Source organism: Maricaulis sp. ABE4_448 (assembly GCF_056160825.1).
Window position 1 is genome coordinate 1 of record NZ_JBSWXX010000006.1, and the last position, 52,728, is coordinate 52,728.

At 65.5% G+C, this 52,728-nt stretch carries 58 protein-coding genes; 27 read left to right on the top strand and 31 right to left on the bottom strand.

Features of this window, described 5'->3' with window-relative positions; all coding sequences use genetic code 11:
• Positions 1-430 precede the first annotated feature (430 nt).
• Positions 431-1,012 (bottom strand): LOG family protein, encoded by a 582-nt coding sequence (locus ACXAJV_RS14945; protein WP_475086216.1) that lies wholly within the window; start codon positions 1,010-1,012, stop codon positions 431-433.
• Positions 1,013-1,081: 69 nt separating this feature from the next.
• Between ACXAJV_RS14945 and ACXAJV_RS14950 the strand changes: the two genes are divergently transcribed.
• Entirely contained in the window at positions 1,082-2,203 is a 1,122-nt protein-coding gene (locus tag ACXAJV_RS14950; protein ID WP_475086217.1) for a PDZ domain-containing protein, read from the top strand.
• Here ACXAJV_RS14950 and ACXAJV_RS14955 read toward each other — a convergent pair.
• The 6 genes from ACXAJV_RS14955 to ACXAJV_RS14980 form a co-directional block, all read right to left on the bottom strand.
• Entirely contained in the window at positions 2,185-3,285 is a 1,101-nt protein-coding gene (locus ACXAJV_RS14955) for a threonine aldolase family protein (protein ID WP_475086218.1), read from the bottom strand. The two genes, ACXAJV_RS14950 and ACXAJV_RS14955, sit on opposite strands and share 19 nt — an antisense overlap.
• A complete protein-coding gene (locus tag ACXAJV_RS14960) occupies positions 3,282-3,632 on the bottom strand; it encodes an ArsC/Spx/MgsR family protein (protein WP_475086219.1) in 351 nt (116 codons plus the stop codon). Before ACXAJV_RS14960 ends, ACXAJV_RS14955 begins: the two co-directional genes overlap by 4 nt.
• A gap of 120 nt (positions 3,633-3,752) precedes the next feature.
• A complete protein-coding gene (ispG, locus tag ACXAJV_RS14965; RefSeq protein WP_475086220.1) occupies positions 3,753-4,898 on the bottom strand; it encodes a flavodoxin-dependent (E)-4-hydroxy-3-methylbut-2-enyl-diphosphate synthase in 1,146 nt (381 codons plus the stop codon).
• 85 nt (positions 4,899-4,983) lie between these two features.
• Positions 4,984-5,844, bottom strand: a complete 861-nt coding sequence (locus ACXAJV_RS14970; RefSeq protein WP_475086221.1) for a RodZ domain-containing protein — start codon at positions 5,842-5,844, stop codon at positions 4,984-4,986.
• Between the two features lie 78 nt (positions 5,845-5,922).
• The gene (gene ptsP, locus ACXAJV_RS14975) at positions 5,923-8,214 is read right to left on the bottom strand and encodes a phosphoenolpyruvate--protein phosphotransferase (protein WP_475086222.1); all 2,292 of its coding nucleotides are present in this window, start codon (positions 8,212-8,214) and stop codon (positions 5,923-5,925) included.
• A gap of 4 nt (positions 8,215-8,218) precedes the next feature.
• Positions 8,219-9,436: an aspartate kinase gene (locus ACXAJV_RS14980; protein ID WP_475086223.1), complete on the bottom strand. Its 1,218-nt coding sequence runs from the start codon at positions 9,434-9,436 to the stop codon at positions 8,219-8,221.
• A gap of 222 nt (positions 9,437-9,658) precedes the next feature.
• Between ACXAJV_RS14980 and ubiG the strand changes: the two genes are divergently transcribed.
• The gene (gene ubiG / locus ACXAJV_RS14985) at positions 9,659-10,426 is read left to right on the top strand and encodes a bifunctional 2-polyprenyl-6-hydroxyphenol methylase/3-demethylubiquinol 3-O-methyltransferase UbiG (RefSeq protein ID WP_475086224.1); all 768 of its coding nucleotides are present in this window, start codon (positions 9,659-9,661) and stop codon (positions 10,424-10,426) included.
• 47 nt (positions 10,427-10,473) lie between these two features.
• Here ubiG and ACXAJV_RS14990 read toward each other — a convergent pair whose 3' ends face one another.
• On the bottom strand, positions 10,474-10,872 hold the full coding sequence (locus ACXAJV_RS14990) for a winged helix-turn-helix transcriptional regulator (protein ID WP_475086225.1): 399 nt from the start codon (positions 10,870-10,872) through the stop codon (positions 10,474-10,476).
• A 71-nt stretch (positions 10,873-10,943) separates the two neighbouring features.
• Between ACXAJV_RS14990 and ACXAJV_RS14995 the strand changes: the two genes are divergently transcribed.
• Together ACXAJV_RS14995 and ACXAJV_RS15000 are read left to right on the top strand one after the other, a co-directional pair.
• Complete coding sequence (locus ACXAJV_RS14995) at positions 10,944-11,270, top strand: nuclear transport factor 2 family protein (protein ID WP_475086226.1); 327 nt, start codon at positions 10,944-10,946, stop codon at positions 11,268-11,270.
• Positions 11,270-12,058, top strand: a complete 789-nt coding sequence (locus ACXAJV_RS15000; protein WP_475086227.1) for an SDR family oxidoreductase — start codon at positions 11,270-11,272, stop codon at positions 12,056-12,058. The genes ACXAJV_RS14995 and ACXAJV_RS15000 overlap by 1 nt, the downstream gene beginning before the upstream one ends.
• An 81-nt stretch (positions 12,059-12,139) precedes the next feature.
• Here ACXAJV_RS15000 and ACXAJV_RS15005 read toward each other — a convergent pair whose 3' ends face one another.
• From ACXAJV_RS15005 to ACXAJV_RS15015, 3 genes are all read right to left on the bottom strand, one after another.
• A complete protein-coding gene (locus ACXAJV_RS15005) occupies positions 12,140-12,664 on the bottom strand; it encodes a hypothetical protein (RefSeq protein ID WP_475086228.1) in 525 nt (174 codons plus the stop codon).
• 143 nt (positions 12,665-12,807) lie between these two features.
• The gene (locus ACXAJV_RS15010; protein ID WP_475086229.1) at positions 12,808-13,404 is read right to left on the bottom strand and encodes a hypothetical protein; all 597 of its coding nucleotides are present in this window, start codon (positions 13,402-13,404) and stop codon (positions 12,808-12,810) included.
• Between the two features lie 86 nt (positions 13,405-13,490).
• A complete protein-coding gene (locus tag ACXAJV_RS15015) occupies positions 13,491-14,762 on the bottom strand; it encodes a S8 family serine peptidase (RefSeq protein ID WP_475086230.1) in 1,272 nt (423 codons plus the stop codon).
• Positions 14,763-14,849: 87 nt separating this feature from the next.
• Here ACXAJV_RS15015 and ACXAJV_RS15020 point away from each other — a divergent pair, with 87 nt between their 5' ends.
• On the top strand, positions 14,850-15,362 hold the full coding sequence (locus tag ACXAJV_RS15020) for a sigma-70 family RNA polymerase sigma factor (protein WP_475086231.1): 513 nt from the start codon (positions 14,850-14,852) through the stop codon (positions 15,360-15,362).
• Positions 15,359-16,087, top strand: a complete 729-nt coding sequence (locus ACXAJV_RS15025) for an anti-sigma factor family protein (RefSeq protein ID WP_475086232.1) — start codon at positions 15,359-15,361, stop codon at positions 16,085-16,087. The genes ACXAJV_RS15020 and ACXAJV_RS15025 overlap by 4 nt, the downstream gene beginning before the upstream one ends.
• Positions 16,088-16,093: 6 nt before the next feature.
• Here the strand turns inward: ACXAJV_RS15025 and ACXAJV_RS15030 are convergent, their stop codons facing one another.
• The 4 genes from ACXAJV_RS15030 to ACXAJV_RS15045 all read right to left on the bottom strand — a co-directional run bounded on the left by ACXAJV_RS15030 (position 16,094) and on the right by ACXAJV_RS15045 (position 18,424).
• Positions 16,094-16,519, bottom strand: a complete 426-nt coding sequence (locus tag ACXAJV_RS15030; RefSeq protein WP_475086233.1) for a DUF1178 family protein — start codon at positions 16,517-16,519, stop codon at positions 16,094-16,096.
• The gene (locus tag ACXAJV_RS15035; RefSeq protein WP_475086234.1) at positions 16,516-17,358 is read right to left on the bottom strand and encodes a carbon-nitrogen hydrolase family protein; all 843 of its coding nucleotides are present in this window, start codon (positions 17,356-17,358) and stop codon (positions 16,516-16,518) included. Before ACXAJV_RS15035 ends, ACXAJV_RS15030 begins: the two co-directional genes overlap by 4 nt.
• On the bottom strand, positions 17,358-17,615 hold the full coding sequence (grxC, locus tag ACXAJV_RS15040) for a glutaredoxin 3 (protein WP_475086235.1): 258 nt from the start codon (positions 17,613-17,615) through the stop codon (positions 17,358-17,360). The genes ACXAJV_RS15035 and grxC overlap by 1 nt, the downstream gene beginning before the upstream one ends.
• A gap of 62 nt (positions 17,616-17,677) precedes the next feature.
• Positions 17,678-18,424 carry a double zinc ribbon domain-containing protein gene (locus ACXAJV_RS15045; protein ID WP_475086236.1) on the bottom strand — a complete coding sequence of 249 codons (747 nt, stop codon included), beginning with the start codon at positions 18,422-18,424 and terminating at the stop codon, positions 17,678-17,680.
• A 48-nt stretch (positions 18,425-18,472) separates the two neighbouring features.
• Between ACXAJV_RS15045 and ACXAJV_RS15050 the strand changes: the two genes are divergently transcribed.
• The gene (locus ACXAJV_RS15050; RefSeq protein WP_475086237.1) at positions 18,473-19,390 is read left to right on the top strand and encodes a methyltransferase domain-containing protein; all 918 of its coding nucleotides are present in this window, start codon (positions 18,473-18,475) and stop codon (positions 19,388-19,390) included.
• Here the strand turns inward: ACXAJV_RS15050 and ACXAJV_RS15055 are convergent.
• The 3 genes from ACXAJV_RS15055 to ACXAJV_RS15065 are packed head-to-tail and all read right to left on the bottom strand — an operon-like array spanning position 19,387 to position 20,872.
• Complete coding sequence (locus ACXAJV_RS15055; protein WP_475086272.1) at positions 19,387-19,629, bottom strand: Flp family type IVb pilin; 243 nt, start codon at positions 19,627-19,629, stop codon at positions 19,387-19,389. The two genes, ACXAJV_RS15050 and ACXAJV_RS15055, sit on opposite strands and share 4 nt — an antisense overlap.
• The gene (gene mutT, locus ACXAJV_RS15060) at positions 19,545-19,961 is read right to left on the bottom strand and encodes an 8-oxo-dGTP diphosphatase MutT (RefSeq protein WP_475086238.1); all 417 of its coding nucleotides are present in this window, start codon (positions 19,959-19,961) and stop codon (positions 19,545-19,547) included. The genes ACXAJV_RS15055 and mutT overlap by 85 nt, the downstream gene beginning before the upstream one ends.
• A gap of 50 nt (positions 19,962-20,011) precedes the next feature.
• Complete coding sequence (locus ACXAJV_RS15065) at positions 20,012-20,872, bottom strand: peptidylprolyl isomerase (RefSeq protein ID WP_475086239.1); 861 nt, start codon at positions 20,870-20,872, stop codon at positions 20,012-20,014.
• Positions 20,873-21,151: 279 nt separating this feature from the next.
• Between ACXAJV_RS15065 and secA the strand changes: the two genes are divergently transcribed.
• The gene (gene secA / locus ACXAJV_RS15070; RefSeq protein ID WP_475086240.1) at positions 21,152-23,893 is read left to right on the top strand and encodes a preprotein translocase subunit SecA; all 2,742 of its coding nucleotides are present in this window, start codon (positions 21,152-21,154) and stop codon (positions 23,891-23,893) included.
• 6 nt (positions 23,894-23,899) lie between these two features.
• Entirely contained in the window at positions 23,900-24,373 is a 474-nt protein-coding gene (locus ACXAJV_RS15075; RefSeq protein ID WP_475086241.1) for a GNAT family N-acetyltransferase, read from the top strand.
• A 177-nt stretch (positions 24,374-24,550) separates the two neighbouring features.
• Here ACXAJV_RS15075 and ACXAJV_RS15080 read toward each other — a convergent pair whose 3' ends face one another.
• The 4 genes from ACXAJV_RS15080 to ACXAJV_RS15095 form a co-directional block, all read right to left on the bottom strand.
• Complete coding sequence (locus tag ACXAJV_RS15080) at positions 24,551-24,766, bottom strand: helix-turn-helix transcriptional regulator (protein WP_475086242.1); 216 nt, start codon at positions 24,764-24,766, stop codon at positions 24,551-24,553.
• 3 nt (positions 24,767-24,769) lie between these two features.
• On the bottom strand, positions 24,770-25,201 hold the full coding sequence (locus tag ACXAJV_RS15085; protein WP_475086243.1) for a hypothetical protein: 432 nt from the start codon (positions 25,199-25,201) through the stop codon (positions 24,770-24,772).
• Positions 25,202-25,204: 3 nt separating this feature from the next.
• On the bottom strand, positions 25,205-25,621 hold the full coding sequence (locus tag ACXAJV_RS15090; RefSeq protein WP_475086244.1) for a hypothetical protein: 417 nt from the start codon (positions 25,619-25,621) through the stop codon (positions 25,205-25,207).
• Between the two features lie 130 nt (positions 25,622-25,751).
• The gene (locus ACXAJV_RS15095) at positions 25,752-27,338 is read right to left on the bottom strand and encodes a lysine--tRNA ligase (RefSeq protein ID WP_475086245.1); all 1,587 of its coding nucleotides are present in this window, start codon (positions 27,336-27,338) and stop codon (positions 25,752-25,754) included.
• Between the two features lie 203 nt (positions 27,339-27,541).
• Here ACXAJV_RS15095 and ACXAJV_RS15100 point away from each other — a divergent pair, with 203 nt between their 5' ends.
• A complete protein-coding gene (locus ACXAJV_RS15100) occupies positions 27,542-28,750 on the top strand; it encodes an LL-diaminopimelate aminotransferase (RefSeq protein ID WP_475086246.1) in 1,209 nt (402 codons plus the stop codon).
• Between the two features lie 16 nt (positions 28,751-28,766).
• Here ACXAJV_RS15100 and ACXAJV_RS15105 read toward each other — a convergent pair whose 3' ends face one another.
• Positions 28,767-29,339: a YkvA family protein gene (locus ACXAJV_RS15105; protein WP_475086247.1), complete on the bottom strand. Its 573-nt coding sequence runs from the start codon at positions 29,337-29,339 to the stop codon at positions 28,767-28,769.
• A gap of 202 nt (positions 29,340-29,541) precedes the next feature.
• On the opposite strand from ACXAJV_RS15105, the gene ACXAJV_RS15110 reads away from it, so the two are divergent.
• The 6 genes from ACXAJV_RS15110 to ACXAJV_RS15135 all read left to right on the top strand — a co-directional run bounded on the left by ACXAJV_RS15110 (position 29,542) and on the right by ACXAJV_RS15135 (position 34,459).
• Positions 29,542-29,760 carry a hypothetical protein gene (locus ACXAJV_RS15110; protein WP_475086248.1) on the top strand — a complete coding sequence of 73 codons (219 nt, stop codon included), beginning with the start codon at positions 29,542-29,544 and terminating at the stop codon, positions 29,758-29,760.
• Positions 29,761-29,919: 159 nt separating this feature from the next.
• Positions 29,920-30,579, top strand: a complete 660-nt coding sequence (locus ACXAJV_RS15115; RefSeq protein WP_475086249.1) for a DsbA family oxidoreductase — start codon at positions 29,920-29,922, stop codon at positions 30,577-30,579.
• A gap of 29 nt (positions 30,580-30,608) precedes the next feature.
• Positions 30,609-31,001 (top strand): MAPEG family protein, encoded by a 393-nt coding sequence (locus tag ACXAJV_RS15120; protein ID WP_475086250.1) that lies wholly within the window; start codon positions 30,609-30,611, stop codon positions 30,999-31,001.
• Between the two features lie 40 nt (positions 31,002-31,041).
• On the top strand, positions 31,042-32,403 hold the full coding sequence (locus ACXAJV_RS15125; protein WP_475086251.1) for a TldD/PmbA family protein: 1,362 nt from the start codon (positions 31,042-31,044) through the stop codon (positions 32,401-32,403).
• A gap of 37 nt (positions 32,404-32,440) precedes the next feature.
• The gene (locus ACXAJV_RS15130; protein WP_475086252.1) at positions 32,441-32,689 is read left to right on the top strand and encodes a DUF4170 domain-containing protein; all 249 of its coding nucleotides are present in this window, start codon (positions 32,441-32,443) and stop codon (positions 32,687-32,689) included.
• Between the two features lie 69 nt (positions 32,690-32,758).
• Complete coding sequence (locus ACXAJV_RS15135; RefSeq protein WP_475086253.1) at positions 32,759-34,459, top strand: ABC transporter ATP-binding protein; 1,701 nt, start codon at positions 32,759-32,761, stop codon at positions 34,457-34,459.
• A 156-nt stretch (positions 34,460-34,615) separates the two neighbouring features.
• Here the strand turns inward: ACXAJV_RS15135 and ACXAJV_RS15140 are convergent, their stop codons facing one another.
• Positions 34,616-36,217, bottom strand: a complete 1,602-nt coding sequence (locus ACXAJV_RS15140; RefSeq protein ID WP_475086254.1) for a sensor histidine kinase — start codon at positions 36,215-36,217, stop codon at positions 34,616-34,618.
• Between the two features lie 142 nt (positions 36,218-36,359).
• Positions 36,360-37,022, bottom strand: a complete 663-nt coding sequence (locus ACXAJV_RS15145; protein ID WP_475086255.1) for a protein tyrosine phosphatase family protein — start codon at positions 37,020-37,022, stop codon at positions 36,360-36,362.
• Between the two features lie 103 nt (positions 37,023-37,125).
• Here ACXAJV_RS15145 and ACXAJV_RS15150 point away from each other — a divergent pair, with 103 nt between their 5' ends.
• From ACXAJV_RS15150 to ACXAJV_RS15165, 4 genes are read left to right on the top strand one after another with little or no spacing between them, the layout of a single operon-like run.
• On the top strand, positions 37,126-37,896 hold the full coding sequence (locus tag ACXAJV_RS15150; RefSeq protein ID WP_475086273.1) for a lysophospholipid acyltransferase family protein: 771 nt from the start codon (positions 37,126-37,128) through the stop codon (positions 37,894-37,896).
• The gene (locus tag ACXAJV_RS15155; protein ID WP_475086256.1) at positions 37,893-39,179 is read left to right on the top strand and encodes a 3-deoxy-D-manno-octulosonic acid transferase; all 1,287 of its coding nucleotides are present in this window, start codon (positions 37,893-37,895) and stop codon (positions 39,177-39,179) included. The genes ACXAJV_RS15150 and ACXAJV_RS15155 overlap by 4 nt, the downstream gene beginning before the upstream one ends.
• A complete protein-coding gene (lpxK, locus tag ACXAJV_RS15160; protein ID WP_475086257.1) occupies positions 39,176-40,186 on the top strand; it encodes a tetraacyldisaccharide 4'-kinase in 1,011 nt (336 codons plus the stop codon). Before ACXAJV_RS15155 ends, lpxK begins: the two co-directional genes overlap by 4 nt.
• A gap of 9 nt (positions 40,187-40,195) precedes the next feature.
• Positions 40,196-41,116 (top strand): lysophospholipid acyltransferase family protein, encoded by a 921-nt coding sequence (locus ACXAJV_RS15165; RefSeq protein WP_475086258.1) that lies wholly within the window; start codon positions 40,196-40,198, stop codon positions 41,114-41,116.
• Positions 41,117-41,277: 161 nt separating this feature from the next.
• On the opposite strand, the gene ACXAJV_RS15170 is transcribed toward ACXAJV_RS15165, so the two are convergent.
• From ACXAJV_RS15170 to xseA, 3 genes are read right to left on the bottom strand one after another with little or no spacing between them, the layout of a single operon-like run.
• The gene (locus ACXAJV_RS15170; protein ID WP_475086259.1) at positions 41,278-42,183 is read right to left on the bottom strand and encodes a M23 family metallopeptidase; all 906 of its coding nucleotides are present in this window, start codon (positions 42,181-42,183) and stop codon (positions 41,278-41,280) included.
• Positions 42,180-42,410, bottom strand: coding sequence for a DUF2093 domain-containing protein (locus ACXAJV_RS15175; protein ID WP_475086260.1), 231 nt, complete (start codon positions 42,408-42,410; stop codon positions 42,180-42,182). The genes ACXAJV_RS15170 and ACXAJV_RS15175 overlap by 4 nt, the downstream gene beginning before the upstream one ends.
• 54 nt (positions 42,411-42,464) lie before the next feature.
• On the bottom strand, positions 42,465-43,913 hold the full coding sequence (xseA, locus tag ACXAJV_RS15180; protein WP_475086261.1) for an exodeoxyribonuclease VII large subunit: 1,449 nt from the start codon (positions 43,911-43,913) through the stop codon (positions 42,465-42,467).
• A 130-nt stretch (positions 43,914-44,043) separates the two neighbouring features.
• Between xseA and purD the strand changes: the two genes are divergently transcribed.
• From purD to ACXAJV_RS15195, 3 genes are all read left to right on the top strand, one after another.
• A complete protein-coding gene (gene purD / locus ACXAJV_RS15185; protein ID WP_475086262.1) occupies positions 44,044-45,321 on the top strand; it encodes a phosphoribosylamine--glycine ligase in 1,278 nt (425 codons plus the stop codon).
• 96 nt (positions 45,322-45,417) lie between these two features.
• Positions 45,418-46,710 carry a metal-dependent hydrolase family protein gene (locus ACXAJV_RS15190; RefSeq protein ID WP_475086263.1) on the top strand — a complete coding sequence of 431 codons (1,293 nt, stop codon included), beginning with the start codon at positions 45,418-45,420 and terminating at the stop codon, positions 46,708-46,710.
• Positions 46,707-47,771, top strand: coding sequence for a phosphotransferase (locus ACXAJV_RS15195; protein WP_475086264.1), 1,065 nt, complete (start codon positions 46,707-46,709; stop codon positions 47,769-47,771). Before ACXAJV_RS15190 ends, ACXAJV_RS15195 begins: the two co-directional genes overlap by 4 nt.
• Before the next feature lie 34 nt (positions 47,772-47,805).
• On the opposite strand, the gene ACXAJV_RS15200 is transcribed toward ACXAJV_RS15195, so the two are convergent.
• Entirely contained in the window at positions 47,806-48,231 is a 426-nt protein-coding gene (locus ACXAJV_RS15200) for a hypothetical protein (protein ID WP_475086265.1), read from the bottom strand.
• Between the two features lie 56 nt (positions 48,232-48,287).
• Between ACXAJV_RS15200 and ACXAJV_RS15205 the strand changes: the two genes are divergently transcribed.
• Together ACXAJV_RS15205 and ACXAJV_RS15210 are read left to right on the top strand one after the other, a co-directional pair.
• Positions 48,288-49,031, top strand: a complete 744-nt coding sequence (locus ACXAJV_RS15205) for a TSUP family transporter (RefSeq protein WP_475086266.1) — start codon at positions 48,288-48,290, stop codon at positions 49,029-49,031.
• On the top strand, positions 49,028-49,606 hold the full coding sequence (locus ACXAJV_RS15210; RefSeq protein ID WP_475086267.1) for a GNAT family N-acetyltransferase: 579 nt from the start codon (positions 49,028-49,030) through the stop codon (positions 49,604-49,606). Before ACXAJV_RS15205 ends, ACXAJV_RS15210 begins: the two co-directional genes overlap by 4 nt.
• A 59-nt stretch (positions 49,607-49,665) precedes the next feature.
• Here the strand turns inward: ACXAJV_RS15210 and ACXAJV_RS15215 are convergent, their stop codons facing one another.
• Positions 49,666-50,124, bottom strand: a complete 459-nt coding sequence (locus tag ACXAJV_RS15215; protein WP_475086268.1) for a hypothetical protein — start codon at positions 50,122-50,124, stop codon at positions 49,666-49,668.
• A gap of 146 nt (positions 50,125-50,270) precedes the next feature.
• Positions 50,271-50,714 (bottom strand): tRNA adenosine(34) deaminase TadA, encoded by a 444-nt coding sequence (gene tadA / locus ACXAJV_RS15220; RefSeq protein WP_475086269.1) that lies wholly within the window; start codon positions 50,712-50,714, stop codon positions 50,271-50,273.
• A gap of 65 nt (positions 50,715-50,779) precedes the next feature.
• On the opposite strand from tadA, the gene ACXAJV_RS15225 reads away from it, so the two are divergent.
• Both ACXAJV_RS15225 and rsmD read left to right on the top strand, forming a co-directional pair.
• Positions 50,780-51,778: a pseudouridine synthase gene (locus ACXAJV_RS15225; RefSeq protein ID WP_475086270.1), complete on the top strand. Its 999-nt coding sequence runs from the start codon at positions 50,780-50,782 to the stop codon at positions 51,776-51,778.
• A gap of 3 nt (positions 51,779-51,781) precedes the next feature.
• Positions 51,782-52,348 (top strand): 16S rRNA (guanine(966)-N(2))-methyltransferase RsmD, encoded by a 567-nt coding sequence (gene rsmD, locus ACXAJV_RS15230; protein ID WP_475086271.1) that lies wholly within the window; start codon positions 51,782-51,784, stop codon positions 52,346-52,348.
• Positions 52,349-52,728: the final 380 nt, after the last annotated feature.

Below are 52,728 nucleotides of genomic sequence, written 5' to 3' on the forward strand. Positions count from 1 at the left end.
CTCCGCGTGCGGGATGCCTCGGGCATCACCACCAAACCTTCAAATGCGGACACGATGTCCGCTGTGCATCCCGCACCCCTCTCATCGCTCCAGGGCGCAAGCCCGTGGAGGATTTCCCGCTGGGAGCCTTTCCTCCCCATGGAATGGGAGGTGGATCGCCGCGAGGCGGCGAGACGGAGGGGCGCCGCGTCAGCGGCGATGTGTCAGCGACAGGCTCCACCGCTTCCCGGCGCTCACGCGCCGGCCCCTTCGACCCCTCCTTCGCCAAGGCTATGGAGGGCCCACTTCCCCACACGGTGGGGAAGAAAGAGAGCGTGTTGCTTTCCCCGGACGTGTTCAGGGGTCTGGCGGCGTTTCAGGCGGAGGTTCAGCCGGGCCCCGGCATGGAGGCCGGGGGAAGTGGAGAGAAGTGGGTAATAAAGCAGTGCAGTCAGGTCTGGCCGGTCTTGAGGCGGACATCGGCAGGCGGAGCCTGATAGGTTTCGAACGCAGCCAGCAGGGTGTCGATGCGGTCGGCAATCATCAGGGAGCGGCGGTGGTTTTCTGCCAGGAAACGCTCCCCCGTCATCCGGTCGAGGAAGCTGACGAGATCGTCGTAATAGCCCGCGGCGTTGAGCAGGCCGACCGGGTGGGTGTGGTGGCCCAGCTGGGCCCAGGTCCACACCTCGAACAATTCTTCCATCGTGCCGATACCGCCCGGCAGGGCGATGAAGGCCTGGGACATCTGCACCATCTTTGCTTTGCGCGCATGCATGGACTGGACGACGTGCAGCTCGGTCAGCTCGAGATGAGCGATCTCCTTCAGGGCCAGGAATTCCGGAATGATGCCGACCACACGGCCACCGGCCTCCAGCGCGGCATCGGCCAGTTCCCCCATCAATCCAACCTGCCCACCGCCATAGACGACGTCGATGCCGCGCTCGGCCAGCGTCCGGCCAACCGCGCGTGCGGTCTCGACGAAAACCGGATCCTTGCCGGGATTGGAACCGCAATACACGCAGATCGATTTCATCGGAACTCCAATCAACTTGGCATACCGGCCAGCTTCCGTATCCTGCGAGAAACGTGACGGGGGACAAGCATGAAACGGATGATCGCTCTGATAGTCGTGCTGCTGGCCGCGGGCAAGCTTGCCGCGCCGCCGCCGGCCGCCGCCCGCATGATCGACCCGGTCGTCCTGCCCGCGCAGATGTGCCGCGGCTATTTCTTCCTGCCGGTCACGCCGGAGGTGCGTGATGACGAAACGGCGGAAGACCGGACGCTCTGGTTCCTCTACGACACGGGAGCGTCGGCCAGCTATGTCGATCCGGATAGTATAGAGCGCGTCTCCGGACAGCGGCTGGGAAGCGGCATTTGGGCGAATTTCGGACGTGTCACCACCGGTCCGCTGGCCCTGACCGGTCTGAGAGCGGGGGTCCGGGAGCTCGATCACCTCTCGGTTGCCCTGGGCCGCGAGATCGACGGCATACTTGAATATGACGCTTTCGAGGACGTGCTGCTGACGCTCGATTACGGCCTGAACGAGATGCGGGTGGAGAGCGGCGCCCTGCCCCGCCCGGACGGCGTGACCGTGTTCGATGCGGACGGTCCCGACTTCCGCCCCTGGATTCGCGTACGCTTTCCCGATCGCACGCGACGCCTGTTGATCGACAGTGGCGCTGCGCTGAGCCCGGTCGTCCTGCGCAATCTGGAGCGCTACGACACGGTCGCGCCGCCCCGCGCGACCGGCTCAGCCGTCCGCTTTGAGGAAATCGAGCGCCGCTCCTCCGCTCGGCTCGCCGGAAATGCGCGGATCGGCAGAAATGAGCTCATCCAGCCCGTGATCCAGTCTACGCCCGGAACCGAGCTTCTGGGCGGACAGGCCATGCGGCACTTTGTATGGACCTTCGACCAGCGGCATGAACGCGTGCGTATTGTGCGGCATGATCCGGAAACGCCCATCACCTTCGAGCCGCTGATCACACACGGTCTGGTCCTGGTGCCCGAGGGCGACGGCATGCGCGTGGCAACCGTGATCGCCAACTCCCCCGCCTTCGATGCCGGCATCCAGACGGGCGACTTCATCACCCATTTCAACGGCCGCACAATGCGCGACCGCGATTGTTCGCTGGAGATCACACAGCTTGAGACCCTCGATCTCAGCCTGATGCGCCACGGCGAAACGCTGGACGTCCGCCTGACGCTCTACCCGCTGGTCGACTGAGCCGTGACGACATAGGCGCCCATGGCGCGGATTGCCTCGACAATGCGCATGATATCAGCCTGGAAGGCGCGCTCGCCGACACAGATTTCCAGAGCGGGCACCGGGTCGTGCTCGAAATGCCAGAACCGGCTACCAAGCCAGACGCCCGTCGCCTCGGCCGCGGCGTCGCGAGCGGCTTCGGCCGTCGCAACGTCACAATCGAGCCGGACATGCAGCATATTCACCTGCGGCGGATCGGGCAGGGTCGACAGGCCCGGCTGATTGCCGACTCCCAGGGCGATACCGCGTGCCCGTTCCACGAAGAGCGGGATCTGCGGCAACCGCGCATCCAGTACACGCAGCGCATCGGGCACCATCGGCCAGGCCGAGACAAGACGCCCACCCATGCGCGCCAGCCACAGGCGCGCCTCGTCCACGAAGTCCGCCTCGCCGGCGAGGATGGCGCCGCCCGAAGCGCCGAGATCCTTGTAGAAAGAGGCATAGACAGAGGCGAAACCGGCGCAGATTTCAGGCAGACCGCGCCCGGGCCAGGCCGTTGGAAGGGCCCAGATCCGCGCGCCATCCATATGCAGCGCCTGGCCGGTTTCCCGCGCACGCGTCTTGATCGCCTGCAGCGTGTCCCAGTCGGGCAGCGCGCCGCCATTGTGACGCTGCGGCAGCTCGATGATGGTGCACCCGGCGTCCTCCGGCAGGTCGTCCGCGCGCAAAGGGCGGGACCACGCGCCACAGCTCACCGGCTCCAGCCCGTGTAGATGGATGTGGCCGTCTTCTTCGTGCAGGGCGAGATGCGAGGTCGGATGCAGGCCAAGACGGGCATTGCCGGCAGCCTTGCAGTGCAGGCGGGCCGCGACACCCTGGGCCATGGTGCCGGAGGGAAACCAGACCGCCGCCGGCTTGCCGAACAGGCTCGCCATGCGCGCTTCCAGACGGGCGACGCTCTCGCCTGTCAGATAGGCTTCCGCGCTCAAGCCTGCCGAGCGCATATAGGCCGCGACACGTTCGAGCCGCTCTGCCGGACTGCCATCGGTGTGATAGGGGAAGCTGAGATCAAGATCGCAGCGGGCTCTCAATGCGTCATTCATTCCGGGGCCGTCAACCCGGCCAGTGCATCGCCGCTCCAGCCCACAATGACGCTGTCGCCGGCCTCGATAACGGGCCGCTTGATGAGCGTGGGATAGGTGATGAGCAGACCGGCCGGATCGTCCTCGGCAATCAGCTTGTCTTCAGCCGACAGGTTCCGCCAGGTCGTGGAACGCGTGTTCACCAGCTTCTTGGCCCCCACAGCGTCAATCCAGGCCGGCACTTTGCGCACCCGGTCGAGCTCGTCGCGGATATCGACAAATTCGTGATCGCGGCCGACCTCTTCCAGCGCCTTCACCGCCTTGCGGCAAGTATCGCAATTCTTCAGCCCGTAGATCCTGACCAGCATGATTTCCCCCAACCGGAGAATCCGTAAATCCGGACTCTCCCCATGCGTGCATTTCACTAAACCGGCAGTGGTCCGGAAAAAAGGCCCGTGCCACAGCCGACACCCGGCCGTCCAGCCCTGTTATTCCGCAGCGGTCTCTGCCACGCTCTCGGCGCGCATCTGCGCAGCACGGGCCTCGACCATCTCGACGATGTGATCGATCATCTCCTCGTTGGAGACATTGTGGTCCGGCCGGCCAGACACATACATCTTGCCACGGCCTGCCCCGCCGCCCGTGAACCCCAGATCGGTCATCAGCGCCTCGCCGGGACCGTTGACCACGCAGCCGATGATCGACAGCGAGATCGGCTCGGAAATATGCGCCAGCCGCTGCTCGAGCGTTTCCACCGTCCGGATAACATCAAAACCCTGCCGCGCGCAGGACGGGCAGGCGATGATGTTCACGCCGCGCGTGCGCAGGCCGAGCGATTTGAGAATGTCGAACCCGACCTTCACTTCCTCTTCCGGTTCGGCCGACAGCGAGACGCGGATCGTGTCGCCGATCCCGGCCCACAGGAGCGAGCCGATGCCGATGGCCGATTTCACCGTGCCCGTGCGCAGGCCGCCGGCCTCGGTGACCCCGAGGTGCAACGGCGCATCCGTCGCTTCAGACAGCGCCTGGTAGGCCGCCACCGTAAGGAAGGCGTCCGACGCCTTCACCGAAATCTTGTAGTCGCGGAAATCGAGATCTTCGAGGATGCGGGCGTGGTCGAGCGCGCTTTCCACCATCGCCTCGGGACAGGGCTCGCCGTATTTTTCCAGCAGGTGGCGCTCCAGCGAGCCGGCATTGACGCCGATGCGGATGGCGCAGCCATGATCGCGTGCTGCCTGGACGACATCCTTCACCCGGTCCATCGAACCGATATTGCCCGGATTGATCCGCAGGCAAGCGGCCCCGGCCTCGGCGGCCTCAATGCCGCGCTTGTAGTGGAAGTGGATGTCCGCGATCAGCGGCACCGTGGCCGCCTTGGCAATCGTACGGAAGGCCGCCGTCGAATCCTCGTCCGGACACGAAACGCGCACCAGGTCGGCGCCGGCCTCTTCGCAGCGGCGGATCTGGTCGATCGTCGCGGCGGCATCCGCCGTCGGCGTATTGGTCATGGTCTGGACCGTGATCGGCGCATCGCCGCCCACTTCCAGTCCGCCCACGCGGATGGTGCGGCTCTTGCGGCGCTCGATCATGCGCCACGGTCTCACGCTGCGGGGATCCTTACCGGCTTGCGACATCCGTCACTCCCTTTGCGGCCGTCCAACGGCCGTCAGGTGCGCATATAGCGTCTATGCGGCAATGTTTCGACCGGGGTGCGACAGATTACTGCGGCTGCGCGGCGTCCTGGGGCTGCAGCTGGGCGAGAACCGGCAGGTCCTCGACCGGCGCACCGAGCTCGCCCAGCGTGCCGACAATCTCGCCCTCGTGCTCCAGCTGGATTGCCCCGGCATCGGTTGCAGAGACGGTCAGTCCCGGCTCCAGCGCCTGATAGGTCTCGCCGGCGGAGAGTTCGCGGGCGAACAGGATGCGGCCGGAGGCGTCCTGCACCTCGATCCAGGTCGGCGACAAAGCGCGCATCACCACCGTGCCGGCGGCGGTTCCGGCCTTGCCGAGCGGAAGCCCGGTCCAGATATCGTCAAGGCTGGGCGCCGTGGCCGCCACATCGAAACCGGGGCGCGCCCATTCCGGCGCCGCATCCGGCGGCGATGGCGGATTGCCCAGAATGCCGCCCGTGCCGACCTGCTGGGAATACCACCAGGCCACACCGGCCAGCGCAGCCAGGATGATCACCACCCCGAACAGGCCGCGCGGCAACTTGATCGGCTTGCGCGTCGGGGTCGCGGCGCTGGGCGCAGCCCGGCCGGTCTCGGTATCGACCTCGCGCTTGAACTGTTCGACAAGCCCGCCGGGCTCGAGCGACAGGAAGCTGGCATAGGTGCGCAGATAGCCGACGGCATAGGCCCGGGCCGGCAGGCCGCGCGGGTCCATGTTTTCAAGCGCTTCAAGATAGTCGGCACGGATCCGGGTACGTTCGGCAGCCTGTTTGAGCGACAGGTTCATCTTCGACCGCGCTTCGCGCAGCCGGTCGCCGGCCGTCAGCTGGACATACCCGATGCTGTCGTCAGCATAGACCGCATCTACCGGAACAAAGTCCGCACCCGATGCTTGACCCACAATAGCCATCTACCGCTCTCTCCCCGGAGCGATCGTCACCCAAGAACGCAATTAAGGGTAACTTTGCCCTAACCCCGCCCTATAAGATCAAATCCCTCGACCGTTTTCAACAGCCTCGCGAGGTAATCCGGCGTCTTCCCCTGCCTGGAGGAGAAGCGGACGCAGACTGTCAGCGGGGCTCTGAAGCCGGCTCGCAAGCCAGGTGCCAAGTTTTTCCACGTCGAGCCCGGAGACGAGTTTCTTGATGGGGCCGATATTCGGAGCGGCCATGGAAAGACTTCGGTAACCAAGGCCTATCAGCACTGCAGCCTCCAGCGGCTTGGAGGCAATTTCGCCGCATACGGACACCGGTGTGTCGTGCTCGGCGCAGATATCGCGTACCCGTTTGAGAAGGTCGAGGGCCGCCGGGCTGAGCACATCGTACCGATCCGAGACACGCGAATTCTGCCGGTCGGCCGCGAAGAAATACTGCATCAGGTCATTGGCACCGACAGCCACGAAATCGACCGCGTCGATCGCGTGTTCGAGCGCCCAGGCCATGCCCGGCGTCTCCAGCATGATGCCGACCTTCACGTCTGACGGCATGACATAGCCGGCCCGTTCGGCATGACGCAGCTCGCGGTCCAGCATGTCACGTGCAGCACGCACTTCCCAGGGCGCCGAAATCATCGGGAACATGACTTTCAGGGGACGCCCGGCCGCGGCCAGGATCAGGGCGCGCAGCTGGTAGCGCAGCAGGCCGGGGCGGTCGAGCCCCATGCGGATGGCCCGCCAGCCCAGCGCCGGATTGGATTCCTTGGTCGACGGCGCAAAGGGCGCGACCTTGTCGCCGCCCAGATCGAGCGTGCGGAACACAACCGGCCGTTCGCCCGCCGCGTCCAGGACTGATTTGTAGACCGCCGACTGGGCCGACAGGCGCGGCAGCGTCTCGGCCACCATGAACTGGAATTCGGTGCGGAAGAGGCCCACACCGTCGGCGCCGGTCTCGTCCAGCGCCATCAGCTCGATCAACAGACCCGCATTCATGTGCAGGCCGACCCGCACGCCGTCGGCCGACACCGCCGGCCCCCGCAGCTCGGCATAGGCCAGACGACGTTCCGACAGGGTCTGGATGCGGGCGTCATAGGTTTCGGTGACATCGGCCTGCGGCCGGATGTGCAGCACGCCGAACTCGCCGTCCAGAATGACCGGATCGCCATCCTCGGCCTGGTCGAGCGCGCCTTCCAGACGGCCCACGAGCGGGATCCCCAGCGCCTTGGCCACGATGGCCGCATGCGACTGGGCCGAGCCTTCTTCCAGCGCGATGCCCTTGAGCTTCTCGCGGTCGAATTCCAGCAATTCGGCGGGACCGATATTGCGGGCGATGATGATCGCATTGTCCGGCAGCTCGGCCGACTTGGCCCCGCCATTGAGATGGCGCAGCAGGCGGTTGGCGAGGTCTTCCAGATCGTGCAGGCGCTCGCGGAAGGTCGGATCCGCGGCCTTCATCAAACGCGCCCGGTTCTCGTTCCGCACGCGCTCGACCGCCGCCTCGGCGGTCAGGCCACGGCGCACCGCCTCGCGCAGCCGCTCCAGCCAGCCGCGGTCATGGGCGAACATGCGATAGGCCTGCAGCACGTCACGCGTCGGTCCACCGAACGGGATGCGGCCGCTATCCAGCATCTCGTCGATCTGGATCCGCAGCGAGGAAATGGCGGTATCGAGCCGTTCCTCCTCACTGCCCGGGTCGTCGGCAATCAGCCGGGCGGACTCGACATGCGGCTCGAACAGTACGGCGACGCCGCGCGCGATCCCGCCAGAGAAGGCACCGCCCTGGAAGCGTTCGGGCCGCGACTGGCGCACATCCAGCCCGGCCATTTCCTCGGAATCGACGATATCGCCCGAGGCGACGATCTCGGCCAGCACCATGGCGACGGTCTGCAGCGTCTCGATCTCGTCGGTCGCGACCTGGCGCTCCTGGGAGGTCTGGGCTGTGAGCACCCCGACCATGCGGCCGCCCCGCAGGATCGGCACGCCGACAAAAGTATCGAACGGCTCCTCACCCGTCTCCGGCTTGTAGGAAAAGGCCGGATGCGAGCGCGCATTGGACGTCGAGAGCGGCCGGGCCCGGCGTGCAACCAGGCCCACGAGGCCCTCGCCCGGCTGCAGGCGCACATGGTGCACGGCCTCGGCCTTCAGGCCGAAGGTGGCGCACAATTCCAGCGCGTTGGACTGGCGGGCCAGATAGATCGAGCAGACATCCCACCCCGCCTCTTCCGCGATCATGGCGGTGAGGTGATCCAGGCGCGCCTGGGCGTTCTCCTGCACCGCCATGAGCTCGCGCATGCGCTTGAGCAGGCGGCGCGGATCGCGCATGGGAGGGGTCTTGAGATCGTCCATGCGGCTATACCCGCTCCAGTCCGTAGGCCGTGTGCAACGCCCGCACGGCGCGCTCGACGGCGTCATTGTCGATAAGGGCGGAAATCTTGATTTCCGAGGTCGCCAGCACCCTGACACTGATCCCCTGCTCGCCCAGCACTGCAAACAGGGAGCGCGCGATATCGGCCCGCTGGCGCAGCCCCGCGCCCACAATAGAGACTTTTGCCAGTCCCGTCTCCGACGAGATATCGGCGCCCGGCAGCCCAGCCTCCAGCACGGCCTGGGCGCGGGCCAGGTCGCGGTGGGCGACGGAGAACTCGATATTCACACGGCCCGGCGTGCGGGTGTGCGCCTGCACGATCATGTCGACCCCGATCTCCGCGTCCGCGAGGATGGCAAATGTGCGTGCGGCGAGCTCCGAGCGGTTGGATGCCCCCAAAAGGGCAATCCGCGCCTGGTCCCGCGCATAGGCAACGCCGGACACGATGCGGCGTTCCGCGATGTCCTGTGTCTCGACCACATCCGTGCCGCGGCTTTCGCCGGCTTCGAGGAAGGAGGACAGGACCCGCATCGGCACGCCGCGCGATTTCGCGAACTCGACCGAGCGTGTCTGCAGCACCTTGGCGCCCTGGGCGGCCAGTTCCAGCATCTCGTCATGACTGATCGCGTCCAGACGCCGGGCCGCCGGTTCGATGCGCGGATCGGTCGTGTAGACGCCATCGACATCGGTGTAGATATCGCATCGCGCGCCCAGCGCCGCCGCCAGTGCGGCCGCGGACAGATCGGTACCGCCGCGCCCCAGCGTGCGGATCTCGCCTTCGGAAGTGATGCCCTGGAAACCCGCGAGCACGGGAATGACCCCGGCCTGCATCGCCGCCTCCAGCACGGAGACATCCATGCCGGCAATCCGCGACGCGCCGGGCGGACCATCCGTCACCACCGGCAATTGCCAGCCCTGGAAGGACCGCGCCTCGAACCCCGCCTCGCGCAGGGCCAGCGCCATCAGTGCAGAGGATACCTGTTCGCCGGCCGCCAGGGCGACATCGGCCTCGGCATCGCCGAGCCCCGCGCCGAACGCACCCGCCAGGCCAAGGATGCGGTCGGTCTCGCCGGCCATGGCCGATACGACAACCGCCAGGCTTTGACCACGGCGGACGGCGTCGGCAACCAGGCCCGCGGAATGGCGAATACGCTCGACCGATCCGACCGACGTGCCGCCGAATTTTGCCACGACGCGTGTCATTCGCCCGTTTCCTCGAACCCGTCCCTCAACCTGTCCCTCGCGCTTTTTATTGCCGGCGGGTGCGCCCATAACGTCGCACCGGGCTCGATTAGCGGCATCGGCAAGGCCATATTAAGACCGGCGCCCATGTCGTCGCGCTCGCGGGTTAGGTAAGCGCAGACGGCCGGGCACGCAACGCTCGAACGCAATCGCAGACAGGTTCGCCTGCAAGGAGAAACACGGATGGCAACGGCGACAGCGCCCGACACCCTCACCCGCCCCTCGATCGACCCCGAGGAAGTCGAGAAGTTCTCGCGCATGGCGGCGGACTGGTGGGATCCGGATTCCAAGTTCAAGCCTCTGCACAAGTTCAACCCCGTACGCCTGGGCTTTATCCGCGACACGATCTGCGAGCATTTCGGCCTGTCCGGCGCGACGCCCTTTGAAGGCCTGCGTGTTCTCGACATCGGCTGTGGCGGCGGGCTGGTCTGCGAACCCATGGCCCGGCTGGGCGCACAGGTGACCGGCGTCGATGCCGCCGAAGCGAATGTGAAAACGGCCTCGGTTCATGCCGAGGAACAGGGTCTGGACATCGACTACCGGCACGGCGTCGCCGAACAATTGCTGGAGGCCGGCGAACCGCCCTTCGATGTCGTGCTGAATCTGGAAGTGATGGAGCATGTCGCCGATCCGCACGCCTTCCTGGTCGACTGCACAAAGCTCGTGAAACCGGGCGGGTTGATGATCTGCGCGACGATCAACCGCACGCCCAAGGCCTTCGCCCTCGCGATCGTCGGGGCGGAATGGATCATGGGCTGGCTGCCGCGCGGCACGCACCGCTTCGCCAAACTGGTCAAACCGGCCGAGATCCGCGCTGCGCTCCGCGAAGGCGGCATGGCAATGAGCGAACCGGTCGGCGTGCTTTACAATCCGCTCAACGACCAGTTTTCACTCGGTGAGGATACGGCTGTGAACTACATGGCAATCGCCCGGAAAATCCCGGCCCCCTGACCTCGCGGGCGCGATATCCAGAACCAGATTGCGCCCGGACACCGCACTCAGCCGGTTTGCGAGGGCGTGTCCGGTTGCAGCGCCTCGCGCTGGTCGGCCCATTTCAGAAGCGCATCCAGCGCCGGGCAAAGCGCCTGCCCCCACTCGGTGAGGCGATACTCGACCCGGGGCGGAACCACGGGATAGACCGTCCGGAAAACCACGCCATCGCTTTCCAGCTGGCGCAGCTGCTGGGTGAGCATTTTTTGCGAGATGGCCGGTATCGCGCGCTCCAGTTCGGAGAAGCGCATCACCTTGCCGCCGAAGAGGTGGAAGAGGATGACCAGCTTCCATCGCCCCTCGACGATCCGCAGCGTGTTGACCACGCCTTCGGCGGCCGTCTCCGCCGTGAAAGCCTCTAACTTACTTTTTGGTGCGTACCAGACTTTATCGTGCGTACTTGTCATTTTTCCAGTGTCGCTCCACTTGCCTTCCAGATCAATCCGGAGGCGCGGCCTCCGCCAACCAGGAGATGGCCATGACGCAGACACTTCCCTCTTCCATCGCCGCATATTCTGATGCCGCAAATCGCCGCGACTTCGATCGCGCTGCCGCACAGTTTTCCGCGGATGCCCACGTCCGGGACGAGAGCCGGGACCATATCGGCAGGGCCGCGATCGAAACCTGGCTGAAGCAGACGGTCGACGCATACGACTTCCACGCAGAACCCGGCCCGGCAGAACACGGGGACAGCGCCGTTTTCGTACCGGCCACGGTCTCCGGCAACTTCCCGGGCAGCCCCATCGTATTGACCTACCGCTTTGGCATGGACGCCGACCGGATCGCCTCGCTGGAGATTGCCTGATGACGGCCTCCACAACGACCGAATTCGCCGGCAAGCGGGTCCTGGTAACCGGCGGCACGAAGGGAACGGGCGCGGCCACTGTGGACCTGTTCCGCAGCCGCGGCGCCCGCGTTGCCACAGCCGCCCGCTCGACACCGCCCGGCGGTGTGAATGCCGACCTGTTCCTGCAGGCTGACCTGACGCGTCCGGAGAGTGTCGCCACCCTGGCCGATGCGGTCACCGGCGCCTTTGGCGGTATCGACATACTCGTCCACTGCTTGGGCGGATCGACAGCGCCGGCCGGCGGTTTTGCAGCCCTTTCGGACGATATCTGGCACGACGCGCTGCAGCTCAACCTGCTCAGCGCCGTCCGACTGGACCGGGCCTTCCTGCCCGCCATGCTCGCCCGCCAGGAGGGCGCGATCATCCACGTCACCTCGATCCAGCGGCGCCTGCCCCTTCACGACTCCACCACGGCCTACGCGGCCGCAAAGGCGGCGCTGAGCACCTATTCCAAGTCGCTGTCGAAGGAGGTCGGTCCGGCGGGTGTGCGGGTGAATGCCGTAGCACCGGGATGGATCTATACCGAAGCCGCCGAAGCCCTGGTGAAACGGATCGCCGGGAATGCGGGAACCGACGAGGCCGCTGCAAGGCAGAGCATTCTGGACGCGCTCGGCGGCATTCCGATCGGCCGGCCGGCCCGGCCGGAAGAGGTCGCCGAAACGATCGCCTTCCTCGCCTCCGACCGCGCCAAAGCCATCCATGGTACCGAAGTGACAATCGATGGCGGCACAGTCCCGACGGTCTGACCGCGCGTCCGGGCTGCGCACAGGTAAACGGAAAGGCGGCGCCGCGAGGGCGGGCCGCCGCCTTTCCTGCTGGCACGAGGATCAGCGGTGCCGGCCCTCATAGTGCCAGCCCCCCGACCCGTCGCGGCAGCTCTCAAAGCCGAAGCTCTGGTAATTGCCGTGACTGTCGTAGATCTCCGCTTCACCCGAGGCGCATTCGCGGCCGTGCGAGTGATAGCGCCGGCCCGGCTTGATCACGCCGCGGCGGCCGCTGTCCGGATTGTGCCAGTAGGTCGGACGGCCATGATCGAACGCATCATATTGGGCATAGGCAAACTGGCCGCGGTCGCATTCGGTCCAGGTCGAACCACCGATATTGGCGCCCAGCAGCTCGCTGCCGCCGAGGCTGAGGCCCAGCCCCAGCCCGCCGGACGAACGCGTCCGGCACGCATCGCGATAATAGCGGAAATCATGCCGGTCATAGCCGCGCTCGTAGTAGGAGTTGTGATATTCGAACCGGGCCGAGGAATGATGTCCCTGGGCCTGGGCGGTTCCGGCCGCCGTGCCAGCCGCAGCAAGAGCCGCAACAGCGCCGAGCGCCGGTATGATGGTTTTAACACAGGTCATGTCGTCCTCCTTGTTGATCCCTCACAGTCTGACAACGCGCCAGCGGCCGGTTTTCTTCCATGGCGTTCGAAAAAGTTCACGGCGGCCGCCGGCGGGGCCGGCACAGTCCGAGAACTGCGCCAGCCCCCATGGAGAGACAGGTATCAGTGCGTGTCCGGCCCCTCGACGCGGGCCTCTGCCCGACCATCGACCCGCGTGCGGGTACGGGCATTTCCATCACCGTCGGCGCGGACCGAATTACGGGCGCTGGCATTGGCTTCGGCCTCGACAGAAGGCGAGGCATTGCGTGCCCGTTCAACCTCGGCACGGGCCCGGTTGGTCTGCCGCTGCGCTTCGCGGCGGACCGGACGCGTGTCCGGGGCCGTAATCCCGGCAGACCCGTGCACAGAGCCGCGGGTCGCGGTCTGGCCGCTCCGGGCGGCCGCACTGCCTGCGATACCGGCATCGGCCCGGCTGCGCGCCGCCGCACGCTCGGCCTGGCGCGCTTCACGCTCGGCGCGGTCGAGACGCATCTGCTCGATCCGGCTCATAGGCCGGCCGGCATCGAGACGCTGGCGGGCATGGCCGGTCGCCCCGGTACGGCTCTGCACTTCACCCGGGCGCACAGTGTCGAGCCGGGTGTCCTGGGTGGTTCTCGCGGTGGCGTCGGTGACAGAGGATAGCTGGGCATGTCCAACGCCGGTCGCCAGGGCCAGAGCCAGAAGGCTGGCGGAAAGAGTCTTCGCAGAAAGGGTCTTCATGGATATCTCCCTTGTTCAGCGCCGGTTTGAACCGGCTGACAGGAAGACAACGAACGGCGGGCCGGATTTATTCCCTCTGCGATAGATTATTCGCGGCTCGCCGCCGTACGCAGTGTCGACCGCCCCACGATTCCATAGCCATAGGTATCGTCACGGCCACGCCGGCCGGCGTCTTCCGCGCTGACCGCAAGCGTCTCGATCGCGGACTGCGCGCGCGCCGGATCAGGCCGGTCGAGCCAGCCCGCCAGAAGAGAGGCCACAACAGGCGCGGCATAGGATGTGCCGCGCACCCGCACATGACCGCCACCTGTTCCGGCAGCGCTGTCGAACATGCCCGGCGCGGCGAAATCGACATGTGCCCCCCGGCCCGCCTCCGGCAGTACGCGACCGCGCTCGCTGACACCCGTCACACCGATCACGCCCTCATAGGCGGCCGGATAGAGCGGGCGGGCCGAAGCGCCGTCATTGCCCACCGCCGCCACGACGACATGACCACGTGCGGCCAGCGTTCCCACCACGCGCTCCAGCAACCGGTTGGGCGGACCAACCAGAGAGACATTGATCACCGGCACGCTGCTGTCGGACATCCAGCCCAGCGCCGCAATCAGCGCGTCGGCCGAACCGCCGGTCGGTCCGCTGCCATAAATGTCCGCCGTGACCAGCGTGCCTGACACGCTCGCCATCAGCGAAGCCACCGCTGTTCCATGGTCTGCCGGCTGGTAGGCGCCGCCGTGAAAAGCCTCGCGCTCGAGCCTGAAACCGGCAAGGGCGGGGTGGCGGTCATCCACACCCGTATCCACCAAACCAATTCTCGCGTGCCGCGCCGTGGTAAAGCCCAGCAACGCGGCCGACGAATACAGCGCCGGACCGCCGGACCGCGTGTAGATATGATTGAAGTCGTAGAGCCCTGCCGGATCGAGCTGACGGGCAAGATCGAGCGCGCGGCGTGTCGACAGGCCCGGCGGCGCCGACAACACGAACAGGCTCAGCCCCAGACTTCCCAGCGGCCGTTCGCGCACCAGGCCGAATCCCTGACCGAGAAGCGCGCCGAGCCCGGAACGATCGTCGGCAAGGACGGTGATCTGGTTGCGAACGATGACCGATCTGTCCGGCCCCCGCTCCAGGATGTCACGGTTCTGGCGCAGCAGGCTATCCAGCGTGTCGCGTCTGACATCCCGCAGCGTTTCCTGTGAGCGCTCACGCGTGCGGTCGACCCGGTCGCGCACCACATCGCCCAGCCGGCCAGCCGTGGCCGGTACATCGGGAACATCGACCGGCAATTGCGCCCGCGCCCCACCGGCAGACAGGACTGCCGCCGCAAGGGCGGCACACCAGATACGCAATACCCGACCAAACATCGCCCGCCTCCATCGGCCGCAAAAACATTGCTGTTTCAGATAACGCATGGAAGAAAAGCTTTCTTCCAGTCGTTATCGGAACATGGCATGGGCGCGAGAAACCCACGCGTGGAAAACGAGATCATCAGCTATCTGCCCCGGCTCCGCCGGTTCGCGCGGTCCCTGACCCGCGATGCCGCCGATGCGGACGATCTCGTCCAGATGACGCTGGAACGCGCTCTTGCCCGCCTGAATCAATGGCGTGACGGCACGCGCCTGGACAGCTGGATGTACCGTATCATGAAAAACGCCTGGATCGATGAAGTCCGGTTTCGCCAGCGCCGCGACACCCGGTTCGCCCCCGAGGAAGCCGGCGCAGCCGTCGGCCGGGAGGATCCGGAGTTCGACAAGCGCATCAGGGCCATGTCGGTGGAACAGGCGATGGAAACCCTGCCCGAGGATCAGCGCCTTGCCGTCGCACTCGTTCTTGTTGAGGGCCTGTCCTACAAGGAAGCCGCGGCGGTGATGGACGTGCCGATGGGCACGCTTACAAGCCGTCTCGCGCGCGGCCGTTCCGCGCTGGAGGCCATTCTCAACCCGCAGCGGGAGGCATCGTCATGACGGTCGAGGACGAAACCCTGATGGCCTATGTCGACGGCGAGCTGGACGCGGCAGAGACCGCCCGCGTCGAGGCGGCCCTGCGGGACGACCCCGCCCTGCGCCACCGGGCGGAGACGATGCAATCCCTGCGCGGAACCCTGGCCGGTCATTTCAATCCGGTGCTGAGTGAACCCGTCCCGGAACATCTGGAAGCGCTGGTAAAAACGGCCGCCCCGAACCCGGCGCCGGCCGGAGCAGATGACGGCCCCGGCTGGCTCGCACGCCTGCTGCAGGGCTGGCATGCACCGCACACGATTGCCGTGGTGTCGGCGGTTGCTGCGGGGGTCGTCATCGGCACCCAGCTAACAGCGCCCGGTCCCGGCAACCCGTTCAGTTTCGAAGGCGGGCGCATGACAGCAGGCAGCCGCCTCGCTTCCGCCCTCGACCGGCCCGGCGCACAGAACGCTTCCTCCCTGGCGGTCCAGGTCAGCTTCCGTCACCAAGACGGCCGCTATTGCCGCACCTTCACGGCATCGGGAACCGCCGGTATCGCCTGCCGGACCGACGGCGACTGGCAGATCGATCTCACGGCACCGGCACGGGGAGAGACAGGAACGGAAGTCCGTACAGCAGGAACGGCCCTGCCGCTGACCGTGCTGGACAGTGTCGATACCTGGATATCCGGGGAGGCCCTGTCAGCAGCGGAGGAAGAGACGGCCGCCGCGCGCGGCTGGCAGCCGGAATAGGCGCTATCAGTTCGCCTTCTTGGGCGGTGTCGGCGCCATGACATCGGGAAGCGGGGCGACCGGGACGCCGTCATCGGCAAGCTTGCGACTCTCTTCCGGTGTGGTCTCGCCATAGATCAGGCGTTCCGGCTTCTCACCGTCATGCATGGCCCTCGCTTCGCGGGCGAAATCGCCGCCGACATAGTCGTAATTCTTGCGGATGTGCGCCTTCACCCGGTCGGCAAGATCGCGGAATTGCGCCTCCGGAGATGCCGCCTCGCGCTTGCGGGAAGTCGACACGGCCGGCGCCATAAGCGCCTTGTGCACGTCGCTCGATCCGCATTCGGGGCATTGCACCAGATCGCGTTCGATCTGGTCGTCGCAGGCATCGGAGTTGGAGAACCAGGCCTCGAATTCATGGTCCCGGTCACAGCGCAGCGCATAGCGGATCATGTCGGCGACGGCATGTCCGGACCGGTTAGATCACGGTCATGTTCCAGGGCCGGAACACGGCGGCGGGCCTCGGCGACCTTGTCGAGATCGATGCGCGCGCTCAGCACCCCCGGCTCGGCATCCTTGCGGACGGCAACCACCTCGCCCCAGGGGCCGATGATCATCGAATGGCCCCAGGTCTTGCGGCCGTCCTCATGCAGGCCCGACTGCGCCGGTGCGATGACATAGCTGCCCGTCTCGATCGCCCGCGCCCGCAACAGCACTTCCCAGTGCGCCCGTCCGGTCGGCCGGGTGAAGGCGGCCGGAACGGCGAGGATCTGGGCGCCCGCCTTGGCCAGGCGCCGGTAGAGATAGGCGAAGCGCACATCATAGCAGATCGACAGGCCCAGCCGGGCTCCGGCGGCATCGGCCACGACCAGCCGGTCGCCGGGCGCGTAATTGTCGCTTTCCCGGTAGGTCTCGCCCTTGCCCAGGCCGACATCGAACATATGCGCCTTGTCATAGCTCGCCAGCAAAGCGCCGTCGGGCCCGAACAGGAAGCTGCGGTTTGCCGCCCGGCCGTCCGGCGTGCGCACGGCAAGCGAGCCGATCAGCAGCGTGATACCCAGTTCGCGCGCCAGCGCCGAAAAGGCCGGCAGGGCCGGTTCGGTCTCCGGCGCGTGCAGCACCTTGAAGGCTTCCGCGGCGTTCTTCTGCACGAGATGCGTGGTTTCCGGCGTGGCAACGAGCTGCGCACCGGTAGCCGCCGCATCCCGGATCAGGCGGATGGCGTCCTTGATGTTCGCTTCAGGGTCGATCCCCGATCGCATCTGGACGAGGGCAATGTCGAGTTGGCTCATCAGGCGGCGAGCATATCATCCAGCTTGCCGGCCCGTTCAAGAGCCAACATGTCGTCGCAGCCGCCGATGTGAATATCGCCGACGAAAATCTGCGGGAAGGTGCGACCGCCATTCGAGCGCTGGATCATCTCGTTGCGCTTGGCTTGGTCGAAGCCGGCATCGATCTCGTTGAAGGTCACCCCCTTCTGCTTGAGAAGGGATACGGCGCGGGCACAATAGCCACACATAGCGCGTGTATAGATTGTCACTTGGGCCATCAAACTACTCCATTACAGGCCGGCCGCGGCGGGCGAGCGGCCGGACGATCCATTCAGTCCACCTAGATAGTGGGATCGGTAGACCTGACAACTCGGCACAGTGTCATAACGGATACATGGTCCGCACCTGCCCGCTTCAGCGTCCGGGTACAGGCGGTCGCTGTGGCACCGGTCGTGAAGACGTCGTCGACCAGTATCACGCGGCGCCCTTCGACACGGCTGCGGTCCGGCACATGGAAGGCGCCGGCGACATTGCGCTTGCGCGAGCGGGCGCTCTGTCCGGCCTGACTGGGTGTCGCCCGCCGGCGCAGCAGCCAGCCGGTTTCCATCGGCACGCCGGACAGCCGGGCCATCGCAGCGCCGAGCAGGGCCGACTGGTTGTAGCGGCGCGCCAGAAGGCGCCGCCAGTGCAGCGGCACCGGCAGGATGGCATCGGCACCGCCGATGCAATCACCGCCCGCCGCGATCATCCAGCGGGCGAACTGGTCGATCATCTCGCGCCGGCTGCCATGCTTGAAGCCGAGGACCAGCGGACGTGAGGCATCATCATACGCCAATGGGGCACGGACGAGGTCGTAAACGGGTTGTTTTGCGACACACAGGGCGCACAATGTTGCAGATGTGGACGCGCTGCCCCCGGGATAGGGAAAGGGCAGGCCGCACACGCTGCACCAGGGCGCATCCAGAAAGGTCAGCCGCGCCCAGCCAGCGGCCTGCAGCCGGCCGCTGGCGTCGACGGCACTCCCCGTCACCGGGCAGACAGGCGGCCAGGCCAGATCGGCCAGACGGCTAGCAATCGCGCCAATCACACACCTGCCCCCTTTTCCCGGCGGCCCTTAGACGGCATATCCCGCACCATGAATTCCGACACGCCACCCAACCTTTTCGACCGGACCCTGCTGCGCACACGCCGCAACCGTGCTGCGGCACGTCTGGCAGACTACAACTTCCTCGTGCGCCGTGCATTCGACGATATGTGCGACCGGGTGGAGAGTGTCACGCGGGACTTCGGGCGCGCCGCCATACTGGGCGGCGGGCCGGGTCTGGCCGACGAGCTGATGGCCCGCCCCGCCGGCGGCAAGATCGGCTGGCTGACCAGTGCAGATCTGTCGCCAGCTGTCGCCGCAACTCTGGACCGCCCGGCTCTGGCGCTGGACGAGGAGGCGCTGCCCTTCGCGGAAGAAAGCCTGGATCTCGTCCTGGCCCCCTGGGGGCTGCACTGGACCAACGACCTGCCCGGCGTGCTGGTACAGATCAATCACGCGCTGAAGCCGGACGGCTTCTTTGCGGCATCCCTTCTGGGCGGAGCGACACTCAACGAGCTGCGGCGTTGCCTGATGACGGCGGAGAGCGAACTGACCGGCGGTGCGAGCGCACGGGTTTCGCCCTATGCCGGCACGTTCGACATGGCTGCGCTGATGCAGCGCGCCGGATTTGCCATGCCGGTTGCCGATATCGACCGGGTGACGGTGCGCTACAATAATGTCTTCGCGCTGATGGCCGATCTGCGGGGCATGGGTGAGGCCTCGGCCCTTGCCGACCGTCCCCGAAGCCCCGCCTCGCGTGCACTCTTCATGCGGACAGCAGAGCTCTACACGCAACAGTTTGCCGACGAGGACGGCCGCATCCGCGCGACGTTCGAGATCGTGCATGCTGCAGGCTGGGCCCCGCACCCGGATCAGCCCAAGCCGAAACGCCCGGGCTCGGCGACGCACCGGCTGGCAGACGCGCTGGGCGTTCGGGAACAGTCTCTGGGAGAAAAGGCCGGCCGCTAGAAGGGCGCGGATGCCTGGTTGAGCATGTCCATGATGGCCGGACCGATTACGGTCAGGCCGCCGATGATCATGATCGAGATCAGCGCGGCGATGATCGAGTATTCGATCGCCGTGGCACCGCACGTATTGCCCCAAAAACCGGACAGGCGCCGGATCAGAGCCGGTCGCGGATCTCTGCGGCCAGGGACCGGTCTGCTGCCGACAGCTTGTACTCGCCCAGCTTTTCCTTGCGGACCCAGGCGATCTCCTGGCCTTCCAGCGGACGGGCGAACCCGTCCCAGGTACGGCACAGGAAGAGCGGCATCACGATGTGAAAGGTTTCGTAGGGATGGGATACGAAGGCGAAGGGATGCAGGCATCGTTCGCATGGCTCCACTCCCAATTCCTCACGGAGCTCCCGGACAACGGTTTGCTCCGGCGTTTCCCCGGGCTCGATCTTGCCACCGGGAAACTCCCAATACCCCGCCATCGGTTTGCCTTCAGGCCGTCTGGCTATGAGGATCCGTCCATCCGGGTCCAGCAAGGCACAGGCGGCGACATGGATCACCGGTTTGGGGCTACCAGCCGACATCGTGCGTGAACTCCTTTAAGATCGGGTGCAGAAACGCGGTGAATACCGGCTTAACCCGGCTGGTCGGGACTGTCGTCCTCGCCGGGCAGGCCGCGGTCATGAGCCTCCGGCTCGGCATAGATGTCCGGCTCGCCCCCATCGTCCGCCTCGATGACGATCTCCGGCCGCTCGATCTGGGCACTGTCCCGCAGACCGTCAATCAGCGCTTCCAGCTGATCGAAGGTGTAGAAGCGTACGATGTTCGGCCGCAGCGCCTCGATCGATGGCGGCGGCTGGCGGCGGCGATCGACCACTTTGAGCAAATGCCAGCCGAATTCGCTGCGGAAAGGCTCGGAAACGACACCCTCAGGCGTCGAGAAGGCGACGGAGCCGAAAGCGGGCAGTATGCCCTCGCGGCTGAAATAGCCCAGATCGCCGCCTTCCAGCCGTGTTGCCTGATCCTGGCTCATCGCTACGGCGAGCTCGGCGAAATCCCGCCCCTCGGCCAGCAGCTGCGCGATGGCATCAGCCTCGGCGCGCGTATCGACAAGTATGTGACGCGCCCGCACTTCCTCGCCCAGCGGGATCAGGCGGATCTGTTCGCGATAGATGCGCTGGATGGTTTCTTCCGTCACGGCATCGTCCAGCGCCGTCTCGACCAGGACATTGCCCAGGATACGCTCTTCGGCGAGCGCCATGCGGCGGCGCGCCTCTTCCGACTGGTGCAGGCCGCGCCGGCGCGCTTCCAGGGCCAGCAGGCGCTGATCGATCAGCTCGTCGAGAACCCGTTCAAACTCGGCCTCTCCCGGCTGCAGCGTTATCTCGTCATCGCCTGACTGGGAGCGGGCTTCGCGCTCGACATCCGACCGGCGGATCACTGTCCCGTCGACCCGGGCAACCACCGGATCGGCCTCGTCCGGTGCGATGCGCACCGCAGGCTCCGCCCCCGGTTCCGGCGTCCGCCGCGGCTCGGGGCCACAGGCCGCGAGGCTCGCAGAGATCAACAACAGTCCTACAAAAAACCGCAGAATGGCCACGCTGACAGTCCTTTACGGGAATATGCCGCGTAGCACGCGCCGCGCGGCTTGATTGACACCCATCCCCCCCATCCTTAAGTCACCCTGACGTTTCAAAGCAATGTTGGCGTCTCCGGCGAGAGGGACGGACTCGAGCGCCGGACGCCGGTCCAGTTGTACGCAAAGCCAGAACACATGCTGTCTATAGCCCGCAAGATCTTCGGAACCGAGAACGACCGCAAACTTAGCCGCATGCGGCCGATGGTCGAAAAGATCAACGCCCTGGAGCCCGACTTCCAGGCGCTGTCCGACGACGCCCTCAAGGGCAAGACCACGGAATTCCGCGAAAGGCTCGACAAGGGCGAAAAGCTGGACAGCCTGCTGCCGGAGGCCTTTGCCGCCGTGCGCGAGGCCGCCAAGCGCGCTCTGGGCCTTCGCCCGTATGATGTGCAGCTGATGGGCGGCATGGTACTGCACGAGGGCTCCATCGCCGAGATGAAGACCGGTGAGGGCAAGACGCTGGTCGCCACCCTGCCGACCTATCTCAATGCGCTGACCGGCAAGGGCGTGCATGTCGTTACCGTCAACGACTACCTCGCCACACGTGACGCCGAATGGATGGGCCGCGTCTTCGCCCAGCTGGGAATGACGACCGGCGTGATCGCCCACGGCATGGCTGATCCGGAACGCCGTCAGGCCTATGCCTGCGACATCACCTACGGCACCAATAACGAGCTTGGCTTCGACTATCTGCGCGACAACATGAAATACACGGTCGACGAGATGGTGCAGCGCGGCCACGGCTTCGCCATCGTCGACGAGGTCGACTCCATCCTGATCGACGAGGCGCGTACCCCGCTGATCATTTCCGGCCGCACCGAAGACCGGACCGAATTCTACCAGACGATCGACCAGCTGATCCCGCTTCTCGACGAGGACTGCTACGAGATCGACGAGAAAGCCCGCTCGATCCTGCTGACCGAAGAGGGCAATGAGAAAGTCGAGGAGCTGCTGAAGGCCCGTGATCTGCTCAAGGATGATGCTGACCTCTACGATGTCGAGAACATCGCGACGGTCCACCACGTCAACCAGGCACTCAAGGCGCACAAGCTGTTCGTGAAGGACAAGGACTACATCATCAAGGACAATGGCGTTGTCCTGATCGATGAGTTCACCGGCCGCATGATGCCGGGACGCCGCCTGTCCGACGGCCTTCACCAGGCGATCGAGGCCAAGGAAGGCACGGATATCCAGCCGGAAAACCAGACCCTCGCCTCGGTCACTTTCCAGAATTATTTCCGCCTCTACGACAAGCTGGCGGGCATGACCGGCACGGCCCTCACCGAGGCCGACGAGTTCATGGACATCTACAAGCTGGGCGTGGTCGAGATCCCGACCAACCGGCCGATCGCCCGCGTGGACGAAGAAGACGAGGTTTACCGTACGGCGAAAGAGAAATACGACGCTGCCATCACCGACATCGAGGATTGCGTGAAGCGCGGCCAGCCGGTGCTGGTCGGCACGGCCTCGATCGAGAAGTCCGAACTGCTGTCGGACATCCTGACCAAGCGCAAGATCAAGCACCAGGTGCTCAATGCGCGCTATCACGAGCAGGAAGCCTACATCATCGCCGACGCCGGCGTGCCGGGCGCGATTACCATCGCGACCAACATGGCCGGCCGCGGCACGGACATCCAGCTCGGCGGTAATGTGGAAATGCGCCTTGGCGCCTGGCTGAGCGAACAGAAGGAACTCGGCAAGGAACCGACCGAGACCGAGATTGCCCGCGAGAAGGACAAGATCGCGGCAGATGTTGCCGAAAAGAAAAAGCAGGCCCTCGATGCCGGCGGCCTCTACGTGCTGGGCACGGAGCGCCATGAAAGCCGGCGGATCGACAATCAGCTGCGCGGCCGGACCGGCCGCCAGGGCGATCCGGGCCGCTCGAAATTCTATATCTCCGTGCAGGACGATCTTCTGCGCATTTTCGCGCCGGAGCGTCTGGACGGAATCATGCGCACGCTCGGGATGAAGGAAGGCGAAGCCATCCAGCACCCGTGGATGTCCAAGGCACTGGAAACCTCCCAGCGGAAGGTCGAACAGCGCAATTTCGACATTCGCAAGAACGTCCTCAAATATGACGACGTCATGAACGACCAACGCAAGGCCGTGTTCGAGCAGCGTATCGAGTTCATGACGTCCGACGACGTCTCCGACGTCATCAAGGATATGCGCCAGCAATCCGCGGAAGATCTCGTCGAGGCCCACATCCCGCCGAAGGCCTATGCCGACCAGTGGGATGTCGAGGGTCTGACCAATGAGGTGAAGGATACGTTCGGTCTCGACCTGCCGATCGCCGACTGGGCTGCCGAGGAAGGCATTGCCGACGAGGAGATTCTGGAACGTATCGTCGACGCGGCCGACAAGGCCTATGCCGAGAAGGCGGTCAATGCCGGCCCGGACCTGATGCGGCGGATCGAGAAGTCGATCCTGCTCCAGGCGATCGACATCAACTGGCGCGAGCACCTGCAGAATCTCGACGCCATGCGCGCCATGATCGGCCTGCGTTCCTACGCCCAGCGCAACCCGCTGAACGAGTTCAAGACCGAGGCCTTCTCGCTATTCGAGCGCATGATGGACAATCTGCGCGGTGAAGTGACCCGTCAGCTGATGCTGATCCGCTTCGAGCGGGCTCCGGCACCGCCGCAGGCACCGCAGAATGTTCAGGCGAGCCATATCGACGCCAGCACAGGCCGCAACGAGATGGACGGGCCGGACCGCGAGCCGGTCGCCCCGCGTCCGGCTGCCCCGCGCGCCGCTGCTATCGATCCGAACCGCCCGGAAACCTGGGGCCGTGTCGCGCGAAACCAGCTCTGCCCGTGCGGCTCCGGCAAGAAGTACAAGCATTGCCACGGCGCAATCGATCAGGCCTCGGCCTGATCCTCCATGGGCGCTGATACAGACTTCCCCCATCTTCGCCCGGCCCGCCCGGGTGAAGACGAGGCGCTGTCCCGCCTGTGCCTGAAATCCAAAGCCTATTGGGGATATGACGCGGCCTTCATGGCCGCCGTCTCGCCCTACCTAAAGGTCACACCCGACGCGATCGAGGCCGGCCACACCACCGTCGCCGAGGCTGAGGACGGCACACTCCTCGGCGTCTGCCAGATCGACCCGGACGGGCATGGCGGCACGCTGGACCTCTTGTTCATTGCACCGGAAGCGATCGGATCCGGCGTCGGGCATGCCTTGTTTGAGAGGGCCAAGGACCAGCTGCGCGCGCGGGGAGAGACAGTGATGACCATCCTGTCGGATCCCTATGCCGAGCCCGCCTATCTGCATATGGGCGCTCGCCGGGTCGCCATGCGCCCCTCCGACGTCTTCAAGGGCCGCGAACTGCCCTGGCTGGAAGTGGCGCTCTAGAGCGTGATCAGGTGAAGTGGGGACCGGTTCACCGGTTCGATCACGCGACCGCTCAAGTCGAGCGTGATCAGGTGAAGTGGGCACCGGTTCACCGGTTCGATCACGCAACCGCTCAAGAATCCGGAACAGGGTCGGTTCCGGAGAAAACGACCCTGCTCCAGAGCAGCCACCACGTCTCTACTCGGGATACTGGAACACGTCCTCCAGGCCGACGCCGAATATCCGGGCGATCTTGAAGGCCACTTCCAGCGAGGGGGAGTATTTCCCCTGCTCTATCGCGATGACAGTCTGACGAGTAACACCGACTTTCTCGGCCAGTTCGGCCTGGGTCATCTCATCAGTGTGGAACCGCAAAGTCCGGATCTGGTTGGTAATAGGCGTGGGTTTCGCCATGCATCACACCTCCGCGCGATAAGCGAGCAGCTTCACGCCGATCGACACGACACCGGCCAGCATGCCGCCAACGAAAAGGGTCTGTGCGACCCAGAAGCTGTGCACGTCCAGCACCAGCAGCACCAGGGCCGCGAAAGCGACGGCATGCATCGCATGACCGCCCCAGGCATCGCCGCGCTGCTCAATGTTGCGATCACGCTCGTCGTCAATAACGCCGTCTGTCTTGTGCACGGCGGGGTCGGAAATCGCCATGCGGACCGCAGATATGATCAGCAATACGATAAATATCCCCATCGCGATCGCCATCGGCCATTTCCAGGATATCTCATCCAGCGGCATCTGGCCGATCTGCGGCACGACCCGGACCAGATACCAGCCCAGCGCAACAACACCCCCGGCCAGAGCGGCCAGATTCAGCTTTTCCATGAAAGACATGCGCTATACTCCTTGGCGGTAGCCGATCAGGCAGGCGACCGACTTGACGATCTCGCCGGCGACCAGGGCCAGCAGGACCAGATTGGCGATCCAGAACACCGAAAATCCGGTCAAGGCCAGAACCAGCGATCCGCCCGCACCGGCTGAGACGACATAGCCCGCGATCTGGTCGCTGCGCATCGAGATCAGCTGGTCGCGCTCATCGGCCGGAGCGTCCGCATCCTTCGGCGCCGTCGAGCTGACAATGATCGTGCCGACAATCATCACGACGATCAGCAGCACGATGGTGCTGATCATGTGGCCGGCGCTCAGAACAGCCTCGCCGGCGAGGGCCGCCTTGGCGGTATTCCCGAAATACATCCCGTAGATCAACACATTGGCGATCAGGGTCAGAACCGCGATTTTTTCACGGAAGGACATGTCAAACACTCCAGTCTTGATGTCGATGATCTTTGACATTGGTAGATGTAAGACTTCGCCGACTTGATGTCAAATTTTTTCGACTCAATGTCGTGAAAAAATGACCCGACATGCGGGTCATCTCATGAAATCAGACCTTTACGAGTTCACCGGCCAGGGCCTGCTCGATCAGGGCAATGGTTTCCGTGACGCCATAGATCGCCACGAAGGACCCGAAACGCGGCCCCTGGGACTGGCCGAGCAGGACTTCGTAGAGACCCTTGAACCAGTCGCGCAGATTTTCGAAATCCTGCGTCTTGCCGGCGGCATAGACCTCGTCCTGGATCTTCGCGGCATCGCGCTCGCCGGCGTCCATGGCTTTCAGTCGCAGCAGCAGGTCCTCCATCGCGGCCCGCTCGATATCGGTGGGCGCACGGAAGGCCTTGGTCGGCTCCACGAAGTCCGCGAAGTACTGCACGGCGAAACTTGCCAGATGGTCCAGCAGCGGATGCGTCTGCGGCGTCGCCCCGTCGACATAGCGGCCGATGAAACCCCACATCACATCGCTGGAATGCGCACTGGCCGCCGAGGCCAGGTTGAGCAGCAGCGCAAAGGAGATCGGCGAGGCCTCCGACGGCGGATTGCCGGTATGGATGTGCCAGGCCGGGTTTTCCAGCTGCTGGGCTTCATCCTGGCCGGGATAGGCCGCCAGATGCTGGAGATACTCGTCCACCGCCTTCGGGATGACATCGAAATAGAGCCGCTTGGCGGTCTTCGGCTTGACGAAATTGTAATAGGCGAGGCTCTCCTGCGGGGCATATTTCAGCCAGTCCTCCACGGACAGTCCATTACCCTTGGACTTGGAGATTTTCTCGCCCTTCTGGTCGAGGAAGAGCTCGTAGACGAATTGCGTCGGCGGCTCGGCACCAAGGATCTTGCAGATGCGCGAATAGATCGGCGCATTGGTCTGGTGGTCCTTGCCGAACATCTCGAAGTCAACGCCCAGGGCCGCCCAGCGCATGCCGAAATCCGGCTTCCACTGCAACTTCACCTGGCCGCCCTTCACGGACAGCGTTGTTTCCGTGCCATCCTCATCGTCGAACGTGACCGTGCCCGCCTTCGCATCGACTGACTTCATCGGCACATAGAGCACGCGGCCGCTCTTCGGCGAGATCGGCAGGACCGGCGAATAGGTCGCCTGACGCTCGGCGCCCAGCGTGGGCAGCATCACCTGCATGATCTCGTCATACTTCTCCAATGCCCGGACGAGCATGTCGTCATAGGCGCCGGACCGGTAGAGCTCGGTCGCCGACTTGAATTCGTAGGTGAAGCCGAAACTGTCGAGAAAGCCGCGCAGACGGGCATTCATGTGGGCGCCATAGCTGTCATGCGTGCCGAAAGGATCCGGCACCACGGTCAGCGGCTCCTGCAGGTGTTCAGCCAGCATTGCCTGGTTGGGCAGATTCTCCGGCACCTTGCGCATGCCGTCCATATCGTCGGACACACAGATCAGCTTCGGCTCGTAGGCGCCGCCGGTCAGCACGTCGAAGGCATGCAAGACCATCGTCGTGCGCACGACCTCACCGAACGTGCCCATATGCGGCAGGCCCGACGGCCCGTAGCCGGTCTCGAACACGACCGGCCCGGATTTTCGGCCGAGCTTGTCCAGACGCTTTTTCAGCAGGCGCGCTTGTTCAAACGGCCAGGCTTTCGCGTTTTGGGCAAGATCGGAGTTCATCGGATCGGTCTTTCTGTTCTTGGAGTGTGGAAAAGCTGGCGAGGTAGAGGGGAAGCGCCAGAGCGTCAAGCATAAGGGGCGCGGCAGGCCCTTGCGCCACATCGCCGCAATTCGGCCCGCTTGCATCCGAAATGATGCCATGCGCTGTGCCTAGCCTCTTGAAGCGGGCGGGGAGCCATGCGTTAGTGGGAGAAAATTCGAGCATGTCGGATAGATCGATGGAATTTCACCGGACAAAGCGCCTGCCGCCCTATGTATTCGAAGAAGTCAATCGCCTGAAGGCGCGCTTGCGGGCCGACGGCGCCGATATCATCGATTTCGGCATGGGCAATCCCGACCTGCCCACCCCGCAGCACATTCTCGACAAGCTTAAGGACACGGTGGAGAAGCCGCGCACCAATGGCTACTCGGCCTCGCGCGGCATTCCGGGCCTGCGCAAGGCACAGGCGCGCTACTATGAGCGCCGCTTCGGCGTCGATCTCGATCCCGACAAGGAAGTCATCGTTACGCTGGGCTCGAAGGAAGGCTTTGCCAATCTCGCCCAGGCGATCACGGCTCCGGGCGATGTCGTGCTGGCGCCCTCGCCCTCCTATCCGATCCACACATTCGGTTTCCTGATCGCCGGCGGCACGATCCGGCATGTCCACGCGCCCTCGCCGGAGGAATACCTGCGCGGCCTGGAACATGCCGCCCGCCACACCGTGCCGAGCCCGATCGCCGTCGTCGTCTGCTTCCCGTCCAATCCGACCGCACAGACCGCCACGCTCGACTTCTACAAGGACGTCGTGAAGTTCGCGCAGAAACACGACCTCCTGATCCTTTCGGACCTGGCCTATGCCGAGATCTATTTCGGTGACGACCCCACCCCTTCAATGCTGCAGGTCGAAGGCGCCAAGGAACGCACGATCGAGTTCACCTCGATGTCCAAGACCTATTCCATGGCCGGCTTCCGGGTCGGCTTCGCGGCCGGATCGGAACGCCTTGTGGGCGCCCTGGCTCGCGTGAAGTCCTATCTGGACTATGGCGCCTACACGCCGGTCCAGGTGGCCGCCTGCGCCGCACTGGACGGGCCGCAGGACTGTGTCGACGAGGCGCGGGCGATCTATCGTCACCGCCGTGATGTTCTGGTGGAAAGTTTCGGCCGCGCCGGCTGGACGATCCCGAAGCCCGAAGCCTCGATGTTTGCCTGGGCCCCCCTGCCCGAAGGCTGCGAGGAAATGGGCTCGCTGGAATTTTCGAAGCAGCTGATGGAAGAGGCCGGCGTCGCCGTAGCCCCCGGCATCGGTTTTGGCGAACACGGGGAAGGCTATGTCCGCCTGGCCCTGGTGGAGAACGAGCAACGCATCCGCCAGGCCGCGCGCGGCGTCGGCGAGTTCCTGAAAACCCGCCGACCCGCGATCCGGGCCGTCTAGACCCGGCGACACATCACTAGAAGTAGTGACGGATGCGCGTGGTGTGCGGCCACTTGGCGCCGGCTTTCGACCGCAGACGGCGGCGGCGCATGCGCGACTGCATCACATTGCGCGCTTCTTCCAGCGACGGCAGATCGGTAGCCGGCTCGGCCTTGAGTTCTTCGCGGTGTGCGACGAAGTCGGCATAGGCTTCGAGCTCGGCCGAAAGGCTGGCGGCGACGAGGTCGATCATGATCGCATCGTCAACATAGCCCAGAACCGGCGTCGCATCCGGGATCAGGTCTTCCGGATCAGCGAAGTAGGCCAGCGCGTCGATGACGTTCTTGCGGTCATCGCCTTCCAGCTTCCAGTCTTCATCTTCCAGCATGCCCAGAAGCGGGCCGAGCTGACGGATGCGCGCCTTGACGAATTCCGGCGGGTTCGATGCCAGCGCCTTGTCCATCATGTCGGAGACACCCGCCATGATCCGGGCTTCGTCCGTCGTACCCAGCGAAGCGCGGGACTGTTCGAGACGCTCCCGGAAAAAGTCGAGATCCGTGTCGGTCAGATCGAGCTCGACCTTGAGAGTGGGGGTGGTTTGTTCGGTCATGATGTCGAAGGCACCTTCCTGTTGCCGTTGATTGATGACGCCTTGTCGCATGACCGGCGCCCAGCACAAAGCGGGATCGGGTGCGCCTGCCGTCCCGGGAGATCGTCGTCAGGCCGTCGCCCCTGAGGCAGCGGCAATGCGCAGTTAACCACGAACATGATTTCCGCTCCCTGCCAAGGCCCGCGCGCGATAAGATTTTCGCATGAACGTCGCTTTCAATACTGCCGTCACAGGCATGCTCGCCGCACAGTCCCAGGTCGCCACGGCCGGTTCGCAGATGGTTGCGAACGCGGCGAAGGGCCAGGACATCATCCAGGCCGCCGTCGCCATCAAGCGCGCGGAAGCCACACATGCCGCCGCGGCGGCTGTTGCCCAGACGGCAAGCGACATGACCGATACCCTGCTCGACATCACAGTCTGAGCAGGTCCCGCTCGGTCGGTGGATGGCCGGTGGGCGTCATCTCCTGTGCCGATCCTCTGTGGGCGCAGTGCGGCACGGGAGATGACGATCCCGGACGTCGCCCAATCCCTCGCACAATCACCCTCGCAATCTCCGGCAAAACAGCCTAACTGATGGGCCATGGCCCAGAAGATTTCCGTCGATATCGTCGCCGACCTCGTCTGTCCGTGGTGCTGGCTCGGCAAACGCAACTGGGATGCGGCCATTGCCGCCGTGCCCGAGGTTTCGGTCGAGACGATCTGGCGGCCCTACCAGCTCGATCCGACGCTGGCCCGCGAAGGCCGCCCCTATCGCGACTACATGAAAGCGAAATTTTCCAGCGCCGACGATGCCGGCCGCTGGAAAGCCATGCGCGAATATCTCGAACAGGCCGCCCCCGGCGCCGGGATCGACTTCCGCTTTGACGCCATCGAGATGCGGCCCAACACGCTGGACGCCCACCGCCTGATGCGCTGGGCGCGCGGGCAGGATTGCTCGGACGCGATGGCGGAGAGCCTGTTTGCGGCCTTTTTCCGCGATGCCCGCGACATCGGCGACCGTGCAGTCCTGAACGAACTGGCGGGGGAAGCGGGCCTGGATACGGCGATCACTGGCGACCTGCTGGCGAGCGATCGTGACGAGAAAGCGGTCTGGGAAGAAGAGGTCTTCTTCCGCAAGCTCGGCGTAACCGGCGTACCCACCTATATTTTCAACGGGCAGTTCGCAGTGTCGGGCGCCCAGGAGCCGGCCGTGCTGGCCGACGCCATCCGCCAGGCCGTGAACGAGCCTGCGGAAAGCTGACCGGAACCTGATCCGGCAAAAGGGGAAGCATGTCTGCACTGCAAGCCGTCGGGCTCTATTCAGCACTCAACCTTCTGATCCTTCTGGTGCTGGCCGCCAATGTGTCGCGCCACCGCCGCCGCGCCAAGGTAAGCTTGGGCAGCGGCAAGGATCCGCTTCTGGAACAGGCCATTCGCGCCCACGGCAATGGCGTGGAATGTGCGCCTCTAGCTCTGCTGGCGCTCTTCCTCACCGCCTCGCTGGGATATGGCGCGACGATCATCCACGCACTGGGCATCGGCCTGACGCTGGGCCGCTTCGTCTACAGCTATGGCCTGCTTTCCAGCCCCGGCCCCAGCATGGGCCGGATGATCGGCACCGGGCTGACCTGGCTGGTCCTGCTGGCTCAGGTTCTGTTGCTGCTCGCAGCTGCCATCAGCTGACCCATTGCCCGGCGGCCGTTCCGGGCGCTATAGGCCTGCCATGACCCAAGCCCAATCCGCACCCGATGCCGCCCGCCTGCAGGAGATTGCCGCCGATCTGATCGCGCGCGCAAAATCCGCCGGCGCCGATCACGCCGAAGCCTCCGTCGCTGAATCGCGCCATACGGAGCTGTCCGTACGCGATGGCAATCTGGAGGATATCGAGCGTTCCGAATCGCTGGATGCTGGCGTGCGGGTTTTCGTCGGCCAGCGCCAGGCCGGTGTCGCCTTCTCCGACCTGTCCGAACAGGGCCGCCAGTTCACAGTTGAGCGCGCCATTGCGATGGCCAAGGCCGCGCCGGAAGATCCGTTTGCGGCCCTTGCTGATCCGGAGCGGCTGTGCACCAAGCCGCCGCGTCTCGATCTGTTCGAGGCTGTTGAGTGGTCGCCGGAAGAGCTGGAAACCATCGCCAACCGCGTCGAGAAGGCAGCCCGGGCAATCAAGGGCGTCACGATGACCGACACCGCCTTTGCCAGCTATGGGCAAGGGGCCGCTGCCTACGCGACGACGACGGGTTTCAATTCAGGCTGGCGCAAGAGCCAGTTCGGCTATGGTGCCTCTGTCATTGCCGGCAAGGATGGCGCCATGGAGCGCGACTATGCCGCCACCAGCGCGCGCCGTGGTTCTGACCTGAAATCGCCGGAAGAGATCGGCACCGAAGCCGGCGAGCGCACCGCGCAGCGGGTCGGTCCGCAGAAAATCAAGAGCGGCGTGATGCCGGTCGTTTTCGACCGCCGCGTTGCAACGGCCTTCCTAAGTGCCTTCTGCGGCGCAATCAGCGGCCCCTCGGTGGCCCGCGGCGTATCCTTCCTGCGCGACAAGATGGGCGAGAAGGTTTTCGGCGACGGTATTGTCATCGTTGACGATCCGCACCGCGACTGGGGACACGCCTCCTGCCCCTTCGACGGCGAAGGCACGGTCAATGCGCGAAGCAACATCATCGAGGACGGCCGGCTGACGACCTGGTTCCTGAACTCGTCCGCGGCCCGCCAGCTGAAGCTGGAGCCGACCGGACATGCGCGCCGCAATATGGGCGGCCCGCCGGGCGCCGGTCCGACCAATCTCCACCTGGAACCCGGACAGGCCAGCCGCGACGAACTGATCGCCCGGGCCGGCGACGGCCTGCTGGTGACCGAGATGTTCGGTCCTTCGCTCAACGCCAATACCGGCGACTGGTCGGTCGGCGTGTCAGGCTATCGCATTGCCGGTGGCCAGATCGACCACCCGGTCAGCGAAGTGACAGTGGCGGGCAATCTGATCGAGATTTTCGCCCGCCTTGTGCCGGGCAGCGACCTGGAGTTTAGAGGGGCCGTTAACGCCCCCAGCGTATGCGTTGACGCGATATCGGTGGGCGGTCTTTAAAGCCGCCGCAGACACGACCTCTCATCGGGAGCCCATCATGAGCGAGACCCACATCAACAACCAGCTGCTCCACATCGTCATCGGCGGCGAGCTGGTTTGCGTCGATCCCAAGAATTGCGAGTTCAAGGATCTCAAGGCCGTCGATTTCGTCGGTGCGTTCGGCAGCTATGAAGATGCCCGCAAGGCCTGGAAGAACGCCGCGCAGCGAACGGTCGACAACGCCCACATGCGCTATTTCATCATCCATGCGCACAAGCTGCTCGATCCGGCCGCAGAGACGAAGTAGGCCGGACCGCTGACCGCGACCCCCGCCTCTTCAACCGCAAGCCTGGGCCGCCGGCTGTGGCGGGACTGGTTGTCGCGCCATACCGGCCTGGTGATTGGCGCCATTGTGCTGTCGGCTATAACCGCCGGCGCAGCGGCCTCCTATGTCTGGGTGGTCGGACGCACCTTCGACCAGCTTGAAGCGGGGCTCCAGAACGGCGTAATGTGGTTTGCGCCCGCTGCGATTGTCGGCCTCGCCATGCTGCGGGCGGTCAGTCTCTATCTGCAGACCGTACAGACCAATCGCCTCGCCTTGACGGTGATGCAGGACCTTCAGAACGCTATGTTCGCCAAGCTGGTCCGCGCCGATTTTGCGCGGCTGCAGGGCGAGCCGGTCGGGTCGCTGGTCTCGCGCTTCACCAACGACATCACGCTGCTGCGCGAAACCCTGATCCGGCTGACCAACAATCTGCTGCGCGATGTGCTGCAGGTGATCGCGACGATCGGCTGGATGCTGTGGCTGGACTGGATGCTGACCCTGCTGGTGCTGGTCGTCTACCCGCTCGCCTCCTGGCCGGTGATCCGGATCGGCCAGCGCCTGCGCAAGACCTCCAACCAGGCCCAGTCCCAGATGGGCGCGGTGACCAGCCAGCTGGAGGAGAGCTTCTCCGGCACACGGATGGTCAAGACCTACGGCCTGGAGGAGGCCGAGACCGAGCGCGCCGCCCGGTCCTTCGGCGACCGCCTGCGCTTCCTCTTGCGCATCGCCGAGAACAAGGCGCGGGTCGATCCGATTCTCGAGGCTGTGGGCGGTCTCGCTCTGGCCATCCTCATCACTGTCGCCGGGCTGCGCCTGACGGCTGGCGAAAGCTCGATCGGCGATCTGATGGGCGTGCTCACCGGCGTTGCCCTGCTCGCTTCGCCGATCCGCGCCATCGGCACGCTGAACGCCGTCGTGCAGGAAGGTTTCGCCGTGCTCGAACGGGTCTTTGCCGTACTGGACGAGCCGGAACGGGTCGCCTCGGCACTCGACGCCCCGGCGCTCGATGTGCCGGCCGGAGCGGTGGAATTTGACACGGTCGGTTTCGCCTATCCCGACGGCACGCCGGCGCTGAAAGGCGTCTCCTTGAAGGCCAAACCGGGCCGCACCGTTGCGCTGGTCGGCCCGTCCGGTTCGGGCAAGTCCACCGTGCTCAATCTTCTGCCGCGGCTCTACGACCCGCAATCCGGCACGATCCGCGTCGACGGAACCGATATCCGGGCAGTGTCACTGGCCTCGCTGCGCAGCGCGATGGCCCTGGTCAGCCAGGACGTCACCCTGTTCGACGATACGGTGAAAGCCAATATCGGCTTTGGCGATCCCGGTGCCTCGGACAACGCCATCATCGCAGCGGCAAAGGCGGCCGATGCCCACGACTTCATCATGGACCTGCCCGGTGGTTATGACGCACCGGTCGGCCCGCGCGGCAGCAATCTGTCCGGCGGGCAGCGCCAGCGCCTGTCCATTGCCCGTGCCATCCTGAAGGATGCGCCCATCCTGCTGCTCGACGAGGCCACCAGCGCGCTGGACACCGAGTCGGAACGTCGCGTGCAAGCCGCCCTCGAACGGCTATCGGAAGGCCGCACCTGTCTTGTGATCGCGCACCGTCTGTCCACCGTGCGCGATGCCGACTGGATTTATGTGATGGAGAATGGCGAGGTCTGCGAACAGGGCCGCCACAACGAGCTGGAAGCAGCGGGCGGTCTTTATGCCCGCCTCTGCCGCATGCAGTTCGGCGCGGAAGAGACGTAGGCTTCCCCTGCGAAGCGGGGGAAGTGGCCGAGCCCGGCCTCGGGCCGGGCAAGGGCGATGGGGGTGAGTGCGATGCGCGCAGCGCGCTCCGCACCACTTCGCGTTGCCCCCTCAGTCCGCTAACGCGGACAGCTCCCCCGTAAACGGGGCGAGCCCTTATTCCGCCGCGGCCTGGCTTTGCAGGGCAGCCTGTCCGGGCAGGTGCAGAAAGAAGATCGAGCCGGCACCCGGCGCGCTTTCCACCCGGATATCTCCCCCCATCAGCTCGGCCAGCTTCTTGGCAATCGCCAGACCAAGCCCCGTGCCGCCCACCTTGCGCTGCATCACCGCCTCGCCCTGACTGAAGGGCATGAAGACCCGCCCGATCAGGTCGTGATCCATACCTATGCCGGTATCGGCGACCTCGAACATCAGATCACGGGTGCCATCGGCTGCCTGGTGAACCAGGCAACGCACCCTGACCTCGCCGCGATCGGTGAATTTAACGGCGTTGGACAGGAGGTTCGACAGAATCTGGCGCAGCCGGGCCGGATCGCCCTGTGCCGTCATCTCGGCGACCGGGTCGATCTCGATATGCATGTTCAGCCCCTTCTCCATCGCTTTCAGGCGATAGGGACCGGCGACGGAGCGGACAATCTCCGCCGGATTGAAGTCTGTCGTCTCGACCTCGAAACGGCCCGACTCGATGTTGGCCAGGTCGAGAATGTCGTTGAGGATGCCCAGCAGCGCCTGGCCCGAGGCCTCGATCAGGCTGACCATCTCGCGCTGAGACGGCTCCAGATCGGTGCTCGCGAGCAGGCTGGACATGCCCAGAATACCGTTCATCGGCGTGCGAACTTCATGGCTCATCGTCGCCAGGAATTTCGATTTCGCGCGGCTGGCTTCGGTCGCCTGCTGGCGCGCTTCCACGAGATCGTGGATATCGGTCAAGGCGCCAACCATACGCACCGGATCGCCTTCCGGCGTCCGCACGGCCTCGCCACGGATGCGGAACCAGCGATGCTGACCGCCGACGATGCGCAGGCGCACCGACAGGTCGAAGGGGCGGCCGCTCTTGAAATGTGCATTGAGGGCGGACTGGAAACGCGGCGCATCATCCCTGTGGATCAAAGAGAGAAACTGGTCGGACACCGAAGTGTGCTCGCGGCTTTGATAGCCCAGCAGTTCGCGGCCGCGCGGCGAGACATAGATCTGGTCGGTGCGCAGGCACCAGTCGAGAATCCCGTCGGACGTGCCCTTGATCGCCAAGGCCGCGCGATCACCGGATTCAAGGGCGAGAATCTCTCCGGTCAGCCGGCGGCGATAATGGTTGAACACGGCGAGCAGATCGTCGGCAATCTCGATCGGACGGCGGAAAGTCGCCACGACAATGCCGATCGTCTGGGCGCCCTTGAACAGCGGCAGGCCGACATAGGCCCGCGTCCCCATCTCCTCGAGCATGAAGTCTCTGGGGAAGTGCGTGCTGACATGATCTTCATAGACCGTCGCCCCGCCCTGCATCGTCTCTTCGCACGGCGTTCCGGCAATGTCGTAGCAATAATTATCGACGAGGGCGCCGCCGGCCGCGACCTGCAAGGTCTGCATGCGTGTTTTTGTGGCATCGATACGGCCGATGACAACGCTGTCGGCAGCGAAGACTTCGGCGGCCTGGCGTACAAAGGCCTGCAGGAAGGACGGTCCCCACTCGCGCGAGAGCAGGAAATTCAGGCGGTTGAGTTGTTCCTGCGTACGGTCTGCTCGAATGGCCAGATCCGGCATCAGCCCCTCCTACGTCGCCGGGTCGCCCCCCGGACTCGAAACGTGGTTAACGGGCATTAATGTGACTCATTCCTGTGGATAGAGTCGTCATATCTGATGCATTTGCGGGTTATAAAGAATCAGCCGGTGCGCAATTGCTACCTTATTCGCGGCGCAGGATGCGCTCGGTCAGCATGTTGCCCCACCAGCTGGACATGAAGCCCTTCTGCACCGCCTCGCGATCATAGACCGTCTCGACCCACTCCATGAAGTCGATCGGCGTTTCGGCGTTGTAGGCCCGGTAGGTCTCGAAGAAATAATCCAGCACGCCAGTCTTGCCGGCCTTTACATGCAGGTATTTCAGCGACAGGTGCTCGATGGCTTCCTCATAGGGCAGTTTCAGGTGGACCAGCCGGTAGAAGACCGAGATCAGCCCGGCCCGGTCTGCCCCGGACTTGCAGTGGATGAGTGCGGGATATTCGATCGTCTCGAAGATTTTCGCAGCGCGCTGCATGCGGTCAACATAGGGCGCCTCGCGCGATCCGAAGGGCATGTCGATCATGGTCAGACCGAGCCGCTCGCAGGCCTCTTTCTCCAGGTCGTAATAGCAAACGCCCGGCTGGGTGCCGCGGATGTTGAGGATCGTCTTGAAGCCGTCGGCGGCCAGTTCCACGAGCCGCTGCGGCGAGGGCTGGTTGGCACGCCACATGCCGCCGCCCACCTCATGCATGTTGTGGAAGCGCTCGCGCAGGATGCCGTGATCCTTCCAGAGATAATCGCTCCAGGCGCGCTTGCGGTCCTGCGGGTCGTTGAGGTCGTAGGGCATGGGCTCGCTTTCCGTGTTCCCGGGCATTTAGGCCGACCGGCGCACGGACGCAACCGCGGCCCATGCTTGACCTTTTCCTCTGTGGAGGCGAGCTAGGGTGACCATGCTGAAACGCCTGCTCTCCCAGCCTTGGGCCCAGGAAGCCGTCGCCTTCCTTATCCTGCTCTATGTGGAGCTGGCGAGACGGAGCATTCGCTGGGAGGTGCGCGGCGATGAATTCGTGCGCAAGGCCTGGGACGGGAAACTGCCGCTGATCGGTTGCGTCTGGCACGGGCGGGTTCTGATGACTTTGCAAGGCTGGAAGCGCGAACGCGAGCGGATGGTCGCCCTGGCTTCGAAATCGCGCGAAGGCGAGATCGGTGCGCGCTGGGCCCGCTGGTACAAGGTGGGCGTGCTGCGCGGCTCCACCCGCAATCCGGACAAGCCGGGCGCCAAGGGAGGCGAGGCCGCCTATCGCGCCATGATCAACCATCTTTCTGCCGGCGGCTGCGGGGCGGTGACGCCGGACGGGCCGCGCGGCCCCCGTATGCGGGCCGGCTATGGCGCCGTGCGGATGGCCCGCGAGACCGGCGTTCCGATGGTACCCTTCACCTGGTCCTGCCGTGGCCGCACCGTGCTGCATCGCGCCTGGGACAAGCACTGTCTGCCCCACCCTTTCTCGCGCGGCATCATCATCTGGGGCGAGCCCATTTACGTGCCGTCCGACGCCACGCCGGAACAGCTGGAAGCCGCCCGGCTTGAGCTGGAGATCCAACTCAACCGCATCACGCGCGAAGCCGACGAGACCATGGGGGTCGACGTTGTAGAGCCTGATGAGCGCCGCCGGCCGGGAACGGCGCGGCCCCGCCGCAATCGTGCGGGAGGCAAGGCGTGAGCTTGCCGCCTTCCCTTGGCCTTTACCGCGCCGCAACCCGGCTGGCGACACCGCTCCTGTCAGGACTGCTGGCGCGGCGGGCCCGAAAGGGCAAGGAAGATCCTGAACGCCGCCATGAACGTCTCGGCCAGCCCAGCCGCCCGCGTCCGGACGGCCTTCTGGTCTGGATGCACGGCGCCAGCGTCGGCGAAAGCCTGGTCGTCGCCAGCGTCGCGGAAGAGCTGCTCGCCCGCCGGCCGGACCTCAACATCCTGGTGACGAGCGGCACGGTGACGTCGGCCCGCCTGCTCGCCGCCCGCCTGCCGGGGCGGGCTTTTCATCAATACATTCCGGTCGACACGCCGGCCGCCGCCCGGCGCTTCATCGTGCACTGGCAACCCGACCTGGCTGTCTTTGCCGAGTCCGAACTCTGGCCCAACCTGATCGTAGAGACCGCCCGCCGCGAAACGCCGATGGCGCTGATCAATGCCCGCATGAACGACAAGTCGATCCGCAGCTGGCGCCGGCGTCCGGATACGGCGCGCTGGCTGCTCGACCGGTTTTCCTGGATCGGCGCCGCCGACACCCGCACCCGCGACGGGCTGGAGGATCTGACCGGTGTCCCGGTGAACCTTGCCGGCAATCTCAAACTCGAAGCACGCCCGCCAGCTCCCGACGCGGTCGAGCTGGACCGCATCCGCACCACTCTGGGCAACCGGCCGGTCTGGCTGGCCGCCTCGACCCATGAGGGCGAGGAAGCCATCGTCCTGGATGCGCACTTGAAGCTGCTGGCCGACGATCCCGCAGCACTGCTCATCCTGGCGCCCCGTCATCCGGAACGCGCAGCCACCGTGGCGCGGCAGATTGCAGATCGGGGTCTGACCGCCGTTCGGCGGTCGGAAGAACGCTTGCCCGATGCGCGCTGTCAGGTCTGGCTGGCCGACACGCTCGGCGAGATGATGCTGTGGTACGCGCTGGCACCCGCCTCCTTGATCGCCGGCAGTCTCGTACCCGGGATTGGCGGTCACAACCCGGTCGAAGCCAGCCGGGCTGGCACGGCCGTCATCACCGGTCCCCATGCCGCGAGCTTTGACGATCTGTTCGATGCCTATCGCCGCCACACGGCCGCGATCGAGGCCAAAGATGCAGACAGCCTGGCCGACGCGGTGCGCACGATCTGGCGCGGCGAAGGTCCTGCCATGGGTGCTGCAGAGGCCGCGCTGGCGGACGCGTCCGGCGGGGCCATGGAAACGACCCTCGAACAGCTGGAGTGCCTGCTTGATGGCAAGGCGGTGAGGCGATGAGGGAGCCGGCATTCTGGCGGACCGATGGCGGGCGCGGCTCCGGTGCCCTGGCGCGGGCCCTGCTCTCGCCGCTGGGCCGTGTCTATGCCTGGACCGTGGCGCGTCGCTTGCGGCGGACCGACCCGGTCAAGGTCGGCATTCCGGTCTTCTGTGTCGGCAATCTGACTGTCGGCGGGACGGGCAAGACACCCGTTGCGGCCGCCCTCATGACACGGCTGAAAGATATGGGCCGCACACCGGCCGCTTTGTCGCGCGGCTATGGCGGCACGCTGTCCGGACCGTTGCAAGTCGACACCGCTCAACATTCCGCCCGCGAGACCGGGGACGAGCCGCTGCTGCTGGCGCGGGAAGCCGCCGCCTGGATCAGCCGTGACCGGGTCGCGGGTGCACAGGCGATCGAAGCGTCCGGTGCCGACGTGATCGTGATGGATGACGGACACCAGAACCCGGCATTGGCCAAGGATTGCTCCATCGTGGTGGTGGACGGTATCGCGGGCTGGGGCGCCGGCACGCTGTTTCCGGCCGGACCGCTGCGCGAGCCGGTCGCGGCCGGTCTCGCCCGCGCCGACGCCGTGATCGTCATGATGCCCGGACCCAATGCTGCGCCGGACTATCACCGGCTCGGCCTCGCCGATCTGGAAATCCCGGTCTTTCACGCCTGGCTGGAACCGGCCGCGCCGCCGCCCGACGGCCCGCTCGTCGCTTTTGCCGGGATCGGCCGTCCGCAAAAATTCTTCGATGCCCTGGCTGCGGCAGGCGCGCGGCTGTCCGAGATCGCCGACTACCCGGATCACCATCCCTATTCGGAGCGTGACATTGCGGCGCTCAAGGCGCTCGCCCAGGCCCATGATGCCCGTTTGGTCACCACGGAGAAGGACTGGGTGCGGCTGGACAGCGCGACTCGCCGCGATGTCATCGCCTGGCCGGTGAAAGCCGAGTTCGCCAATCCGGCGGCCCTGGACGGTTTGTTGCGCGATGTATTGGACGCAGCGAACACGGATCGCTAAATCCCTTTCATGATCGAAGCACAACGCAGAGCCTCGCTCCTGACCCGGATCGGCTGGCGCGTCGAGGCCGCCGCCTGGGACGCCTATGCGGCCTGGTACAAGATCAAGGGGATCGACCGTGCGTCCGACGCGGCGGGCGACCTGCTGCGCAGGATCGGCCCGCTGACCCCCACCCAGCGTATTGCCCGCATCAACATGCAGCGCTGCTTTCCCGAAGCCGCCGAACCGGAGATCGACCGGCTGCTGGGCGGCATGTGGGAGAATTTCGGCCGGCTGGCAGGCGAGATGCCTCATCTGGGTGTGTTCGCCGGGCCGGAATTTGAGGAGCGGGTGGAGTTTGTCGGGCGCGAGCGGCTGGAAGCGGCCCGCGATGCCGGCCAGCCCCTGGTGCTGATCGGCATGCACAATGCCAACTGGGAGATCGCGGCCGCCGCGATCAGTCAGACCGGCCTGCCCTGCCATATCACCTACCGGCCGGCGAATAATGTGTTGATCGACAAACGCATCTCGAACATGCGCGTGGGCTATGGCGTGAAGACGCTGACCGCCAAGGGCGGCGAAGGCGCCAAGCAGATCATGCAGGCCCTCAAGGCCGGCGAGTCAGTCGCGCTGATGAACGACCAGAAGATGAATGACGGCGTCGCGGCGCCCTTCTTCGGGCACCCGGCGATGACCGCGCCCGGCCCGACCCGGCTTGCCATGCGTCACAATTGCCCCCTGGTTCCGATATCGGTCCGGCGCACCGAAGGCGCGCGCTTCCGTGTCGAGATTCTGGAGCCGATCGAGATCTCGCGGAACCCGGATCGCAATGCCGCCATCGTCGAGACGGTGACTCGCATCAATCAGTGGGTGGAAAGCGAAATCCGCAAGGCGCCGGAACAATGGTTCTGGGTGCACCGGCGCTGGGCGAAGGACGTCTACCGCGTCTAAGGCTGGAGTGTGGCTCACTCACCCCCATCGCCTCGCTGCGCTCGGCACTTCCCCCGCTTCGCAGGGAAGCCTGATCGGGGCTCGCACCGTTTACGGGGGAGCTGTCCGCGTAGCGGACTGAGGGGGCGGCGCACAAGCGACGCGGAGCGCGAAGCGCGCAATTAGTCGAGTGCGCGCGGATCCAGATCGAGCAGTGTCGCCGGATCGGCATAGAAACTGTTGCGCAGCTTCACCCGCCAGTCGAGATGCGAGCCGGTTGCCCGGCCGCCGGCGCCCATGCGGCCGATCAGCTGTCCCTGCTCGACCACGTCGCCGGCCTGCACGTCAACGCCGGACAGGTGGAGAAAGGCCGAGACCAGGCCCTGACCATGATCGATGAAGATCAGCCCGCCTTCGTAATACATGTCCGGTTCTGCGAGAGTGACAAGGCCACCGGCCGGCGCGTGGATTGGCGTGCCCACATCATTGGCCCAGTCGAGCCCCCAGTGCGGGCTGCCTTCATGGCCGTTATTATAGACCCGGGCCGAACCGTAGACGCCCGTCGTGATTCCCTCAGCCGGCGGAATGAAGCCATCCAGGAAACCGGTACCGTCCCAGACCGAATTGAACGCGTCCTGCTTCTGGGCGTATTCGCGCTGGCGGCGCGGCAGGGTGGAAGGGTCCGGGGTCACGGTCGCCTGCGGCACGCCATTGACCTGCTGCAGGTCGTATTCGCGCTGGGTGATGGTGAGACGTTCGGCGATCTCGCCGGGTGTGCCGTCGGCACGATTATAGGTGATGCGCAGCGGCATCTCTTCCGGCGCCTGGCGCGGAATGGCCAGCATGACGTAGCCATCGGCGTCGGCTCGGACATCCATCTCACCGAACTCGACACGCGCATCCGGCAGGAAGCGACAGACCAGGAAACTGCCTTCCCGGAAGGCCCCGCTGCAGAAGGACGCCGGCGCAGCCGCCATGCGCATCTCGCGCACGCTGGTTGCATTGTCCTCGATGAAATCGGCGATCGGGTCGGCGGCGGGGGCCGCGTTGCCGGCCTGCAGCGCCAGGGCAAGAACAGCGCTGATCATTGGCCCGGCTCCGCGTGCAGTTCCAGCCAGCGCTGCTTGGCGATCATCGGATCGCGATAGGCTTCCTGCTCATCGACATTCCAGTAGCGCAACTCGGCCAGCGGGATAGGATCGCCCGTCACGGAACAGCGCACAAACGCGCCAGCCTTCAGGATGATGAAGTCGCTGTCGCCGTACTCCAGGATCGCTTCGCCCTGGAGTTCCTTGTCGAATGTGAAATCGCTCATGAGGCCGATTTAGCATGCGTTATCAAAAAGGGGGAGAGTTCTGTGGCGCTCTTTTCAGAACAGGGTTCCCTGCCCGGCCGCCGGCGGTTTGGCGCGCGGTTTCGGCCTGGGCTTGACCGCCGCCGGTTTGCCGGGCGGCGGCGGGGAGGACGGCGTCTCGCCATCGACGATCGCGGCGCGGCGCGTGTCGGCGAATTCCAGCTCCACCTTGTCGCCACTGCCGAGCGCCTCACCGGAGCGGACGAGTTGCCCCTCACCATTGCGCACCAGCACAAAACCACGGCGCAGCACCGATTTGTGGCTGAGCGAGGCCAGACGGGCGCCCCAGGCATCCAGCGCCCGGGTCTCGCGCTGAAGGACGCGCTCGAGCGCCGGGGTCAGCCGGGCACCGCGGTCAGCCAGCCGTTCCTGCTTCTGCCGGATATCGCGTTTCAGCGCAGCCGGCTTGAGGCCGGCCTGCAGCACCAGAAGGCGCGAACGCTTGCCCGCCGCATTATTCTGCAGGGCCGGGTCGAGCCGGTCGGCGATCGTGTCGAAGCGCTGGCGCTTGAGATCGAGCAGCGCGGCGGGGCGCGGCAGGGCGCGGGCGGCACCGCGCAACTCGGTCCGCCGGCGCTCGATATGCCGTGACAGGGCCGAGACCAGACGCGCGCCCAGCGCGTCGATATCGGCCTTCAGCTCGGCCCGGACCGGCACCGCCATTTCCGCCGCCCCGGTCGGCGTTGGCGCCCGCCGGTCGGAGGCAAAATCGATCAGCGTGGTGTCGGTCTCGTGACCCACGGCCGAGATCAGCGGGATGGTGCTTTCGGCCGCAGCCCGCACCACGATTTCCTCGTTGAAACTCCACAAATCCTCGATCGAGCCGCCGCCACGGGCAACGATCAGCACATCGGGACGCGGCACGCGGCCGCCTTCGGGCAGGGCGTTGAAACCGCGAATGGCGGTGGCGATCTGTTCGGCCGCCTGCTCGCCCTGCACCAGGACCGGCCACAGGATGACGTGCCGGGGAAAGCGGTCCTGCAGACGGTGCAGGATATCCCGGATCACGGCGCCGGTCGGCGAGGTGACGACACCGATCGTGCGCGGCAGGAAGGGCAGCGGTTTCTTGCGCGCCGTGTCGAACAGGCCTTCGGCGGCCAGCGTCTTCTTGCGTTCTTCCAGCAGCGCCATCAGCGCACCGGCACCGGCCGGCTCCATCGACTCGACAATCAGCTGGTATTGCGAACGGCCCGGATAGGTCGACAAGCGTCCTTCGATGACGACTTCCAGCCCTTCTTCCGGCCGGAAGCGGAAGCGCGCTGCCGTGCCCTTCCAGGCAATCGAGGCAATGACCGAGCGCTCGTCCTTCACGTCGAAATAGACATGGCCCGACTTGGCCACCACAACCCGGCCCAGCTCGCCGCGCACCCGGACATGGCCGAACGCGTCCTCGACCGTGCGCTTCAGCGCGCCGGCCAGTTCGGAGACAGAGAATTCGTGGATGTTTCCGGGGGCGTCGCTCATGCCTCATCTGGTAGGATGTATCGCCCCGCATCGCAACGGTCCGGCGGACTCGCGATCCGGAACGCTTTGGGCTAGGCAGAGCCAGAACACACAGTCGGCGTCGGGACACGCCAGAAGGCATGAGGTCAAGATGAAGGTTCTCCTTGTCGGTTCGGGCGGCCGTGAACACGCGCTGGCCTGGAAGATCGCGCAAAGCCCGCTCCTGACGGCCCTGCACGCCGTGCCGGGCAGCCCTGCCATCGGCGAACTGGCAACCTGTCATGACGGGTCGGTGTCCGACATTGACGGCCTTGTCGAACTGGCCCGGAAGATCGAGGCGGACCTGGTCGTTGTCGGCCCGGAGAACCCGCTGTGCGACGGGCTGGCCGACCGGCTGCGCCAGGCCGGCATCGCCACTTTCGGCCCGTCGGGCCTGGCGGCGCGGCTGGAAGCGTCCAAGGCCTATGCCAAGGATTTCTACGCCCGTCACAAAGTGCCTTCGGCCGGCTATGGCACCTTCTCCGACGCGGCCGAAGCCAAAGCCTTCCTTGACCGTGTCGAGCCGCCCTATGTCCTCAAGGCCGACGGTCTGGCCGCCGGCAAGGGTGTGGTGATCCTGGATGATCGCGCCGAGGCGGAAGCCGAGATCGATGCCTTCCTGTCCGGCAAGTTCGGCGAAGCCTCCAAGACGCTGGTGATCGAAGAATTCATGGCCGGCGAGGAGGTCTCCATCTTCGCGCTGTGCGACGGCGAGACCGTGCTTTATTGCGGCGCAGCCCAGGATCACAAGCGAGTCGGCGAAGGCGATACCGGTCCCAACACCGGCGGCATGGGCGCCTATTCGCCCGCCCCGATCGCCACGCCGGAACTGATCGACACGGCGATGAAGACCATTATCGAGCCGGTCGCCCGCGGCCTGGCTGCCGAAGGCCACCCCTTCCAGGGCGTGCTGTTTGCCGGACTGATGGTCACGAAGGACGGGCCCAAAGTGGTCGAGTTCAACATCCGCTTCGGCGATCCGGAATGCCAGGTCCTGATGATGCGGATCGACGCCGACCTTCTGCCCTATCTGATGGCCACGGCCACCGGCGCACTGGGCGAGATGCCGGCCATTGCCTGGTCGCCGGATCCGGCGATCACCGTCGTGCTGGCCGCCAATGGCTATCCGGGCGACTACAAGAAGGGTTCGGTGATCAAGGGCGTCACCGAGGCGAACCGGATGGAGGGCGTGCAGGTGTTCGAGGCCGGCACGGGCCGCAATGCCAGGGGCGAGCGAATTGCCGCCGGCGGCCGCGTGCTGAACGTCACCGCCTCGGGCGAGACCCTGCACTATGCCGTCGAACGCGCCTATGCCGCGATCGACCAGATCGACTGGCCGGAAGGCTTCTGCCGCCGGGATATTGCCTGGCGGGCCCTGCGCACGCACTAGGCCTCCGCCAGTTTTTCGACGCACAGGTACGCTCGCCGTTTGACTTCGGGGCCGGCTTGATCATCCTTTGCCCCACATATTCGAGGGGAGAGGATCATGCTGAGAGCCGTTGCAACGGCACTGGCCGCCACGGCGCTGACCGGACTGGCCCAGGCGCAGGACGCCGAAGAGGCGCTGACTGTCATTCACGCCGGCTGGCTGCTGGCCGTGCCGGGAGAGGCGCCGCTGGAACAGCAGTCCATCCTGGTCCGCGGCGAGCGCATCGAAGACATCCAGGCGGGCTATGTGACGCCCGACGGCGCGACGGTGATCGACCTGACCGACGACTACGTCATGCCCGGCTTCATCGACAGCCATGTCCACCTGCAATCGGAACTCGGCCCGGGCCGGCGCTTCAATACCTTCACCGAAAGCGCGTCCGATCTCGCCTTTGCCGGCGCCGACAATGCCCGCACCACGCTGATGGCCGGCTTCACGACGGTGCAGGATGTCGGCGGCAATTTCGAAGCGGCCCTCGCCCTGCGCGATGCCGTCGATTCGGGCTTCGTTCCGGGACCGCGCATGCGGGTTGCCGGCACCGCCGTCACCCCGACCGGCGGCCATGCCGACGTCAACGGTTTTGCCCTCGACGTGCTGCACCAGTTCACCAGCCCCACCGCCTGCAACGGCGCGGCCCAATGCCGCGAAGCCGTGCGTACGCTGATCCGCGGCGGTGCCGATGTGATCAAGATCACCGCCACCGGCGGCGTGCTGTCCGACACGGCGGCCGGCGTGGAGCGGCAATTCTTCGACGACGAGCTGGAGTCGATCGTCGAGGCGGCCCACATGATGGGCCGCCAGGTCACCGCCCATGCGCATGGCGTGACCGGTATCAACGCCTTCCTGGAAGCCGGCGGCGACTCGATCGAACACGGCACCTATCTGGACACTGACTCGATCCGCCTGATGCGCCGCAATGGCGCCTATCTCGTACCGACCGTGCTGGCCGGTGTTACCGTGGCGGAACTCGCCGAGACCGCCGATTTCATGACCGACAACCAGCGCGCCAAGTCCCGCTCTGTCGGCCCGCAAATGCTGGATATGGCCCGCCGGGCCCATGATGGCGGGGTGTCCATCGCCTTCGGCACCGATAGCGGCGTGTCCCAGCATGGCGACAATGCCCGCGAATTCGAACTCCTGGTCGAAGCTGGTCTGACGCCGATGGAGGCCATCGAGACCGCCACGATCCACGCCTCGCGCCATGTCCGCATGGACAGCGATATCGGCACGATCGAAACCGGCAAGTATGCCGATATTGTCGCCGTCGACGGCAACCCGCTGGAGAATATCTCCGAGCTGCGCGACGTCGATTTCGTTATGAAGAACGGCACGGTGTATCTGAGCGAATGAGCAAGATCGACGAACAATATTCCGGCACCAAACAGGTCGCCGACGCCCTCGCCTTCGACGAAGCCCGGCTGGCTGCCTGGATGGCGGAGCAGGTCGAGGACTATGAAGGCCCGCTGACGGTGAGCCAGTTCCGGGGCGGCCAGTCCAACCCGACCTACAAGCTGGAAACGCCGGGTCATTCCTATGTGCTGCGCCGCAAGCCGCCGGGCAAGCTCCTGCCCTCGGCCCATGCGGTCGACCGTGAGTTCGAGGTGATGAGCAAGCTGGGCAAGGCCGGCTTCCCCGCGCCGAAAATGCACGGGCTGTGCATGGACCGCGATGTCATCGGCACCGAATTCTACGTGATGGATTTCGTCACCGGCCGGATCTTCTGGGACCCGCTCCTGCCCGACCTCGACACGTCCGAGCGCGGCCCGATCTACGACGCGGCCAACGCCACGCTGGCGCATCTGCACGGCATCGATCACGAGGCGGCCGGGCTGGGCCAATATGGCAAGCCGGGCGATTACTTCCAGCGCCAGATCGGCCGCTGGTCCAAGCAATACCGTGCCGCCGAAACGGGCACGGTCGAGGCGATGGACAAGCTGATCGAGTGGCTGCCCCAGGCCGCGCCGGAACAGGAACGCACCAGCGTCGTCCACGGCGACTACCGCCTGGACAACATGATCTTCCACCCGACCGAGCCGCGCGTCATCGCGGTGCTGGACTGGGAGCTGTCCACGCTGGGCGATCCCTTGGCCGACTTCACCTATCAGCTGATGGGCTGGGTGATGCCGCCGGAAATCCGCAATGGTTTCGCCGGGATCGATATCGCCTCCATGGGGATCCCGACCGTCGAGGAATATACCGAGGCCTATTGCCGCCGCACCCATCGCGACAGCATTCCCGAGCTGGATTTCTACTTCGCCTACAACATCTTCCGGCTGACCTCGATCATCCAGGGCGTCTATGCCCGCTCGCTGCAGGGCAATGCCTCCAACGAGCGCGCCAAGGAGATGGGGGCCGCAGTGCAACCCATGGCCGAAGCTGCCTGGAGCTTTGCGGTGAAGGCGGGGGCCTAGCGCCCCGCCTCGCCGGCATACCCGCCGGCTGCGCCTACCCTGCCCGGCCGCCGATATGAGCGAGCCAAGGCGCCATCAGGGCGAGGCCGACCACCAGTTCGAAACCGACCGAGAACAGATTGTACCCGGTCCGCGTGCCATGCTTGGCATGGTCCGCCAGCATCGAGACGGTGCGCCCGACTGCCATGCCGAGCCAGGCAGCACCGGCGGCAAAGCCGGCCGCAACCACGCTGGCCATGCCGGCCTGCTCGCGCATCACGATCGCCAGCAGCACCGCGCCATGCAGCAGGAGCAGACCGCCGCCATAGCTCGCCCGGAATTCGGCCCAGCCGCCCGGCTTGTCCGCCATCGGCTGCAACCGCACGACCGAAGCGCCCCAGGCCGGGCTGATCAGGCTGCCCAGTCCGAGAAGGGCGCCGACAAGCGCCGCGGCGCCGCTGATGATGACGGTAACGGTCATGCTGTTCCCCTGTATGGTGTGCCTCCCGCCATATAGTGCGATGGAGCCCGTATTTCATGTCCGGACTGATCATCCTTGCGGGGGTTTTCGTCACCGCCTTCATATCGGGCGTGTTCGGCATGGCCGGCGGGCTTATCCTGATGGGGATACTGGCGCTCGTCCTGCCGGTCTCGGCCGCCATGGTCGTGCACGGCGTGGTGCAGAGCGTGTCCAACGGCTGGCGCGCCATCCTGCATGCGCGCTGGATCGACTGGCGCATTCTGGGCATCTACCTGTTCGGCTCCGGCGCGGCGGCGGCCCTGCTCGTACTGGCGACTTTCGAACTGTCCAAGCCTTGGCTCTTCATCATGCTGGGCCTGGTTCCCGGCGTAATCTGGCTGCCCAGGCGCTGGGTCCATTTCGACGCCGCCCGCCCCTTCCATGCCGTGGCCTGCGGCTTCACGGTGACGGGACTCAACGTGGTCGCCGGCGTATCGGGACCGCTGCTGGACGTCTTCTTCGCCGACACCGAGCGCGACCGCCGCTGCATCGTCGCCACCAAGGCCGCAACCCAGGTCGTCTCGCACTTCGTCAAGATCGCCTACTACGTCCTGCCGGCCCTGGCGGCGGAAAGCCTGCCCCAGGCGCAATGGCTACTCGTCGCCGCGCCGCTGGCCATTCTCGGCACCACGCTGGGCGCCCGCTTCCTGGCAATGATGAGCGATGTGCAGTTCCGCCAGTGGACGAAATGGATCGTCTCGGCGATCGGCATCGTCTACATCGTCCGCGGAATAGCCCTCTTGGCCGGAGTCGACGCATGAAAATCGAACCTGTTGTGCTGGAAAACGCGGTGGTCCGGCTCGAACCGCTGGATGACTCCCATCGTGAAGCCCTGCGCCCCCTGGCCGAAGCCGAAGGCTTGTGGGACCTCACCCTGGTGCGCGGTGACGGCCCGCACTTCGATAGCTGGTTCGACCTGATGCTGACAGCCACCCAGAGAGGCGAGCAGATCTCTCATCTGGTCAGACGGCGCTCGGACGGGGCAGCGGTGGGGCATACGGCCTTTCTGTGCATTGTGCCCGACCACCAGCGGCTGGAGATCGGCTGGACCTGGTACGCGCCCGAGGTTCGCGGCACCCGCATCAATCCCGCCTGCAAGCATCTCCTGCTGGGCCGGGCCTTCGAGTGCGGGGCCGAACGCGTGGAGCTGAAAACTCACCACCGCAACCAGCGCTCCCAGAACGCCATCCGGAAACTGGGTGGCCAGTATGAAGGGACATTCCGCCACCACCTGATGTGCTGGACCGGCGAATGGCGGAATACTGTCTGGTTCTCGGTGCTGAAGGATGAGTGGCCGTCCGTTTCAGCCGGACTGGAAGCCCGCCTTACGGCCTAGTGCATTTCGAACAACGAAACCGGTTCCCGCTCTCACTGAACAGGCCGGCGCTTCGATGACTAGCCGTTACAGGCCGGCATGACGCCGACAATCCGGCCGTCACGGATTTCCATCTCGACCTGGCCCGGACCGGTTTCTTCGGCATAGACCAGCAGGTCGGCCGGTGCGCCCGGCATGACGAGTTCGCGGCGGCCCGCACGGGACGGGGCCCGCGTTGCGGTGCGGATATAGATCGCACCCGGCTCGGCTTCAGGACGCGGGCTGACGACCGCCCCCGGACGGCCCAACACCGTCACGGCTTGGCCCGTTTCCAGCACCAGATCGGAGCCGACAGCGGAAATCCGGCCATTCTCGATGAAGATGTCCTGGTCGCTCCAGCGGCCCGAGGCATCGATAATGGTCACGTCCTGCAACAGGAGCGGCGTCGCATCACAACCGGCATCGGTCGCATGCGCAGTGGCCGCCAAGGCAAGCGCACCGAACGAGGCCATCAGAGATTTGTTCAGGACACGAAGCATTTGTCACTCCAGATGAGTGCGCTCCTCTTCGTCCGTACACCGAACTCGTTCAAGACAAGGTTTTATGACAACAGCGTCTATACGCGTTCAGTCAAAATGTTTCAGGGCTAGCGGGCCAAGCGTCCGGCCCTGTCCAAGATGACAGATCAACCGCCCTTGCGGCGGGCCCGGAAGAAGGCGCGCAGGAGCGCGGCGCTCTCCTCCGCCAGTAACCCGTGCGCGACATCTGGCCGCCAGTGGCAGGTCGGCTGCTGGAAGAAGCGCGGCCCGTGTTCCACAGCACCGCCCTTGGGATCGCTGGCGCCATAGATCAGACGGCCGATCCGCGCATGGCTGATCGCTCCGGCGCACATCGCACACGGTTCCAGCGTAACGTACAGCTCCAGCCCCGTCAGACGGTAATTTTCCCGCTTCTGCGCCGCCGCCCGCAATGCCAGGATTTCCGCATGCCCGGCCGGGTCATGTGCTGCAATGGGCCTGTTGTGCGCCTCCGCGACGATCTCGTCCGTGGCCGGATCGACCACGACAGCACCGATGGGTGCCTCGCCAGCCTCAGCTGCCGCCTGAGCCAGTTCTAGCGCTCGGGCCATAAAACGTGTATCGCGCGGGTCCATCATCCGCTGCGGGTTAGAATGACCGCCAGAAAGGGTCAAGCGTGAGCGAAGCCTCCGATACGTCCGACAATACCGGCGAACGCATTGCCAAATACCTCGCCCGGGCCGGTGTGGCCTCGCGCCGCGAGATCGAACGCATGATCGAGGAGGGCCGCATCTCCTTGAATGGAAAGCGTCTGGACACGCCCGCCGTGAAGGTCACCCAGGCCGACCGGATCGAGGTCGATGGCAAGCCGGTCGACCCGCCGGCAGCGACGCGCCTGTGGCGTTATCACAAGCCGACGGGCCTGGTGACCACACACGCCGACCCGGAGGGCCGCGAAACCGTGTTCGATGCGCTGCCGAAGGATATGGGGCGCGTGATCTCGGTCGGCCGGCTCGACCTGACATCCGAAGGCCTTTTGCTGCTGACCAATGACGGCGCCCTCGCCCGTGCCCTGGAACTGCCGGCCACTGGCTGGATGCGCCGCTATCGCGCCCGCGCCTTCGGTTCGATCGACGAGGCGGCGATCGCAAAACTGCGCGCCGGCGTCACCGTCGAGGGCATCAAGTACGGCCCGATGGATGTCGAGATCGAACGCGAAACCGGCTCGAATATCTGGCTCGATATCGGTATCCGCGAAGGCAAGAATCGCGAGGTTCGCAAGGCGCTCGACAGTGTCGGCCTGAAAGTGAACCGGCTGATTCGCACGGCCTACGGCCCCTTCCAGCTGGGCGATCTGCCGCGCGGCGAGGTGAAGGCCGTGCCGGGCCGCGTGCTGCGCGACCAGGCCGGGCATCTTGTCGAAATGGCCGCCACCACCGGCGAGGCCGTCGCGAAGAAAAAGCCCGCCCGTCCCGGCCGCAAGCCGGTCAAGCGCAAGATGGGCGGGGCCGGCCAGCCCGGCCTGCCCAAGCCGGCTGCGGACGAGGATGGCGCCAAGCCGCTCAAGCGTGCCCGCGGCCGTCCCGCCGTGCGCCGTCCGGCCGGAAAAACGGCGGCAACCGACCGCGATACCCCCCCAGGCCGTCCGCCGCGCAAGCCGCAGGGACGCCGCTAGGACATGAGGGTCGTCGGCGGAAAGTTCCGCAACCGCGCCCTGGTCGCACCGAAAGGCCGCTCCACCCGCCCCACCTCCGACCGGGCGCGCGAGAACATGTTCAATGTGATCGCGCATGCCGACTGGTGCCCACCGGTCCAGGGCGCCCGGGTGATCGATCTTTATGCCGGATCCGGTGCGCTGGGCATCGAGGCCGTATCCCGGGGCGCCGCCTTCTGCCTGTTCGTGGAAATGGCCGCCGAGGCGCGCGGCGCGATCCGCGACAATGTCGACACGCTGCAACTCTTCGGCGTCACCCGCATCCACCGCCGCGACGCCACGGCGCTGGGCGAGAAACCGTCCAATCTGGGCGCACCTTTCGACATGGCCTTCCTCGACCCGCCCTATGGCCATGGTCTGGGCGAAAAGTCGCTGGCGAAACTGGTCGAGGGCAAATGGGTTAGCGAGGATGCCGTCGCCATCCTCGAAGTCGGCGCCGATGAAGACCCCGCAACACCCGGCTGGCACCGCCAGACCGTCAAGGAGTACGGCGCCGCCAAAGTGCTCTTCCTGACCCGCGACAAAACCTGACCGCGCGCGTTTGCCTCCCCCGCCACTTCCCCCGGCCCCCGTACCGGGGAAAGCGCGCTCTGCCTTTCTTCCCCATTCTATGGGGAAGTGGGCCCTCCATCGCCTTGGCGAAGGAGGGGTCGAAGGGGCCGGCGCGTCAGCGCCGGGAGGCGGTGGAGCCTGTCGCTGACACACCGCCGCTGACGCGGCGCCCCTCCGTCTCGCCGCCTCGCGGCGATCCACCTCCCCATGGAATGGGGAGGAAAGAAACCTGCCCAGCACGAAATCCCCCACGGGCTTGCGCCCTGGAGCGATGAGAGGGGTGCGGGATGCACGGCGGACATCGTGTCCGATTTGAAGGTTTGGTGGTGATGCCCGAGGCATCCCGCACGCGGAGATTT

Coding starts and splice junctions, on each gene's coding strand:
- ACXAJV_RS14945 (WP_475086216.1), bottom strand. CDS start 1,012: ATGAAATCGATCTGCGTGTATTGCGGTTCCAATCCCGGCAAGGATCCG.
- ACXAJV_RS14950 (WP_475086217.1), top strand. CDS start 1,082: ATGAAACGGATGATCGCTCTGATAGTCGTGCTGCTGGCCGCGGGCAAG.
- ACXAJV_RS14955 (WP_475086218.1), bottom strand. CDS start 3,285: ATGAATGACGCATTGAGAGCCCGCTGCGATCTTGATCTCAGCTTCCCC.
- ACXAJV_RS14960 (WP_475086219.1), bottom strand. CDS start 3,632: ATGCTGGTCAGGATCTACGGGCTGAAGAATTGCGATACTTGCCGCAAG.
- ispG (WP_475086220.1), bottom strand. CDS start 4,898: ATGTCGCAAGCCGGTAAGGATCCCCGCAGCGTGAGACCGTGGCGCATG.
- ACXAJV_RS14970 (WP_475086221.1), bottom strand. CDS start 5,844: ATGGCTATTGTGGGTCAAGCATCGGGTGCGGACTTTGTTCCGGTAGAT.
- ptsP (WP_475086222.1), bottom strand. CDS start 8,214: ATGGACGATCTCAAGACCCCTCCCATGCGCGATCCGCGCCGCCTGCTC.
- ACXAJV_RS14980 (WP_475086223.1), bottom strand. CDS start 9,436: ATGACACGCGTCGTGGCAAAATTCGGCGGCACGTCGGTCGGATCGGTC.
- ubiG (WP_475086224.1), top strand. CDS start 9,659: ATGGCAACGGCGACAGCGCCCGACACCCTCACCCGCCCCTCGATCGAC.
- ACXAJV_RS14990 (WP_475086225.1), bottom strand. CDS start 10,872: ATGACAAGTACGCACGATAAAGTCTGGTACGCACCAAAAAGTAAGTTA.
- ACXAJV_RS14995 (WP_475086226.1), top strand. CDS start 10,944: ATGACGCAGACACTTCCCTCTTCCATCGCCGCATATTCTGATGCCGCA.
- ACXAJV_RS15000 (WP_475086227.1), top strand. CDS start 11,270: ATGACGGCCTCCACAACGACCGAATTCGCCGGCAAGCGGGTCCTGGTA.
- ACXAJV_RS15005 (WP_475086228.1), bottom strand. CDS start 12,664: ATGACCTGTGTTAAAACCATCATACCGGCGCTCGGCGCTGTTGCGGCT.
- ACXAJV_RS15010 (WP_475086229.1), bottom strand. CDS start 13,404: ATGAAGACCCTTTCTGCGAAGACTCTTTCCGCCAGCCTTCTGGCTCTG.
- ACXAJV_RS15015 (WP_475086230.1), bottom strand. CDS start 14,762: ATGTTTGGTCGGGTATTGCGTATCTGGTGTGCCGCCCTTGCGGCGGCA.
- ACXAJV_RS15020 (WP_475086231.1), top strand. CDS start 14,850: ATGGGCGCGAGAAACCCACGCGTGGAAAACGAGATCATCAGCTATCTG.
- ACXAJV_RS15025 (WP_475086232.1), top strand. CDS start 15,359: ATGACGGTCGAGGACGAAACCCTGATGGCCTATGTCGACGGCGAGCTG.
- ACXAJV_RS15030 (WP_475086233.1), bottom strand. CDS start 16,519: ATGATCCGCTATGCGCTGCGCTGTGACCGGGACCATGAATTCGAGGCC.
- ACXAJV_RS15035 (WP_475086234.1), bottom strand. CDS start 17,358: ATGAGCCAACTCGACATTGCCCTCGTCCAGATGCGATCGGGGATCGAC.
- grxC (WP_475086235.1), bottom strand. CDS start 17,615: ATGGCCCAAGTGACAATCTATACACGCGCTATGTGTGGCTATTGTGCC.
- ACXAJV_RS15050 (WP_475086237.1), top strand. CDS start 18,473: ATGAATTCCGACACGCCACCCAACCTTTTCGACCGGACCCTGCTGCGC.
- mutT (WP_475086238.1), bottom strand. CDS start 19,961: ATGTCGGCTGGTAGCCCCAAACCGGTGATCCATGTCGCCGCCTGTGCC.
- secA (WP_475086240.1), top strand. CDS start 21,152: ATGCTGTCTATAGCCCGCAAGATCTTCGGAACCGAGAACGACCGCAAA.
- ACXAJV_RS15075 (WP_475086241.1), top strand. CDS start 23,900: ATGGGCGCTGATACAGACTTCCCCCATCTTCGCCCGGCCCGCCCGGGT.
- ACXAJV_RS15080 (WP_475086242.1), bottom strand. CDS start 24,766: ATGGCGAAACCCACGCCTATTACCAACCAGATCCGGACTTTGCGGTTC.
- ACXAJV_RS15085 (WP_475086243.1), bottom strand. CDS start 25,201: ATGTCTTTCATGGAAAAGCTGAATCTGGCCGCTCTGGCCGGGGGTGTT.
- ACXAJV_RS15090 (WP_475086244.1), bottom strand. CDS start 25,621: ATGTCCTTCCGTGAAAAAATCGCGGTTCTGACCCTGATCGCCAATGTG.
- ACXAJV_RS15095 (WP_475086245.1), bottom strand. CDS start 27,338: ATGAACTCCGATCTTGCCCAAAACGCGAAAGCCTGGCCGTTTGAACAA.
- ACXAJV_RS15100 (WP_475086246.1), top strand. CDS start 27,542: ATGTCGGATAGATCGATGGAATTTCACCGGACAAAGCGCCTGCCGCCC.
- ACXAJV_RS15105 (WP_475086247.1), bottom strand. CDS start 29,339: ATGACCGAACAAACCACCCCCACTCTCAAGGTCGAGCTCGATCTGACC.
- ACXAJV_RS15110 (WP_475086248.1), top strand. CDS start 29,542: ATGAACGTCGCTTTCAATACTGCCGTCACAGGCATGCTCGCCGCACAG.
- ACXAJV_RS15115 (WP_475086249.1), top strand. CDS start 29,920: ATGGCCCAGAAGATTTCCGTCGATATCGTCGCCGACCTCGTCTGTCCG.
- ACXAJV_RS15120 (WP_475086250.1), top strand. CDS start 30,609: ATGTCTGCACTGCAAGCCGTCGGGCTCTATTCAGCACTCAACCTTCTG.
- ACXAJV_RS15125 (WP_475086251.1), top strand. CDS start 31,042: ATGACCCAAGCCCAATCCGCACCCGATGCCGCCCGCCTGCAGGAGATT.
- ACXAJV_RS15130 (WP_475086252.1), top strand. CDS start 32,441: ATGAGCGAGACCCACATCAACAACCAGCTGCTCCACATCGTCATCGGC.
- ACXAJV_RS15140 (WP_475086254.1), bottom strand. CDS start 36,217: ATGCCGGATCTGGCCATTCGAGCAGACCGTACGCAGGAACAACTCAAC.
- ACXAJV_RS15145 (WP_475086255.1), bottom strand. CDS start 37,022: ATGCCCTACGACCTCAACGACCCGCAGGACCGCAAGCGCGCCTGGAGC.
- ACXAJV_RS15150 (WP_475086273.1), top strand. CDS start 37,126: ATGCTGAAACGCCTGCTCTCCCAGCCTTGGGCCCAGGAAGCCGTCGCC.
- lpxK (WP_475086257.1), top strand. CDS start 39,176: ATGAGGGAGCCGGCATTCTGGCGGACCGATGGCGGGCGCGGCTCCGGT.
- ACXAJV_RS15165 (WP_475086258.1), top strand. CDS start 40,196: ATGATCGAAGCACAACGCAGAGCCTCGCTCCTGACCCGGATCGGCTGG.
- ACXAJV_RS15170 (WP_475086259.1), bottom strand. CDS start 42,183: ATGATCAGCGCTGTTCTTGCCCTGGCGCTGCAGGCCGGCAACGCGGCC.
- ACXAJV_RS15175 (WP_475086260.1), bottom strand. CDS start 42,410: ATGAGCGATTTCACATTCGACAAGGAACTCCAGGGCGAAGCGATCCTG.
- xseA (WP_475086261.1), bottom strand. CDS start 43,913: ATGAGCGACGCCCCCGGAAACATCCACGAATTCTCTGTCTCCGAACTG.
- purD (WP_475086262.1), top strand. CDS start 44,044: ATGAAGGTTCTCCTTGTCGGTTCGGGCGGCCGTGAACACGCGCTGGCC.
- ACXAJV_RS15190 (WP_475086263.1), top strand. CDS start 45,418: ATGCTGAGAGCCGTTGCAACGGCACTGGCCGCCACGGCGCTGACCGGA.
- ACXAJV_RS15195 (WP_475086264.1), top strand. CDS start 46,707: ATGAGCAAGATCGACGAACAATATTCCGGCACCAAACAGGTCGCCGAC.
- ACXAJV_RS15200 (WP_475086265.1), bottom strand. CDS start 48,231: ATGACCGTTACCGTCATCATCAGCGGCGCCGCGGCGCTTGTCGGCGCC.
- ACXAJV_RS15205 (WP_475086266.1), top strand. CDS start 48,288: ATGTCCGGACTGATCATCCTTGCGGGGGTTTTCGTCACCGCCTTCATA.
- ACXAJV_RS15210 (WP_475086267.1), top strand. CDS start 49,028: ATGAAAATCGAACCTGTTGTGCTGGAAAACGCGGTGGTCCGGCTCGAA.
- ACXAJV_RS15215 (WP_475086268.1), bottom strand. CDS start 50,124: ATGCTTCGTGTCCTGAACAAATCTCTGATGGCCTCGTTCGGTGCGCTT.
- tadA (WP_475086269.1), bottom strand. CDS start 50,714: ATGGCCCGAGCGCTAGAACTGGCTCAGGCGGCAGCTGAGGCTGGCGAG.
- rsmD (WP_475086271.1), top strand. CDS start 51,782: ATGAGGGTCGTCGGCGGAAAGTTCCGCAACCGCGCCCTGGTCGCACCG.